Raw genomic sequence first — 54,116 nt, forward strand, 5'->3', positions numbered from 1 at the left:
CTGCTCGCCCAGGGCATGCCGGCCTTCGAGGCGGCGGCAGCCGGCGCCTGGTACCATGGCGAGGCCGGCAACAGAGCGGGCAGGGGCCTCACCGCCGAAGAACTCATCAATCATATTGAACTGTGAGATAAGGACTATTCGCTTCCTACGGCAGCGCCCGGCATAGTATCGCTGCGGCAAACCTCAGGGAGAATCGCGTGAAACCCGTTCATGTTCTGCTGCTGGTGCTCGTCGCGGCACTCTGGGGCTTCAACTTCGTCGTCATCAAGCTCGGGCTGGACAATTTCCCGCCCTTGCTGTTCTCGGCCCTGCGCTTCTTCTTCGCCGCAGTGCCGCTCGTCTTCTTCATTCCCAAGCCCGACGTGCCGTGGCGGATCATCATCGGCATCGGCATCATGCTGGGCGTGGTGAAATTCTCCTTCCTGTTCATCGGCATGGATGTTGGCGTGCCGCCCGGCCTTGCCTCGCTGCTCCTGCAGTCGCAGGCTTTCTTCACCGTGCTTCTCGCCTTCCTGCTGTTCGGCGCCAAGCCGAGGCCGCTGCAGCTGGCCGGCATGGCGGTCGCCTTTACCGGCATCGCCCTCATCGCCTCGTCCATCGACGGCGATTTCACCGTCACCGGCCTTTCGCTCGCCATCGCCGCGGCGGTCGCCTGGGCCTGCTCGAACATGCTGATGAAGAAGGCGGGCAATGTGCCGATGCTCAACCTGATGGTCTGGGTCAGCCTCGTGCCGCCGATCCCGCTGCTGGTCATTTCAGCGCTGTTCGAGGGCTGGGACCGCGATCTCGCCGCCATCGCCAACATCAACCTGGCGGGCGCCGGCGCGGTGCTGTTCGTCGCCTATGTCGCGACGATCTTCGGCTTTGCCGTCTGGGGCGCGATGATCAGCCGTTACGGGGTATCGACCGTCGCGCCGTTCTCGCTGCTCGTACCGGTGTTCGGCATGTCGTCCGCGGCCCTTTTGCTCGGCGAGGCTTTCGGCCCCTTGCGGATCCTTGCCGCCGTGCTGATCGTCATTGGGCTGGTGATGAACGTGTTCAACCCGCAATGGTTCGGCCGCAAGGCGACCACCGCCTGACGATCCGGACCCAATCAACGAGGCCTTCGGCGCAACATGCCCGGGTTCATCCGGCGGATAGTCGATCGGGCGTGGGTAACCGCCCTTAAGCAACGGCCTGTTGCAACAGACGCGCGCCGTTCGGCGCATTGATCTTTCCACCGGAGATGAAGAAGGCAAAGACGTCGCGCGGCGCCTTTTCGGCCGTCCGATCCGGGGCGATGACCGGCAGGTCGTCCGGCGTGCCGCCGCGGGCATAGGTCTTCAGCCGTCCGGCCCAGGCGTCGATGTCCTTCGGCGGATAGCAGGTGGGAATGTCGTCTGCGCCCTTCTGCAGCCGAGCATAGACGAAATCGGCCGTCGGATCGGCGAACATCGGATAGTCGTGATGATCGGCGCAGACCGCCGCCACGCCGTATTTCGCCAGAAGGGCGACGAATTCCGGCACCTGGAAGGACGCATGACGCGGCTCGACGACATGACGAAGGGCGATCCCGTCCTGGCTCTTCGGCAAAAGCGCGAGGAAGGCCTCGAAATCGTCCGGCTCGAACTTCTTCGTGCCCATGAACTGCCAGAGGATCGGACCCAGATGGGCCCCAAGCTCGGTGATGCCCTGGGTCAGGAACTTTTCCACCGACGGCCCGGCCTCGGCCAGCACCTTGCGATTGGTGCAGAACCGGCTGGCCTTCAGCGAGAAGACGAAATTCTCCGGCACTTCCGACGCCCATTTGGCGAAGGTCGCCGGTTTCTGGCTCGAATAATAGGTGCCGTTGACCTCGATCGTCGTCAGTTCTCGGCTGGCGAATTCCAGCTGCCGCTTCTTGGCCAGCGTGTCCGGATAGAAGGTGCCTTCCCACGGATCGAAGGTCCAGCCGCCGATGCCGGTGCGGATTGTGCCGGATTGGGTCATGAAATGCCTCCCGTTGAAACTAGCTAGGGTATTAGCTAAGGTATTTATAGTAGATGGAGCGAGCGATGACTGTGGTCACCATTCACAAGGCCAAGACGGAGCTTTCGAGGCTCATCGCCCGCGTCGAAGCGGGTGAGGAAATCGTGATCGCTCGCGGCAACGAGCCCGTGGCAAAACTGGTGCCCATCCAGGCGCAAAAACAGCCCGTTCGCGGCTACGGCCGGTTCGCTCATCTGCGCGACAAGATTCCCTCCGACCTCTTTCTTGAACCCATGCCTCAAGATGAACTCGACGCATGGGAGGGAAAATACTCGTTTCCGGGCGACAACGGAAAATGAGCTTTCTATTGGATACCCATACATTTCTCTGGTGGATCATGGCTGACGCACGCCTCAGCCATGAAGCCAGATCCGCGATAGAAGACCCCGATGCGCTTCGTTGCGTAAGCTCCGTGACCGCATTCGAGATCGCCAACAAGTTTCGTATCGGCAAGCTCGATTTCGCGCGGGAAATCGTCGACAATTTCGACACGGTTCTGGACGATGCCGGCTTTCAAAGACTGGACATCACCCCTTCCCACGCCCTCCTGGCCGGGCAGATGCCCGGCAACCACAAAGACCCTTTCGACCGCCTGCTTGCCGCGCAATCGAAACTCGAAAGCCTCACCCTCGTCACCGCAGATCAGGCATTCGACGGATTCGATATCACGCGCCTGTGGTAGCGACCGGAGTCGCCTGCGTCGTCGCACGGGCGAAATCCTCTATGAAAACGCCTACTTCTTCGAGACTGATGACTGCGTCGAACAGATCTGCGTCTGCTTCACTTGCCAAAATCGTTCTGGTGGGCGCCACAAACACGGTGGCGAAATCCTGATGTGGCAGTCTCTTCTCATGTTCCATGACATGCCTAGCTCGTGGCGCGTAGCTAGCGGCCTGACCCGCGCTCAGCTTGCTCCCCAACTTAAGCTCAACATGCAACACAAACCGATAATCTCCTGCATCATCGGCAAACCACAGGAGGACATCAGTCTCATGTTCTTTTTCAAGTTCGGTAATCCGCCAGAACCAGTGTCGCCACCATCGATCTGGTAACACACGAGGGCGAGCAAGAGCTTGTTCCTGTTTCAGCAACCGAGATGCAAACCGTCGTGACGCAAACTTCGTTCGGAACAAGATCCAGTTCTTGAAGTCTTGAGAATCCGCAACCTTCTCCGCGAAGGCTCGGCAAAGGTCATCTTCCGAAAGACGTTGTGTCTGCATCGCTCACTCCGCCGCCTGCCGCTTCTTCAGCGGCCGACGCTCCAGCAATTCCTTGAGGAACTGTCCGGTATAGGACTTCTCCACCTTGACGATGTCCTCCGGCGTGCCCTCGGCGACAATCGTGCCGCCGCCGTCCCCGCCTTCGGGGCCGAAGTCGAGGATCCAGTCGGCGGTCTTGATGACTTCGAGATTGTGCTCGATGACCACCACGGAATTGCCCTGGTTGACCAGTTCCTGCAACATTTCCAGAAGCTTGGCGACGTCGTGGAAATGCAGGCCGGTGGTCGGCTCGTCGAGGATGTAGAGCGTGCGGCCGGTCGAGCGCTTGGAGAGTTCCTTGGCCAGCTTGACGCGCTGCGCCTCGCCGCCCGACAGCGTATTGGCCTGCTGGCCGACCTTGATATAGCCGAGCCCCACGTCGAACAGCGCCTGCAGCTTGTCGCGCACCGCCGGCACGGCGGAGAAGAAGTCGACGCCTTCCTCGACCGTCATGTCGAGCACGTCGGCGATCGACTTGCCCTTGAAGGTGACGTCGAGGGTCTCGCGGTTGTAGCGCTTGCCGTGGCAGACGTCGCAGGTCACGTAGACGTCGGGCAGGAAGTGCATCTCGATCTTGATGACGCCATCGCCCTGGCAGGCCTCGCAGCGGCCGCCCTTGACGTTGAAGGAAAAGCGGCCGGGCTGATAGCCGCGGGCCTTGGCTTCGGGCAGGCCGGCGAACCAGTCGCGGATCGGGGTAAAGGCGCCGGTATAGGTGGCCGGGTTGGAGCGCGGCGTGCGGCCGATCGGCGACTGGTCGATGTCGATCACCTTGTCGATGAACTCGAAACCGTCGATCCGGTCGTGCTCGGCCGGGTTTTCGCGCGCACCCATGACGCGCCGCGCGGCGGCCTTGTAGAGCGTCTCGATCAGGAAGGTCGACTTGCCGCCGCCCGAAACGCCGGTAACCGCGGTAAATACACCGAGCGGGATCGCTGCGGTGACGTTCTTCAGGTTGTTGCCGCGCGCGCCGACGACCTTGATCTGCTGGCCCTTCTTCGGCTTGCGGCGTTCGGAGGGCACGGCGACGCCGAGTTCGCCCGTCAGGTACTTGCCGGTCAGCGATTTCGGATGGGACATGATGTCCTGCGGCGCCCCTTGCGCAATCACCTCGCCGCCATGGATGCCGGCCGCCGGGCCGATGTCGACCACGTAGTCGGCCGACAGGATCGCATCCTCGTCATGCTCGACGACGATGACCGTATTGCCGATGTCGCGCAGATGCTTCAGCGTGTCGAGCAGGCGGGCATTGTCGCGCTGGTGCAGGCCGATCGACGGTTCGTCGAGCACGTAGAGCACGCCGGTGAGCCCCGAGCCAATCTGTGAGGCGAGCCGGATGCGCTGGCTTTCGCCGCCCGACAGCGTGCCGGAATTGCGCGACAGGCTCAGATAGTCGAGGCCGACATCGTTGAGGAAGGCGAGGCGCTCGCGGATCTCTTTCAGGATGCGCACGGCGATTTCGTTCTGCTTGGCCGTCAGCTTTTCCGGCAGGTCGACGAACCAGTTGCGCGCGACCCGGATCGACATCTCGGTAACCTGGCCGATATGCAGGCCGTTGACCTTGACCGCCAGCGCCTCGGGCTTCAGGCGGAAGCCGTTGCAGGACGGGCAGGGGGCCGCCGACATGTAGCGCTCGATCTCCTCGCGGGCCCAGGCGCTGTCGGTCTCCTTCCAGCGGCGCTCGAGGTTCGGCACGATGCCCTCGAAGGTCTTGGTCGTCGTGTAGGAACGCGCGCCGTCGGCATAGTGGAAGTCGATCTTTTCCTCGGTGCCGTAGAGGATCGCCTTCTGCGCGGCTTCCTTCAAATCGGACCACTTGCTCGAAAGCCTGAAGCCGAAGGCCTTGCCGAGCGCTTCGAGCGTCTGGTCATAGTAGGGCGAGGAGGATTTCGCCCAGGGGGCGATCGCCCCGTCGTTCAGCCGGCGCTGCGTCTCCGGCACGATCAGCGCGGTGTCGATCTTCTGCTGGAAGCCCAGGCCGTCGCAGGTCGGGCAGGCGCCGAAGGGATTGTTGAAGGAGAATAGCCGTGGCTCGATCTCCGGAATGGTGAAGCCGGAAACCGGGCAGGCGAATTTTTCCGAGAACAACACGTGTTCGTGCGTGTCGTTGAGCGACTTGTTGGCGCTGCCGCCGGCCGCCGTCTCTTGCGGAGGCAGGGGCTTGTCGGCGAATTCGGCGATCGCCAGTCCGTCGGAGAGAACATGAAGGCAGGTCTCGAGGCTGTCGGCCAGCCGGCTTGCAATGTCGGGCCTGACCACGATGCGGTCGACGACCACGTCGATGTCGTGCTTGAACTTCTTGTCCAGCACCGGCGCCTCGGCGATCTCGTAGAACTGGCCGTCGATCTTGACGCGCTGGAAACCCTTCTTCATCAGGTCCGCCAGTTCCTTCTTGTACTCGCCCTTCCGGCCGCGCGCGATCGGCGCCAGGATGTAGAGGCGGGTGCCTTCCTCGAAGGCGAGGATGCGGTCGACCATCTGGGAAACGGTTTGGCTTTCGATCGGCAGGCCGGTCGCCGGCGAATAGGGCACGCCGACGCGGGCAAACAGCAGGCGCATGTAGTCGTAGATTTCGGTGACCGTGCCGACCGTCGAGCGCGGATTGCGCGACGTGGTCTTCTGTTCGATCGAGATCGCCGGAGACAGGCCGTCGATCTGGTCGACGTCCGGCTTCTGCATCATTTCGAGGAACTGACGGGCATAGGCCGACAGGCTCTCGACATAGCGGCGCTGGCCCTCCGCATAGATGGTGTCGAAGGCGAGGGAGGATTTGCCGGAGCCGGACAGGCCTGTCATGACGATCAGCGAATTGCGCGGCAGATCGAGATCGATGCCCTTGAGATTGTGCTCGCGCGCGCCGCGGATGGAGATATGCTTCAAATCGCTCATGTGGACTGGTCTCGACTGGACAAGGCTCTGCAGGGAGGGCGCTCGGGAGGAGGGCTCTCCTTATTTAGTGACACCCGCGCCCCTGTCGAGCGGCGGGAGTGGATTAAACCGCGGCAAAGCGATTCTATTGACAGCATACTAGCGGATAACTAGAACAAATAAAGAACATTTTCGCTGTGGATTAACCCCGATCGCCACCCAACCGCCGAACGGATTGGTTTAAGGTGGGCGGATTTCTCTGTTTCGGAGCCGCATGATGGCGGCAGCAAGGTGAGTGTTATGGCTGGCAGCGTCAACAAGGTAATTTTGATCGGCAATCTTGGTGCCGACCCAGAAATCCGCCGGACCCAGGACGGCCGTCCGATCGCCAATCTGCGTATCGCCACGTCGGAAAGCTGGCGCGACAAGAACACCGGCGAGCGCAAGGAAAAGACCGAGTGGCACACCGTGGTGATCTTCAATGAAGGTCTCTGCAAGGTTGCCGAGCAGTATCTGAAGAAGGGCTCGACGGTCTATGTCGAAGGCGCACTGCAGACCCGCAAATGGCAGGACCAGAGCGGCCAGGATCGCTACTCGACGGAAGTCGTGCTGCAGGGCTTCAACGGCAACCTGACCATGCTCGGCGGTCGCGGCGACGGCGGCGGCGCCTCGCGCGGCGGCAATGATTTCGGTGGCGGCTATGGCGGTGGCGACGATTACGGTGCGCCGGCGCCCCAGCGGGGCGGCGGCCAACAGCGGGGCGGCGCCAGCGCTCCCCCGTCGGGCGGCTTCTCCCGCGACCTCGACGACGACATCCCGTTCTGATTTCTGGCGGCGCTTCGGCGCCGCTTTTTTTGTTGTGGGCTTTCGGCGGGAAGCCGGGCCCAGTTTGCATGTTTTTGAGGGATATCAGGGGGTATCGCGATGGAAGAGACGAAACCGCAAGCCGGGCCGGCCACCTGGCGCATCATCCTGGCCTTTTTGCTGGATTTCTTCACCGCCTTCTTCGTGCTGGGGTTTGCCGTCGCATCGGTGACGGGTGGGCGGACGGAGGGGGGGTTTCAACTGAACGGGCTGCCGGCGCTGGTCCTGTTCGCGCTGATCATCGCCTATTTCATCGTCTTCAACCGCTTCCTCGGCGGCACGATCTGGAAGCGCATCCTGAAGGCGCAGCGATAAGGGTTGCAGCCTGGCGGTCGCCTGTCCCCGGGAACCGCCGGGACGCAGGTCCGCGCTTGGGGCTGGAGGGCCTCAGGCGCCGAAGGCCGATTTCACGCCGTCGACCACGAACTGCACCGAAAGGGCGGCGAGCAGCACGCCAAGCAGGCGGGTGAGCAGCGCCCGGCCGGTGACGCCGAGAAAGCGGTTCAGCCGCTCGGCGAGGATCAGCGCGGCAAAGACCAGCGCCAGGCAGACGGCGATGACGCCGATCAGTTGCACCTTGCCGGCGACGCCGTCCATCGTGCCGGCGATCAGCACGGTGGCGGAGATCGCGCCCGGCCCGGCGATCAGCGGAATGGCGAGCGGGAAAACGGCCAGATTGTGGATGTGGTCCTTGGTGATCGCCGCGTCCGTGGTCTTTTCTTTGCGCTCGTTGCGCTTTTCAAAAATCATCTCGAACGAGATGACGAACAGCATCAGCCCGCCGGCGATGCGAAAGGCGCCCATGGAAATGCCGAGCGCGCCGAGGATGCCGGCGCCGAACAGGGCAAATACCGTGAGGATGGCAAAGGCGATCAGCGAGCCGCGCACGGCGACCTGGCGGCGCTCGCCACGGTTCATGCCCTGCGTCAGTCCGAGGAACAGCGGGGCAAGGCCCGGCGGGTCGACGGTGACCAGCAGCGTAGTGAAGGCGTTGATCATCGCATCGGTGCCGGCCATGGTTTTCTCCCGCTTTTCGCAGGCATTTAAATGCCAGCGGCAAGCCGTTGGCAAGTTCTTGATCGGCCAGCCTTTCCCCCGCCCCAAAAGGCTGTTTATAACCAGCGGACGAGTCCGGCCGAAATTGGCGCTTTCCAGCCCTTTCGGCTATAAACTTCGCAGTGATTCCGAACAGAGATCGTGACCTGATTTGACTGAGCAAAACACTCCCGGCGGCGGCAAGTACCCGCAAGGCATCGAGCCGATTTCCATCATGGAGGAAATGCAGCGGTCGTATCTCGATTACGCGATGAGCGTCATCGTGAGCCGCGCGCTTCCCGACGTCCGCGACGGTCTGAAGCCCGTACACCGGCGCATTCTCTTCTCGATGAGCGAGATGGGGATCGACTGGAACAAGAAGTACGTGAAGTCGGCGCGCGTCACCGGTGACGTGATGGGTAAATACCATCCGCACGGCGATTCCGCGATCTATGATGCGCTCGCCCGCATGGCGCAGGATTGGTCGCTACGTCTGCCGCTGATCGACGGCCAGGGCAATTTCGGTTCGGTCGACGGCGACCCGCCGGCCGCCCAGCGTTACACGGAATGCCGCCTGGAGAAGGTGGCGCATTCGCTGCTCGACGACCTCGACAAGGAAACCGTCGACTTCCGGGAAAACTATGACGGCACCATGCAGGAACCGTCCGTCGTTCCGGCCCGCTTCCCCAACCTTCTGGTCAACGGCGCCGGCGGCATCGCGGTCGGCATGGCGACCAATATCCCGCCGCACAACCTGACCGAAGTGATCGACGGCTGCATCGCGCTGATCGACGATCCGGCAATCGAGCTTTCCGACCTGATGCAGATCCTCCCGGGTCCGGACTTCCCGACCGGCGCGATGATCCTCGGCCGTTCGGGTATCCGCTCGGCCTACGAGACCGGCCGCGGCTCGGTCATCATGCGTGGCGTCGCCCGCATCGAGCCGATGCGCGGCGATCGCGAGCAGATCATCATTTCCGAGATCCCCTACCAGGTGAACAAGGCGACGATGATCGAGAAGATGGCCGAACTGGTGCGCGAAAAGCGCATCGAGGGCATTTCCGATCTGCGCGACGAATCCGACCGCGACGGCTATCGCGTCGTGATCGAACTGAAGCGCGACGCCAATGCCGACGTGATCCTCAACCAGCTCTATCGCTACACCCCGCTGCAGACCTCGTTCGGCTGCAACATGGTGGCGCTCAACGGTGGCAAGCCGGAACAGCTCAGCCTGCTCGACATGCTGCGCGCCTTCATCACCTTCCGCGAGGAAGTGGTCAGCCGCCGCACCAAGTACCTGCTGCGCAAGTCGCGTGAGCGCGCCCACGTCCTGGTTGGCCTCGCGATCGCCGTCGCCAATATCGACGAGGTCATCAACCTCATCCGCCGCGCGCCCGATCCGGCCACGGCGCGCGAACAGTTGATGGAGCGCCGCTGGCCGGCGCATGACGTCGAGGCGCTGATCCAGCTGATCGACGACCCGCGCCACCGCATCAACGAGGACCGCACCTACAATCTCTCGGAAGAGCAGGCGCGGGCCATCCTCGAGCTGCGCCTTGCCCGCCTGACCGCCCTTGGCCGCGACGAAATCGACGAAGAGCTGAACAAGATCGGCGCCGAGATCAGCGACTATCTCGACATACTGTCGTCGCGCCTGCGCATCCAGACGATCGTCAAGGACGAACTGGCCGCGGTGCGCGACGAGTTCGGCACGCCGCGCCGCACGGTGATCATCGAAGGCGGCCCGGACATGGACGACGAGGATCTGATCGCCCGCGAGGACATGGTCGTCACCGTTTCGCATGCCGGCTATATCAAGCGCGTGCCGCTCGCCACCTACCGCGCCCAGCGTCGCGGCGGCAAGGGCCGCTCCGGCATGGCGATGAAGGACGAGGATTTCGCCACCCGCCTGTTCGTCGCCAATACGCACACACCGGTGCTGTTCTTCTCCTCGCGTGGCATCGTCTACAAGGAAAAGGTCTGGCGCCTGCCGATCGGCACGCCGACCTCGCGCGGCAAGGCGCTGATCAACATGCTGCCGCTGGAGCCCGGCGAACGCATCACGACGATCATGCCGCTGCCGGAGGACGAAAAGAGCTGGGACAATCTCGACGTCATGTTCGCGACGACCCGCGGCACCGTGCGCCGCAACAAGCTTTCCGACTTCGTCCAGGTCAATCGCAACGGCAAGATCGCCATGAAGCTCGAGGACGAGGGTGACGAGATCCTGTCGGTCGAGACCTGCACCGATCGCGACGACGTGCTGATGACTACGGCGCTCGGCCAGGCGATCCGCTTCTCGGTCGGCGACGTGCGCGTCTTTGCCGGCCGCAATTCGGTCGGCGTTCGTGGCATCACGCTTGCCGAGGGCGATCGCATCATCTCGATGACGATTCTCGGCCATGTCGATGCCGACGCCTCGGAACGCGCGGCCTATCTCAAGCGCTCCGCCACCGAAAGGCGCGCCATGGGTGTCGAGGAAGAGGATATTGCTCTCGTCGGTGAAGAGGTCGGCGAGGTCGGCGATCTGCCCGAAGAACGCTATCAGGAACTGAAGGCGCGCGAGCAGTTCGTCCTGACCGTCTCCGAGCGTGGTTACGGCAAGCGGTCGTCGTCCTATGATTTCCGTATTTCGGGACGCGGCGGCAAGGGCATCCGTGCCACCGACACGTCCAAGACGGCCGAGATCGGCGAACTGGTTGCGGCCTTCCCGGTCGAGGACAAGAACCAGATCATGCTGGTCTCCGATGGCGGCCAGCTGATCCGCGTTCCCGTCGACGGCATTCGCATCGCCAGCCGGGCCACCAAGGGCGTCACCATCTTCTCGACCGCCAAGGACGAGAAGGTCGTGTCGGTCGAGCGTATCAGCGAACCGGAAGGCGAAGAGGGGGACGATCTCGAGGCGCTGGCCGGAGACGCCAGCGCGCCGGATGTCGCAGAGCCGCCCGCAGCCGACGACGTACAGGAATGACAGAAGGCCCGCCGGAAACGGCGGGCCTCTTCATTTTAAGCTGCTTGACGTATTGAGTGTCGCAAGGCTCGAAACTGTTCGGTCAGACGGAGCCTTAAAAACCGGTCAGAAGGCGCGGTGGCGTTCCATCATGACGCGGAATTCATCGCCTTCGCGCCGCATCGCGCGGATCGCCGAGGCCACCGAAGCGAGGAACATGCCGCAGATCAAAGCGGCCAGAACGGCCAGGGTGGTGAACATGTTCTTCCTTTCCTTGCAACTGCGGCATCTGCTCTTCAAGCGGCGATCGTCGAAAGCGGCTCAGCGGCCGATCGGGTAGTAGCGGGCCAGTTGCGGGCCGTATTTGCCGGCTTCGGCCTTGTCGTTCATGTAGAAGGTAGCGGACGTGGCGAGCATTGCCGTCATCATCCCCACCCATACCAGATTGATCAGCGTTACCTTGTCGTGCATCGAAGTCGTCCTTTCGGAATACGGCCTGGATTGCCGTGAAAATGCGCGGCACGGACAAACGTTCCATGCCATTTAATCGTTTCTAAAGGGATCGAGCTGAAACGCGCCTTAACGTGCCGTTCATCTGGCGTTCATCTTCGCGGACGATGAGGCCGAAAGCGGTGCCGCCAGTCTCCAGATAGGCGCGCAGCAGCAGCAGGCCGAACTCGGTGAAAAGCGCGGCAAGTACGGCGAAAATGGCGAGTAGCGCGAGCATCGTGGTCCTCCTGCGTGTCGTGGGCGGCATGTTTGCCTGCCGGTCTGACAGCCTTATCCAACCTCGGCCCTGAAGCCGTCTTGAACGCCGTATTCAGCATTCGTTCATCCGCAGGGCAGGGGCGAACGGGGCCAAATCACTTGCGGCCCACGCGCTTCCATGACAAAAGGCGTCGAAACAACCATCGGGCTGCCATGACGATCGCATTCTATCCCGGTTCCTTCGATCCGATGACCAACGGGCATCTCGATGTGCTCGTGCAATCGTTGAATGTGGTCGAGAAGGTGATCGTCGCGATCGGCGTTCATCCCGGCAAAATACCGCTGTTCAGCTATGATGAGCGGGCGGCCCTGATCGCCGCCGCCATCGCCGAAAGCCTTCCGGAGCGCGCCGAAGACGTCTCCGTCGTCTCCTTCGATCGCCTCGCCGTCGATGCGGCGCGCCAGAACGGCGCGAAGCTCCTGATCCGCGGCCTGCGTGACGGCACCGATCTCGACTATGAAATGCAGATGGCCGGCATGAACCACCAGATGGCGCCCGACCTCCAGACTGTCTTCCTGCCGGCCGGCACCGCCTCGCGGCCCATTACGGCCACATTGGTGCGTCAGATCGCCTCCATGGGCGGCGATGTGAGTGCCTTCGTTCCGCCTGTCGTCTTCCGAGCGCTGAAATCCAAACTTTCGCGCTGACAATCTATTCAAAGCATTGGAGTGACCATGAAACTCTTTCAAGTTGCCGCCGCCCTTTTCCTTGCAGTCGCATCAGCCGGTTCGGCCGGCGCGCAATCGGCCGACAACACGCTGACGATCGAACTCAAGGACGGTCCGGTCGTCGTCGAGCTGATGCCGGACGTCGCGCCGAAGCATGTCGCGCAGATCAAGGAACTGGCCTCCAAGGGCGAGTATGACAACGTGGCCTTCCACCGCGTCATCGAAGGCTTCATGGCCCAGACCGGCGACGTCGAGTTCGGCGACATGGAAGACGGCTTCAATGCCGGCCGCGCCGGCACCGGCGGGTCCAAGCTGCCCGACCTTCCGGCCGAGTTCTCCAAGGTTCCGTTCGAGCGCGGCGTGGTCGGCATGGCCCGTTCCCAGGATCCGAACTCCGCCAATTCGCAGTTCTTCATCATGTTCGCCGACTATCCGCCGCTCAACGGCGAATACACCGTCGTCGGCAAGGTCGTGTCCGGCATGGAACTGGTCGACAAGATCAAGCGCGGCGAGGGTGGCAATGGTGAAGTGTCCGATCCCGACCGGATGATCAAGGTCACCGTCGGCAAGTAACACCAATCGGGCACAAGCCCCAAAGAGGAGAAATATCATGGCCGAGATCAAGGATCCGGAAAACACCATCGTCATGGAAACCACCAAGGGCAAGGTCGTGATCGCGCTCTTCCCGGATCTGGCCCCCGGCCATGTCGCACGCGTCAAGGAACTGTCGCGCGAAGGCGCCTATGACGGCGTGGTCTTCCACCGCGTCATCGAAGACTTCATGGCCCAGACCGGTGACGTGCAGTTCGGCAAGCAGGGTTCCGACAGCTTCAACCCGGCCCGCGCCGGCATGGGCGGCTCGCAGAAGCCCGATCTCCAGGCCGAATTCTCGGCCACACCGCATGTGCGCGGAACCTGCTCCATGGCCCGTTCGCAGAGCCCGAACTCGGCCAATTCGCAGTTCTTCATCTGCTTCACCGATGCGCCCTGGCTCAACAAGCAGTATTCGGTCTGGGGCCAGGTCATCGACGGCATGGACGTCATCGACCAGGTCAAGAAGGGCGAACCGGTGCGCGATCCCGACTCGATCGTCTCGATGAAGGTCGCCGCCGACGCCTGATCGGGCTTGATTTCGAGACCCGCCCCGGCGTATCGCGCCCGGGCGGGTTTTCGCGTTTTGAGGAGTTGTGGTCGCGATGCGCGTAGACCAGTTCGATTTCGATCTCCCTGACGAGAATATCGCGCTTAGGCCCATGAGCCCGCGCGACCAGGCCCGGCTGCTCGTCGTTCGGCCGGACGGCGAACCCCTGCTGGAAGATGCAAGGGTCTGCGACCTGCCGTCATTGCTCAAAGCCGGCGACGCGCTGGTGTTCAACGACACCAAGGTCATCCCGGCCCAGCTCGAAGGCGTGCGGCTGCGCGACGGGGCGGAGCGCACGCCGGTTTCCGCCACGCTGCACATGCGCATGGATGCCAGCCGCTGGAAGGCCTTTGCCCGGCCGGGCAAGCGCATCAAGCTCGGCGACCGGATCGAATTCGGCCATTCCGGCAATGCCTGCCTGCTCGGCACGCTTGGCGCCGTCGTCGAGGAAAAGGGCGAAGCGGGCGAGGTGACGCTTCGCTTCGACTTCTCCGGTTCGGCGCTGGACGAGGCGATCGCCACCGTCGGCCACATTCCTTTGCCGCCCTATATCGCTTCCAAGCGTGACGAAGACGAGAAGGACCGGACCGACTACCAGACCATGTACGCGAAGGAGGAGGGGGCTGTTGCCGCCCCGACCGCCGGCCTGCATTTCACACCCGATCTGTTCGCACGGCTCGACGCCGCCGGGATCGAGCGCCATTTCGTCACGCTGCATGTCGGCGCCGGCACGTTTCTGCCGGTGAAGGCCGAAGACACCGCCGACCACAAGATGCACCACGAGATCGGCCATGTCTCGCGCGCCACCGCCTCGGCGCTCAATGCCGTCAGGGCGCGGGGCGGGCGGATCGTCTCGGTCGGCACCACGTCGCTGCGCCTGCTCGAAAGCGCGACCTCCGAGGCGGGCGAGATCCAGCCCTGGTCGGGCGCGACCGACATCTTCATCACGCCGGGCTACCGCTTCCGCACCGTCGACGTGCTGATGACCAACTTCCATCTGCCGAAGTCCACGCTGTTCATGCTGGTCTCGGCCTTTGCCGGCCTCGACACCATGCGGGGTGCTTACGCCCACGCGATCGCGGACGGCTACCGCTTCTATTCTTATGGCGATGCCAGCCTGCTCTTCCGGAAAGACACCTGAACCGATGCACGACACCTTCCAGTTCACCCTGAAAGCCACCTCCGGCAAGGCCCGGCTCGGCGAGATTTCCATGCCGCGCGGCGTGATCCGCACGCCGGCCTTCATGCCGGTCGGCACGGTCGGCACGGTCAAGGCCATGTATCTCGACCAGGTCAGGGAAGGGGGCGCCGACATCATTCTCGGCAATACCTACCACCTGATGCTGCGCCCCGGCCCGGAGCGCGTGGCGCGCCTCGGCGGCCTGCACGAACTGATCCGCTGGCCGGGTCCGATCCTCACCGATTCCGGCGGCTTCCAGGTCATGTCGCTGTCGGGCCTCAGGAAGCTCGACGAAAAGGGCGTGACCTTCAAGAGCCATGTCGACGGGTCGACCCACTACATGTCGCCGGAACGCTCGATCGAGATCCAGGGCCTGCTCGACAGCGACATCCAGATGCAGCTCGACGAATGCGTGGCGCTGCCGGCCGAGCCGAAGGAGATCGAGCGGGCGATGGAAATGTCGCTGCGCTGGGCCGAACGCTGCCGCGTCGCCTTCGGCGAACAGCCGGGCAAGGCGATGTTCGGCATCGTCCAGGGCGGCGACATCCCGGAGCTACGGGTGCGATCGGCCGAGGGCCTGAAGCAGCTCGATCTCAAGGGCTACGCGGTCGGGGGCCTCGCGGTCGGCGAGCCGCAGGACGTCATGCTGAAGATGCTCGGCATCACCCTGCCGGTCCTGCCGGTTGAAAAGCCGCGCTACCTGATGGGCGTCGGCACGCCCGACGACATCCTGAAATCGGTGGCCGAGGGCATCGACATGTTCGACTGCGTCATGCCGACCCGCTCCGGCCGTCACGGCCTGGCGTTCACCCGCCGCGGCAAGGTCAATATCCGCAATGCCCGCCATGCCGAGGACATGCGGCCGCTCGACGACCAGTCGAACTGCCCGGCTGCCCGCGACTATTCCCGCGCCTACCTGCATCACCTGGTGCGCTCGAACGAGGCGCTGGGCGGCATGCTGCTGTCCTGGAATAACCTGTCCTACTATCAGGAACTGATGCAGGGCATCCGCAAGTCGATCGAGGAAGGCCGTTTCGAGGACTTCAAGGCGGAGACGATGGAGATGTGGGCGAGGGGCGACATCGACCCGGTTTGACATCGACTCGGTTTGACGTCGAACGGCGGTGAGGTGCGCAAGGGCAGACTGCTGCCGAATGCCGGACAAAGCGCAGGTGCGGTTGCGGGGACCTAGGGTGTGATGATATCAGGACTTCATATCGTAAATATACGATACGCGGAGAGGGCGGATTGACGGGGGAAGAGGGCGAGACCGAAGCGCTGGCGCCGACGCCCCGCATGTTGGCCTGGTCGCGCAATTCAGCGCTCTACCGGCTATCGCGCCGGATGATGACCGAGCGCGAGCTGTCCGACGCCATCGCCCGCAAGGCGAAGCAGAAGTTCGAGGATATTTCGGATAGGCAGGTGAAGGCTCTGTCGGCCGCGGCGGTCGAGTTCGGCCGCACCATGCTGGCGCTCGACGATACGGCCTATGCCGAGATCCGCACGCGCTCTTCGGCGCGCAACGGCAAGTCGAAACGTGCCATCGGCCGCAAGCTGATCGAGAAGGGTATCGATCGAGAGATCGTGCAGCAGGCGCTGGAAGAGACCGACGATTTCCTCTCGGCTCTGGTGTTTGCCCGCAAGCGGGCTTTCGGCCCGTACCGCCGGCCGGACGTCGAGGTCGACGACAAGCGACATGCGAAGGAGTTTTCCGCCTTCGCCCGCAACGGCTTCAGCTTCGAGATCGGCCGAAGGGTGATGGCCATGGACCGCGACGAGGCGGAAGAGATACTGGCGGACCGGCCGTTTGTCTGACGTGTCTGATCTGCCGACAGGGATGGTGTAACGCCGGCGAGACCCCATCCAAAGATCGCATAAGATAGATTATGGAACTAATTGATGTAGGTTGTACTCGGCGATGCCCGGATTTCGCGCCTGAAATCAGGCCCTTGATAACGCTGGCCCGATTGGGATCTGGCAATGCCGACGCGCTACGGCTTAAACCGGTTCGCCCGGTACGATGGCACGGATGCACGGAGCGCTCCGATCCCGTATCGCCCGAAAGTCAGAATGCGTGGAACGTCAGCGTCGTCAGCGTGCGGTCGACATCGGGAATATCCACGAAGATCGCATTCACGTATTTGCCGACATCCTCACCCTTGGGAACGTAGATCTTCGCCAGAAGGTCATATTCGCCGCTGGTCGAATAGAGTTCCGAGACGACCTCTTTTTCGTAGATCCGATCGGCGACCTCGTAGGTCTTTCCCGGACGGCAGCGAACCTGGATAAAGATACAGTTCATGATTTTCTCCTTCCCACGTTTGCGTCATGTTACCAATGACATACGGCTTGTTCCTGAAGGCTTGAATAAAGCCGTCAGAGATCGACCGTGGTTTCGAAAGCCAGCTGGTCATAAGCCGGTTCGACATGCGGCGGCGTTTCCGCCATCACCGTCTCGTAGTCGAGCGGAATGTGCATATGGGTCAGATAGGCGTGGCGCGGCCTCAGCCGTTCGATCCAGCCCAGCGCCTGTTCGAGCGACAGGTGGCTCGGATGATGGCGGTATTGCAGCGCGTCGATGATCAGCACATCGAGGCCGTCCATCCTGGCGACCGTCTCGTCGGGGAAGTCGCTGACATCGCAGCAATAGGCGACATTACCAATCCTCAGACCCAGCGAGGGAATGTCGCCATGCTGCTGGACCAGCGGTTGGAAGCGGATCGTGCCGCCCTTCCCCGTGATCTCCAGCGGCTGCGAAAGATCCTCGATGACGATCGGCAGGACGATCGGCGGATAGTTGCTGCCGGCCGGTGTTTCCAGGCAATAGCCAAAACCCTGGCGGATGCGCGCCATGGTGTCGGCCTCGGCATAGATCGGAATGCGATGCTTCTGCATGACGAAATAGCCGCGCAGGTCGTCGATGCCGTGCAGATGGTCGGCATGGGCATGGGTGTAGATCGCCGCGTCGACATGCTGCACCTTGGCGGCGATCATCTGCTCGCGAAAGTCCGGCCCGGTATCGACGATCACGGTCGTCATGCCGCCGTCGGGCGCGATCTGCTGCACCATGAAGGAGGCGCGCGTGCGCCGGTTGCGCGGATTGTTCGGATCGCAGGCGCCCCAGTCGCCGTTGATGCGCGGAACGCCGGGCGACGACGCGCATCCGAGGATGGTGAAGCGGCGGCGATAGATCATGGCTCAGAGCCTCGGCATCTTGGTAAAGAGGCGAAATGCGTTGTCGGTGGTGATCCGCGCCATCTCGTCGAAGCTGACCCCCATGGTCTCGGCCAGAACCTCGGCCGTATTGACCACATAGGAGGGCTCGTTGCGTTTGCCCCGCCAGCGCTTCGGCGCCAGATAAGGCGCATCGGTCTCGACCAGTAGCCGGTCGAGCGGCAGGCCTTTTGCGATATCGCGCAGTTCGGTCGACTTGGGGAAGGTCAGGATGCCGGAGAAGGACACGTAGCCGCCGAGCTCGATGCCGGTCTTCGCCAGCGCCTCACCGGACGAAAAGCAGTGCAGGATGAAAGGGAAGGCCCCCTTCCCCATTTCCTCGGTCAGGATCGCCGCCATGTCCTCGTCGGCGCTGCGGCTATGAATGACCAGCGGCAGCTGCGTGCGGCGCGAGGCCTCGATCTGGCGCAGGAATCCGGTCTTCTGGTCTTCCGGCTTCTGCGTGTCGTAGAAATAGTCGAGCCCGCATTCGCCGATGGCGACGATCTTGTCATGGCTTTCCGCCAGGCGGACGAAATCGTCGGCAGTGACGTCCAGTTCCTCGTCGGCATTGTTCGGATGGGTGCCGACCGAGCAGAAGACGCCCGGATAGCGGTCCGCCAGCGCCAGCAGCGCATCGAGCTTCTTCACCCTTGTCGAAATCGTCACCATCTGCGCGACGCCGGCCTCCTTGGCACGGGCGACCAGTTCGTCGCGTTCCGCGTCGAAGTCGGCAAAGTCGAGGTGGCAATGGGTATCGATCAGCATCGGTTCATCAAGCCTTCGCGTCCGCTTCCGGTGCGACATAGCGCGGGAAGACCGGCGCCGGCGCCTGAAGCTCGGTTCCGGGAACCAGACGGCCAGCTTCGCCAAGGGCGGCGAAATCGCGCTTGTCGGCGGGAGCCGCAACAAGATCCAGCAGCTTCTCCGCCGAGGCCGGCATGATCGGCTGGAACAGGATGGCGATCTGGCGCACCACTTCGGCCGTGACGTAGAGCACGGTTTCCATGCGCGGCACGTCGGTCTTGCGCAGCACCCAGGGTTCCTGCGCGGCGAAATAGCGGTCGGCCTCGTTGACCGTGCCGATGATCGTGGCCACCGCCTTGTGGATCGCCTGCTCTGCCATTTCGGCGCGGCAGGTGGCGAGCATGGCGTCGGCGGTCGAAAGCATCGCCTTGTCGGCGTCGGTCAGCGGACCGGGCGCCGGGATCTTGCCGTCGCAGTTCTTGGCGATCATCGACAGCGAACGGCTGGCGAGATTGCCGATACCGTTGGCGAGGTCGGCATTGATGCGGGTGGCGATCGCCTCGGCACTGTAGCTGCCGTCATGACCGAACGACACTTCGCGCAGGAAGAAGTAGCGCACCTGGTCGAGGCCGAAATGGTTGACCAGGTCGACCGGGTCGACGACGTTGCCGAGCGACTTCGACATCTTCTCGCCCTTGTTGAGCAGGAAGCCGTGGGCGAAGACGCGCTTGGGCAGGGGCAGGCCCGCCGACATCAGGAAGGCCGGCCAGTAGACGGCGTGGAAACGGATGATATCCTTGCCGATGATGTGCACGTCGCACGGCCAGTACTTGGCGCGCGGCCCGTTTTCGTCTTCAACATAGCCGGTCGCGGTGATGTAGTTGGTCAGCGCGTCGACCCAGACATACATGACGTGCTTCGGATCGTTCGGAACCTTGATGCCCCAGTCGAAGGTGGTGCGTGAGATCGACAGGTCCTTGAGACCGGATTTCACGAAGGACATCACCTCGTTACGGCGCTCGTTCGGGCCGATGAAGTCGGGCTGGTCCTCGTAGAGCTTGAGCAGCTTGTCCTCATAGGCCGAAAGGCGGAAGAAATAGCTCTCCTCCTCGACCCATTCGACCGGCGTGCCCTGCGGCCCGTAGCGCCCGCCGTCGGCGCGCAACTCCGTCTCTTCTTCCTGGTAATAGGCTTCGTCGCGAACCGAGTACCAGCCGGAATAGCTGTCCTTGTAGATGTCGCCGTTCTTCTCCATCCGGCGCCAGACTTCCTGGACGGTGATGTGGTGGCGCTGTTCGGTGGTGCGGATGAAGTCGTCGTTCGACGAATTCAGCATCTTGCCCATGGCGCGGAATTCGTCGGAATTGCGCTTGGCGAGTTCTTCCACCGCAATCCCTTCGGCCCGCGCCGTCTGCTGCATCTTCTGGCCATGCTCGTCCGTTCCGGTGAGGAAGAAGACGTCCTTTCCGTCGAGCCGCTGGAACCGCGCCATGGCGTCGGTGGCGATCAGCTCGTAGGCATGGCCGATATGCGGCTTGCCGTTCGGATAGGCGATGGCTGTGGTGATGAAGTAGGTGTCGTTCATGGTCGGTCTTTGTGATCCGCGTCGATTGCGCCTGTGGGAGTATTGCCGGTTCTTAGAGCATTCTTGCGCGCATAGAAACAGCCGTTTTATCGAAGCCCAGCCCAGCGGCATGGGGATGACAGGCAAGCCGGAGGCAACCCGCCCTCAGGCCGTTACGGATGCGAGCACGTCGAGGATGGTCTGCTTGCGTTCGAGATTATAGGCAGCCGCGATGCCGAGCTGCTCGGTGATCGATGCGGACAGCCTCGAATAATGCTCCGCCCGCACCAGATTGCCGGAAAGAGCCGCCGAGCGCGCCTCGTCCATCAGGAACTCGCCAAGGTGCTCGGTGAAGAAGCCGAAGGCAACGTCGCTGTCCTTGGCGCTCAAGGCATCCGCGAGCTTGTACATCGTCTTGCGCGCCGCTGGTCCCTGCTCGCCCAGCAGCTTGCGAAACGCCTCGATGAGGTCAGCACCGCCATAATTGGCGAGCTTCAGCGCCTGCGCCACGCTGCCCTTGGACAGGGAAAGCACCGTTTCGGCCTGCCCCTGCGGGATCGAAAGCCCGAGCTGGCCGAGCGCCTGGCGCATCGCCTCGTCCGAAAGGGCCGAAAGCTTCAGCGGCAGGCAGCGTGACCGGATGGTCGGCAAGAGCTTGCCCGGCGCATGCGAGAGCACCAGGAACATTGCCCGTTTCGGCGGTTCCTCGAGGATCTTCAGGATGGCGTTGGCCGCGTTGCGGTTGAGGTCGTCCGCCGGGTCGATGATGACGATGCGCCAACCGCCGGTGCCGGAAGTCTGCGAGAAGAAGTGACCGGCACGCCGGACCTCGTCAATGGTGATCGCCGTCTTGAACCTGCCGGTCTTCTCATCGACCGGGCGGGTCAGATAGAGCAGATTGTGGCTGGCGCCGGAGGCGATCTGCCGGCTGACCGCCGAGCCCGGATCCGGATCGGCAATCCGCTCCGGCGCGCTCTGTGGATCGGGATGCGACAGGACGTGGTTGGCGAAGCGAAAGGCCAGCGTCGCCTTGCCGATCCCCTGCGGCCCCTCGATCAGGATGGCGTGGTGGCCCTTGCCCGAACGGTAGGTACGCGCCAGGAACTCTTCCGCCGCCTCGTGGCCGAAGAGCCGCGTATTGACGGCCGGCGCGATCGCCCCGTCGAGAACCCCGTAGCGCTCCTCGCTCATTCGGCGCCAACCGATTCCGGCTGGCTGACCGGCTTGAGGTCTGCCAAGAAAGGCTGGATCGCCCCGGCGATGTCATCGGCGATCTCGCCGACGGGGCGGTCGGCATCGATGACGCGACAGCGCTTCGGATCGGCTGCGGCGATGTCGAGGAAGGCCTGGCGGCGCTTTTCGTGGGTATCCACTTCCTCCCGCTCGAAGCGGTCGGGCGCCGCAGCGCCATTCGCCTCGGCGGTCAGCCGGCCGCGCGCCCGGGCGAGACCGGTTGCGGCGGCAAGATCGAGAATGAGGGTGAGATGCGGCACCACGCCGTTCACCGCGATCCGCTCCAGCGCATCGATGAATTCCGGCTCGAGATTGCCGGTCACACCCTGATAGACGCGCGAGGAATCCATGAAACGGTCGCACAGCACCACGAAACCCTTGGCGAGCGCCGGGCGAATCACCGTTTCCACATGGTCGTTGCGCGCGGCGGCAAACAAAAGCGCCTCCATGCGGACACCGAAGGGTTCCGCCGCCCCGGACAGCAAGACATGGCGCAAGGCTTCCGCTCCGGCGGAGCCGCCCGGCTCGCGGGTGGTGATGACGTCCAGGCCCTTGCGTCGCAACATGTCGGCAAGGCGGCGGATCTGGGTCGACTTTCCGGCCCCCTCGCCCCCTTCGAAACTCACGAACAATCCGGCACCCGTCGCCAATTTCATCGCCCTGCTCTTGCGGCCGCTGCGGCCATTTTGCCCTGTGTAGCGCATTACATAGGGCCGCGAAACCGCATTCGAAGCCCTAGAGCCAGAAGAACAACAGTTCGAAAAGGGCGTCCCCGGCCTTTTGCCGGAGCGTGCCCACGCCGACCGCCTCGGCGGTCTTGAGCGGCACTTCCCGCAGAAGTCTCTCCCCTTGCGAGATCTTCAACACCCCGACATCCGCACCGGCGGGCAAGGGCGCGCGCAGCGGCCAGCGATAGACGATCCGCGCCTGAAGACGCTCGGGATCGTCCGTCGCCGCATAGACATCGACCGGACCAGAAGCGAGCAGGTCGACCTGCGGCCTCTCTCCGCCATAGACGCTGGCCGCGCCGATCGCCTCGCGGGCATCATAGAGGTGGCGCATCTCGAAGGCGGAATAACCCCAGTCAAGCAGGCGGACAGCTTCCTCGGTGCGTTCCTTGTCGCTCGCCAGCCCGCTGACCGCGAGAAACAGCCGCCGCCCCCCGCGCTCGGCCGAGGCCACCAGCGCATAGCCGCTACCTTCGGCAAAGCCAGATGCGAGCCCATCGACGCCGGCGCTGCGGCCAAGAAGCGGATTGCGGTTGCGCTGCAGGATCTTGTTCCATTCGAACTCAGCCTGCGTGAACATCCGGTAGAATTCCGGATAGGTCGATTGCAGATGGCGGGCGAGCAGAAGCATGTCGCTCAGCGTTGTGCGGTTCTGCGGATGCGGGAGCCCCGTCGGGTTGGCGAAATGGCTGTCGCGGAGACCAATGGCCTTGGCTCGCTCGTTCATCCGGATGGCAAACGCCTCCTCGCTGCCATTCATGCCCTCGGCAAGGATGATGCAGGCATCGTTCGCCATCTGCACCATGATGCCCTTCAGCAGATCCTCGACACGCAATTCGGATTTGAGCGCGGCAAACATGGTCGCGGTGCGCGACGGTGCGCCGCCGGTGCGCCAGGCATGTTCCGAAACCCGGTAGACCGTGTCGAGGCCGATCTCGCGGCGGCGGATGGCATCGAACACCACTTCGAGCGTCATCAGCTTGGCGAGCGATGCCGGCGCAAATGCCTTTTGCTCACCCTTGGCGAGAAGCACCGTACCGGTCGAGGCCTCGATCATCAGGGCCTGGGCGGCCTTGGTTTCGAACAGCCGAGGCGGCGCCTGCTGGGCCAAGACGGGTGAGGTAAGAATGAAGGCGACGAACAGGACGACAAGGGCAAGACTGTTTCGCATGATCTACTTCTGTTCATCGCCGCCAAGACCACAAGCCTCGGCTTGCGGCCCGCCCGTTCAGTCTAGCGACGCGCCGACAGTTTGGTTGCGCCGCGCGCCACCGAAGACAGAATCGATGCCTCGGTCAGGCCGTCATTGCGCACCATAATCGCCTCGAAGGCAAGCGCGGAGGGCGTGGTGGCCGCCTGCCCGGCATAGGCCGACGCGGCGCTCGAACCGGGCAGCCTCAGATAGTGACCGTCAAGCGGGCGTTCGGTCGGCATGGGACCGAAATCCGGGAGCATGACGAGCGCGTCGAAGGCCTCCGCGGCGGACGCCGCCCCGCCGGCCGGATAAGGCGCGGACGGTGTAGGTCCGGCCAGGCTCGTCATCGTTGGCGCGGCATAGGAGGGATTGACCGGCATGACCGAATTGTCGGCCGAGGCGACCATCACGCCGCTGGCGATCTGGCCTTGCGGGTCAACCACGGGCGAGCGGTTGCCCTTCTTCACATAGGAGGCCATCAAGTAGGGCATATCATGGCCGTCCATACGCGCGGGCCCGATATACTGCACGCGAACCTTGCCGGTGCCGCTGTGCTGCATGTCGAGCATGTCTGCGGTCTTGTTGGAAAGGTCGATGATGCGCCCGGCATGAAAGGGTCCGCGATCGTTGACGCGAACGACGACGGAACTGCCATTCTCCAGATTGGTGACCCGCGCATAGCTCGGCAGCGGCAGGGTCGGATGAGCGGCCGAGAGGTGGTATTGGTCGTAGAGTTCGCCATTGGCGGTCTGACGCCCGTGGAAGGCCGAGCCGTACCACGAGGCGATGCCGGTCTTGTCATAGGCCGGATTGTCCTTGGGAACGTAGACCTTGCCCTTGACGCTATAGGGCTTGCCGACCATGTAGCGGCCGCCGCCCTTTGGCACCGGGCCGTTTTTCACCAGGCGCGGGCTGGCTTTCACGCCATATTCGGATTCGGCGAAATATTCCTTGGAGCGCTTGTTCTTTGTCTCGCTCTTGCCGCCGGTCGTCGAGCAGGAGGCGAGGCTGGCGCAAAGGACCGTCAATGCGAGCCATTTCGCTCCGCCGAACAAGGTTGCGCCGCCGATGTCTTTCATCTGTCCCACTTGCCGAAATCCCGGTGACGGCCCCCTGCCGCCGCCGGTCCGCCCCGAGGCAACCGGCCAACCGTCCTGATACGATGCAGTAAATCGGCCACAACATGGCAGAATTGCGAACAATTGCCTCAAACTATCCAGAACAAAAGCAATCATGGTTAATAGACGACTAACAATGATTGCGGCATACTGCCGACGGAATGAACGGTACTTCCGGAATTCCAACCGGACTACCGTCGTGATGCAGGGGCTTCGGTCGTTTCTCCGTGTCGAGCAAATCCGTCTTGCCAAGCGCTTCGTCATTGCGCATAAGGCGGTTCACCGGAGGAGTGTCCGAGCGGTTTAAGGAACCGGTCTTGAAAACCGGCGTGCGGGAAACCGTACCGTGGGTTCGAATCCCACCTCCTCCGCCATGCCCATGGAATAAGCCGATGAAATAAAACGGGATCCGTTCGGATTTTACCGATGGATTTAGCCGTACCGGAACCAGTTTTGCCGCAATGTCGTTATAGGAGCGAGCGTCAGGAGCAAACAATGCGCGCCATATTCCTTGTGATCATTGCCTCGGTGCTCAGCATCCTGGCCTTCAAGCACAATGACAATTCGCTGGGCCAGGAACAACTCATGGCCTCGCCGGTGGATGTCGCCGCGGAAAAATAGGCGTGCAATGCGCAGGCTCGGCCGCGCATAGCCTTTTTCACAGCCAACAAATTCGCACCACCATAACGAGCGGAAATCCGCTCCGAGCTTTCTCAGGATTGATTTAATCCAGCCACTGCCTCAGCCACTCGGGCGCCAGGCGCGCCTCAAGCTCTTCGGCCAGTTCGTCCAGCGCCGTTTCCACACTCTGGCGATAGTCGCCTCCCCCGCCGCTGATGCCAAAACTCTCCAGAAGTCGACCCCGATACGAATCGCTGGCAAACAGGCCGTGCAGATAGCTGCCCATGACCCGGTCATCCTTCGACCGCGCCCCATCCGGCCGCCCTTCGATCGTCACCGCCGCGCGGGCGCAATCCGGGCCTTGCGTCACCCCGAGATGAATCTCGTAGCCCGAAAGATCCGCGTCGAATTCGACCGAGCGGGCACGGCTGTTGCGCACCGTTTTCTCCGGCGCCATCACGGTGTCGACTTCCAGCAGCCCCAGACCCTCCACCGTCCGGCTCTCTCCTTCCAGCCCGAGCGGATCTGCGACGGTTCGCCCGAGCATCTGGTAGCCGCCACAAATGCCGATCACGCGGCCGCCGCGCCGGACATGGGCGGCGAGATCGGCGTCCCAGCCATTGGCGCGCAGATCCTCGAGATCGCCGATCGTCGATTTCGATCCCGGCAGGATGACCAGGCCCGCATCGACGGGAAGTCGCTCGCCGGCCCGCACATAGACGAGGTCCACCTCAGGCTCGGCGGCCAGCGGATCGAAATCGTCGAAATTGGCGATGCGTGACAGGACCGGCACGGCGATCTTGAGCGCGCCGGCACGACCGCTCGCCAGCCGCTCCAGTACCACCGAATCCTCGGCCGGCAGGCGTCCGGCGGCCTTCAGCCAGGGCACGACGCCAAAGCACGGCCAGCCGGTGAAGCGGCCGATCGCCGCAATGCCGTCGTCGAACAGGCTGACGTCGCCGCGGAACTTGTTGATGATGTAGCCGACGATCTGTCGGCGGTCCTCGTCGGACAGAATCGTATGCGTGCCGACCAGCGAGGCGATCACCCCGCCCCGGTCGATGTCGCCGACCAGCACCACCGGCACGCCGGCGCGGGTGGCAAAGCCCATATTGGCGATATCCCCGGCGCGCAGGTTGATTTCCGCCGGCGAGCCCGCCCCTTCGACGATGACGAGGTCGGCGCCTACCTTGACCTTCTCGAAGCTCTCCAGCACGGCGGAGAGCAGTTGCGGTTTCAGTCGCTGGTAATCGCGTCCCCTCGCCTGGCCGAAGACCCTGCCCTGCAGAATGATCTGGCTGCCGGTCTCGGACTGGGGTTTGAGCAGCACGGGGTTCATGTGCACGGAGGACGGCACCCGGCAGGCCAGAGCCTGCAGCCATTGCGCCCGGCCGATCTCTCCGCCGTCGTCGGTGACGGCGGCATTGTTGGACATGTTCTGCGGCTTGAACGGCCTGACCTTCAGGCCGCGATTGGCGGCAAGCCGGCAAAGCCCGGCGACGAGAACCGTCTTGCCGACGTCCGACCCCGTCCCCTGCAGCATCACCGTCTTCGCCATCGCTCATCCCCAATGGTCATCGTCTCACGCGAGGCCAGCTATGCACGACCGAGGGCAAAGACACCCGCCCGGCCGCGTCATGGCACAACGCCTTCGCGTCGCACGCTCCCGTATCGAGGCCCGCCCGTGGCACGGTGCGACGCTTCCCCATTGCGCCAATTCGGCTGGAATCACAAGCGGCTGACCACTCAAGGCTCTGGCCGCGCAACTCGATCGGATTATGAAGGAGGCGGAAAGCGGCGGGCCACGACAGGGCCCCTTCGCCGAAGAAACTTCAGCGCTCCGGGACGCAAAACCAACTCCGGAGACGCTGACGGCAGTTACGCGCCGTTGGGGGCTTTGTAGCGCGGCAGTTCTTACCGGATGGTTATCCCTTCGCGTCCGAGATCAAAATTTTGTGCTTTTCTGCACGACACTGCTCCCGCCGGATCTGGCCGGGGAGCCTTGGTATTGCCGAAGCGCGGCTCCAAGGTTGATTTATCCGGCGGAAGCCGTAGGCTTCATCGATCGGCATGTCGGCATGGTTTGGCGACCGCGTTCTGGAACCTGATCGCTCCAGGGCGTCCCAGATCGAAAGCAGACCCCTATTGAGTGATGCGCGCCTTGCTTGCCGCCGATTCCGCCCTAGGTGCCAGGGATCAGCACCAAATCCCTCGCGCCGCCGCCTGTGCGTCGCCAAAGATCGAGACTGGGAGGTCTTAAGCTCATGAAGAAGCTCTTTGCATCCACCATCCTTGCAGCAGCCCTCTATGCTCTGCCGGGCGCGGCCCAGGCCGCGGAATGCGGCGAGGTGACGATTGCCGAGATGAACTGGGCTTCGGCCGGAGTCGCCGCGCATGTCGACAAGATCATTCTTGAAGCGGGCTATGGCTGCGACGTCACGCTGGTCACGGGCGACACGATGCCGACGTTCACCTCGATGAACGAGAAGGGCGAGCCTGACGTTGCGCCGGAAATGTGGATCAACACGGCCCGCGAAGTGCTGGAGAAGGCCGTCGCCGAAGGGCGACTGCTGCAACTTGCACCGATCCTGAGCGATGGCGGCGTCGAGGGCTGGTGGATCCCGAAATTCATCGCCGACGCCAATCCCGAGATCAAGACGGTGCAGCAGGCGCTGGAACATCCGGAACTCTTCCCCGCACCGGAGGATCCCTCCAAGGGCGCCGTGATCAACTGCCCCGCCGGTTGGAGCTGCCAGATCTCCACCGCCAATCTTTACCGCGCGCTCGGCGCCAAGGAAAAGGGCTTCGAACTGATCGACACGGGTTCGGCCGCCGGGCTGGACGGATCGATCGCCAGCGCTTTCGAGAAGAAGACCGGTTGGCTGGGCTATTACTGGGCGCCGACCGCCATCCTCGGCAAGTATGAAATGGTCAAACTCTCCTTCGGCGTGGCGCACGACAAAGCCGAATGGGACAGTTGCACGGCGGTCGCCGATTGCGCCGCGCCCAAGGTCAATCCTTATCCGGTGTCGGACGTCTTCACCGTCGTCACCCAATCATTCGCCGAGAAGAACCCGATCGCCATCGACTATTTCAAGACTCGTCAATGGGACAATCAGACCGTCGGCCAGGTGCTCGCCTGGATGGATGAAAACCAGGCGCCGAACGAAGATGCAGCCAGGCACTTCCTCGCGACCTATCCGGACCTATGGATGAGCTGGGTCGCTCCGGACGTGGCCGCGAAGGTCAAGGCTGCGCTCTGAGTTCCGCGCTGGCCGCCGCGTCTGGCCGCTGCATCGCCGCCGTTCGCGGCGGCCGCTGTTCGACGCAGCACTTGCCGGACGAAAGAACCCAGGGGGGTATGGGTGATGGCGCGCGCCCTTTGTGACTACCTGCCGCAACTGCTCTGCGAGTTTCCCACGCTCGACGAAGACTTTTTGCGCGATCTGCGAAAGTCCGTCGATGGCGGATTCAAGTCGTTCGTGCGCACCTATGGCGACCAGTTGGACAATGCGCTGGAGCCGCTGCAATGGTTCCTCAACTGGTTGCAGGCGCTTTTCGTCGGTGCGCCGTGGATCGTCTTTCTGGCATTGCTGACCACGCTGGTCTATCTGGCCAGCCGCAGCTTGAAGATCACGCTCGGCACCCTCCTGTCCATGGGCGTCATCGGTCTGGTCGGATTGTGGGAAGACACCATGGTAACGCTCGCCATGGTGACCGTGTGCACCCTGATTTCGATCGTCATCGGCCTGCCGATCGGCATCCTGATGGCCCGGTCCGACCGCATGCAGTCCAGCGTCAATCCGGTCCTCGACGTCATGCAGACCCTGCCGAGCTTCGTCTACCTGATCCCCGTCGTGATGATCTTCGGCATCGGCAAGGTGCCCGGTCTGATCGCCGTCGTGATCTACGCCGTGCCGCCGATGATCCGGCTGACCAATCTCGGCATCCGTCTCGTCGACAGGGATGTGCTTGAGGCGGCGGATGCCTTTGGCTCCTCCGGTTTCCAGAAGCTTTTCCAGGTCCAGCTACCGCTGGCCTTGCCGACGATCATGGCCGGCATCAACCAGACGATCATGATGGCGCTGGCCATGGTCGTGGTCGCTTCGATGATCGGTGTCGGTGGCCTCGGCAAGAACGTCCTCCAGGCGATCACCAACCAGTTCTTCACCATCGGACTGCTCAACGGCTTCGCGCTCGTCGTCATCGCCATCATCTTCGACCGCACCAGCCAGGCTTACGGACGACGGCTGCAGAAGCATACCGAGAGGATCCATGGCTGAGAGCATCGAGATCCGCAACCTTTACAAGATCTTCGGCCCGCGCGGTGCCGAACTGGTCGAGACGGTGAAGGGCGGTATCACCAAGGCCGAACTCAACGACCGCCATCACCATGTCCTCGGCCTGAAGAACATCAATATCGCCATGCCGGGCGGCTACATCACGGTCGTGATGGGGCTGTCCGGCTCAGGCAAGTCGACGCTGATCCGCCACCTCAACCGCTTGATCGAGCCGACGGCCGGCGAGGTACTGGTCGACGGCGTCGACGTCTGCCGCATGTCGCCTGCCGAATTGCGCGCGTTTCGGCGCACAAGGACGGCGATGGTGTTCCAGAAGTTCGCGCTGTTGCCGCATCGCACCGTGGTGGAAAACACCGCCTACGGGCTTGGTATCCAGGGCATTGACCGTTCCACGGCCCGGACAAGAGCCCGGGAGTGGATCGAGCGCGTCGGCCTTGCCGGTTTCGAGGACCATTATCCGCACCAGCTTTCGGGCGGCATGCAGCAGCGAGTCGGACTTGCCCGCGCACTCGCCACCGATGCCGGGATCCTCCTGATGGACGAGGCCTTTTCCGCACTCGATCCCCTTATCCGGGTCGACATGCAGACCATGCTGCTCGAACTCCAGCGCGACCTCAAGAAAACCGTCGTGTTCATCACCCATGACCTCGACGAGGCGCTGCGACTCGGCGACCGGATCGCCATCCTGCGCGACGGGGAAGTCGTTCAGCAAGGAACGGGCCAGGACATCGTGCTTGCCCCGGCCGACGCTTACATTTCGGCCTTCGTCAGCGAGGTCAACCGGGGCCGGGTTCTTCAGGCCGCCTCGGTCATGAAGCCGCTGGAGCCGTCTTCTCCGGCGCGCCACGGCATCGCGGTGCCGGCCGACAGCGTACTGGAAGACGCTGCCCGGCAGATGCTCGCCGCCGGCGTGGGCGTGGCAAGCGTCACCGACGCCACCGGGCGGCCCGTCGGCACCATCGACATGGCCTCGATCGTCGCCGCCATGGTGACACCGGCGGGTGATCCCCCTCGCCCGGCATAAAGGCTTGGCGCGAACGGGTCGCTGCGTTTGTCCGTTGCGGCTCCCGGCAGAAGCCTCTAAATCCTGTGAACCGAATTTACGAGGACTGAGCACCATGGCGACCGCACCCAATCCCCTTTCCGAACTTCTGGCCCAGAAAGGCGTGCTGCTCGCCGATGGAGCGACGGGCACCAATCTGTTTGCCATGGGGCTCGAAGCCGGCGAGGCTCCGGAACTGTGGAACGAGACCCAACCGGAGAAGATCACCAAGCTGCATCAGGATTTCGTCGACGCCGGTGCCGACATCATCCTCACCAATTCCTTCGGCGGCACGCGCCATCGCCTGAAGTTGCACCACGCGCAGGACCGTGTCCATGCGCTCAACAAGAAGGCAGCCGAGATTGCCCGCGCCGTCGCCGACAAGGCGCCGCGCAAGGTCATCGTCGCCGGTTCCGTCGGTCCGACGGGAGAATTGTTGCAGCCGCTCGGCGCCATGACCTATGACGAGGCGGTCGCTTCCTTTGCCGAGCAGATGGAGGGCCTGAAAGCCGGCGGCGCCGACGTCGCCTGGATCGAGACCATGTCTTCGGCGGACGAGATCCGCGCCGCGGCCGAAGCCGCCGTCAAGACCGGCCTGCCCTATACCTATACCGGCTCGTTCGACACGGCCGGCAAGACGATGATGGGGCTCGATCCGAAAGACATTCACGGCGTCGCCAAAGACATCGGTTCCGGACCGCTCGCGGTCGGCGCCAATTGCGGTGTCGGCGCCTCCGACATTCTGGCGAGCCTGCTCGACATGACCGCCGCCGATCCGGCCGCGACCGTGATCGTCAAGGGCAATTGCGGCATCCCCGAATTTCGCGGTACGGAAATCCACTATTCCGGCACACCGCCGCTGATGGCCGAATATGCAAGGCTCGCCCGCGATGCCGGAGCGAAGATCATCGGCGGCTGCTGCGGCACGTCCTGCGGCCATCTTGCCGCCATGCGCGCGGCGATCGACGGCTACACGCCCGGACCGCGTCCGACCATCGAGACGATCGTCGAGAAGATCGGCCCGCTGCGCAACAAGACCGCGGCGGAATCCGGTGCCCAGGAAGGCGGACGGCGCACGCGCCGCCGCGGCTGAACGCTTGCCTTCGGCGCCGGCTCAGGCCGGCGCCATCATCGCCTTGACGAAGGCCACGTAGCGATCCTTCAGGCCCGGCTGCAGACGTTCGACCATCATCAAGGCGATCTGGAACTGCATGAAGCTGTCCTGCTCTTCGATCGCCATGGTCGCGAGATGCCGGACCGTGCCGTCATAATCCTCCGGCGCGTTGGCAACCTTCTGGATGAAGGGGCCGAGCAGCCGGTTGGTGACGATCCGTCCAAGCCGCTGGCGCTGATCGGGCGGCACCGGACTTCCCGAACGCATAGCCAGGACGAAGAGGTCGAGATACATCAGGAGACCGTCGAACTTCGTCGCCTCGGCCGGCAGTCCGGCATTGCGATAGAGATCGACAACCATGCCGTCGATCTTCTCGACGGAATCCCACTTGCCCATGTTGTAGCGGAAGACCGTGCCGGGATCGTGCGCCATCTTGCCATAGCAGATCAACGCCAGCATCAGTGCCCAGTCGCAATACATGCCCTTGGTCGGATGGTGTTCGGCGAAGGCATGGATCAGCGATGTGAAAACATCGCGGCGAAACATGCTGTAGTAGAGACTGTTATTGCCCTGCGCACCAGTGACGTATTGGCCGATGCGCTCGGCAGGATCATCCGAGGTCAAGGCGAAGCCCTTGGTCTGCATCTGGCCGTGAAGGGCCGAGAACGGCACGCTGACCGGCAGGACACCGATGTAATCGTCGGGCAGGCTCGCCAGATCGAAGGCCGGCTGGCCTTCGGCGACGGCGATCTCGTCATCGTCGCCCATCGGCATGAGGAAGGGCGTCGTCGCGGCATCCAGAGCCAGGCGCATGTTGACCAGAGGGGGCGCATCGCCGGCGTCGATCACCGTCAAAAGCGGCGATCGGCCTGCAAGATAGGCGCGCTTTTCCGGATCGCCGGAATTGTCCGATACGATCAGAACGGCATTGCGCGCCTCGCAATAGGCGATGGCGCTGTCGATCGCTGCGCGCGACTGCGCGAGGCTGCGATTGCTCGGCATGCAAATGGACAATTCTGGCATTGTGAGGCTCCGACCTGGAAGGCGCCCGTCCCGGCACGCACGACATCATTTTTGTCTTGGCCCGAATCGACGGCCAATCGTCGCGCCAGCCTTTCCACTCGCGCCCTGCCTGTCAACCAAAGGCCGAGCCGCCGGAATGCCCGGCACAAGCCTTGGATAAGGCTCGCCGCCTAGCCTTCATTCACAAGACTTGTCAGACCGACCACGGAAGCACTGCCTCGAATGACATCCCAACAAGGACTGCCGGCCGCGGTCGATGCCTACAAGGCCGGGCGCTTTGAACAGTGCCTTCTGCGCCTGTCGCCGCTGATCGCAAAGGGCGGCCGCGATGCCAAGCTGATCCTGATGGCCGCCCAGTGCCATGCCAAGCTCGGCCAACTGGAACAGGCGGCGCAATACTATGCCCAGGCGGCCGATCTCGATGCCAAGAACGGCCGGATGCTGCGATTGCTGGCGGCGAGAAGCTACAGGCGGGCGCGACGCCGCTCCCCTGCCCTGACGCTGGCCCGCCAGGCGGCACGCGGCGGCCCGTTCGACGTCGAGGCGGAGAGCACCTACCGCAGCCTGCTGCGCGAGCAATTATTGCTCGCGGAATGCGAGGTCGAAGATGCCCTTATGCTCGAGCGTCTGACATCCGGCGATGCGCCGGCCTTCGGCGTCGATGACCCGCACGACCACATCATGTGGTGCGACGACGAGGGCCTGAATGCCAAGGTGACCCGGATGCACGGCGGCACGGCGTTTACCGCGCAGTCGCGGCTTGAGCGGCGCTCCCGGGCGCATTCATACGGCGAGCGGATCAGGGTCGGCTATCTGTCGAACGACATCTGCGACCAGCATGCGACCATGCGGCTGCTGCAGGGTGTGTTTTTGTCCCACGATCGGGAGAAATTCGACATCACCCTGTTCTGCTATACCGACGACGACGTGCTGTCGGCCGACCAGGGCCTGCGAAGCCAATACGGGACGATCGTTTCGATCCGCGATCTGGACGACGCACAGGCAGCCGATCTCATTCGCGGACACGGCATCGATATCCTCGTCGATCTGAAAGGCCACACGAAGGATGCCCGCATCAGCCTGGTCAATCGTGGACTGGCGCCGATCCAGGTCGCTTATCTCGGCTTTCCGGGATCGGGAACCGGGATCGACTGCGACTACATCATCGGCGACCGCATCGTCACGCCGGATGCGTCGCGGTCGTATTATCACGAGAAGTTCTGCCGGCTGCCGGACAGCTACCAGGCCAATGACCGCCTGCACCGGGTCCTGCCGCCCCCGGCGACGCGGGAGAGCCTCGGGCTTCCCGCCGATGCCTTCGTCATCGCCTCGTTCAATGCGGTGAAGAAGATCACGCCGCGCACCGCAAGGCTCTGGACCCGCATCCTCGTCGCCATTCCACGGGCCGTACTGTGGATGATGTGCGACGATGACGACGCGCGGGCAAATTTCATCGCCTTCATGGCGAGCCTCGGCGTCGCCGCCGAGCGCATCCAATTTGCCCGCCGCGCCGATTATCCCGCCCACGTCGCCCGCCTCCAGGCCGCTGACATCGCCCTCGACACCTTCCCGACCAATGGCCATACCACCACCTCGGACAAGCTGTGGGCCGGCCTTCCCGTGCTGACCTGCAAGGGCCGCAATTTCACGTCGCGGGTGTCGGAGAGCCTGTTGAACGCCATCGGCATGCCGGAATTGGTGGCGGACGACGAGGATAGCATGGTCGAACTCTGCATCGCTCTTGCGAAAGACGGCGACCGCCTTGCCGAGATCCGCGCCCGCCTTGCCGAAAACCGCCTCGTCGCACCGCTCTTCGACACCACGCGCTTCACGCGGCATCTCGAGCGGGCCTATGAGATGATGGTTCAACGGGAGAGGCAAGGCCTCGAGCCCGACCATTTCGACGTGCCGGCGCTCCCTCGACCGGACAAGTCCTTCGCGGTTTCTCCGACCTGAACCGCCTTTTCCGCAGATCCAACCTGTTTCCATTGCAAACTGAAAAGGAGGCAACAATGCCGCAAGGCCAGACATCCCCCGACATCATCGCCGACAAGCTCCGCGGCCTGAGCGAGACCGACAAGTCCTTTCTCCAGCTCGTCTTCGAGAGTGCGGAACACGACAACAAGCTGTTCGACGGCATCGCCCTTCATCTCGACCGCGAAAGCGAGGCCCCGTTCCTCAATACGCTCAGGCTTGAGCGGTGCGGCGAATGGCTGGGCAATACCGCGCCGGCGCGGCTGCAGATCCGCCTGATGGAAGCCGCCCGATCCAGCCAGCACCCCGCCTACCTCGCCCTGCGCAACGGTCTTGTCCGCTCCGGTGGGCTCGAACGCGCCTATCCCAAGGCCGCGGTCTGAAGGCTCTGCCGCGACACTGTCGCTATTGCGGCACCGTGCCGATCACCGCGATGATCGGCCCCAGCGGAAAGAAATGATCGCGCCGCCCGCTTTCGGCGGCGTAGAGGCTGGAAATCGTGCCGTCGAGATAGAGCGCGTTGCGACAGCCCAAACGGTCGCGAAACAGCCGGGCGAAATCGTAGAACCGCACCGGCATGTCCGAGACCACCATATGCACCCTGCCCTCTGCATCGACCCCGATCCCATTGCGGATCTTCAGACTATCGCTGTCGGGAAGAAATCGCGGATGGATCGCCCCGTCGATGACCAGCATCGGCCCTGACTGCGTCGCATAATCCGCCGAACGACGCTCGTTCAGATATCGAGAGGTCTCCGTCACCCCGGCCCGGCCATCCTTCAGCCAGAAGACACCGTTCGGCAAAAGGTGGAAATTGCCCCAGCCAGCCCTGGTGCTGATCGCATGGCGCTCGATGCCGTGCTCGACGAACAATCCCACCGGCGAAAGATCCTCGTGATACATGCCGCCGTTCATCGCGACGATCAGGTAATGCCGCTCGCGCCACAGCTGACGGATGAGGGAATCAAAACTGCCGAAAGGCTCGCCATTGGCATCTTCGTGATAGATTCGGATGACGGAGCGGGCCGGATCGAAGCTGCACAGCGTGTAGGACAGCCCGTCGAAAACACCGTCCTCGCAGGCCTGCCCGGCCATGGCTGGACCGGGGCTGACGAGACCGAGGATCATAGCTAAAATGATGAAAATCAGGTGCATGCGGTTTCCGGTTAAAGTTCTTTATAAAACACTGGCCAGCGTCCCGAACATTGATCGCAAGACGACCAGCATTCAAGCAGTTAACGAAATACTGCGGACATTTACATCTCATTAACCAATCCCGCCAACCATGCGTTTCAGGCAGCATGAAACCCGGGCTGCGGCATGGAGCGATGACTTGGCTCGGACCTTTGTTTCATCAAGGAAAAGATATGCCAGTACTGACATTTGCCAATACCAAGGGCGGCGCAGGCAAGACGACCGCAGTCCTCATTCTCGCCAGCGAACTCGCCGGCCGCGGCCACCGCGTCACCATCCTCGATGCCGATCCGCGCGGCTGGATCAGCCGCTGGCACGCGATTGCCGGCGCAAGCAGCCTCATCTCCGTCGCCCCGGTGAGCGAAGAGACAATCGAAGCCGCAACCGCGAAGGCGAAGAAGCGCGGCGGCTATATCCTCATCGACCTGCCGTCGAGCCATGACGCCCTGCTCGCCAAGGCCGTCGGCCTTGGCGATCACGTGCTGATCCCGGTCCAGGGCTGCGCCATGGATGCCCATGGCGGCGCCGAAGTGCTGGAATTGCTGAGGGAACTGGACGAAAGCTGCGGCGTGCGCATTCCGCATTCCGTCGTGCTGACCCGCGTCAATGCCGCGGTGACGACCCGTGCGCTTCAGGCGGCCAAGGATTTCCTCGCCGCCCGCGGCATCGCCACGCTGTCGACGGCGATCGCCGAGCGCGCCGCCTATCGTGACGTGTTCGACAAGGGTGGCCTGTTGCAGGCGATGAACCCCTTGGAAGTCTCCAACCTGGCCCGGGCTCTGGAGAACGGTTCGCGCCTCGCCGTCGAGGTGATGGCACTCTTGCCGCAGAAGGCCGCCCGCGCCGCCGCGCCGCGCAAGGCTGCGATCGCCAAGGCCGCCTGATCTCAAGGCTGATCGGAAGGCGGGACGAGCGCTTCCATGTGGAAGCGAAGCTGGTCTTCCGGATAGCGGAATCCTTCCCCGACGGGACAGGCGGCCCGGGCAAGGCAACCCTTGCCCATGCAGCCTTCCCGTCCCGGTTCGCTCGCCAGATATTTCCGGCAGGCTGCCAGGTCGAAGCGGACGGCCGTTACGGCTCCGGCGGGACAGGCCGCAAGACACGGCCTGCCCTTGCAATCGTCGCACGGATGCAGTGGCGCCGAGACCGGCGTTTTTTCCGGCTCGGAAATGTCCTCGGCAAAACCCAGTGCACCGCGATAGCCGTGCCACAATCCAAATTCCGGATGAATGAGAATGCCGAGCGGTGACGCCCTCAAGCCTTCGGCCGACATGGCCCAGCGCTGGAACGGATGGTAGGGCGGGTCCGACGGGTAATAGGCCGTTGAACCGGTTTTCGTGGCAAGATCGCCGATGATCCGCTTCGACCAGGTGTCGAGCGGATCTCTTCCGCCCCGGTCGCTCTGGCCGGCGCGCCAGTCGCCAAAGGCCTGCCACATCGAACCGCCGATATTGCCGATCAGCAGGACCGCCCGCGCGGCTTGCCCATCATCGAGCAAGGGCCCGCCCTCGCCCTGCGGAAAACGCGCGGTGCCGCGCAGGTGCAGTCCGTGCGGCGCGAGATGCGCCGCGATGCTATCTTGGAAAGATGAAGGACGGATCATCGCGCCTCCAGGACTGCCGAAACGGCGCACCGGGCCCAGCCGACGATGTTTTCGTCAATGCCCTCGACGCAAGTTCCTGGATTCCCTCTTCTTCCCAGCGGGGAGAAGTGCCGAGCGTATGCGAGGCGATGAGGGGGGCGAAGCCATTCTGCTCAGCGCCAAACACCCCCTCATCCGGCACTGCACGCCACCTTCTCCCCGCCGGGGAGAAGGGAACCAAAGGGCCGCTCATCGCGGCCCCTCGTATTTGTAGTGCGGTCGCCAGACCGATTCCTGGATCATGTCCGCGACCTTCGCCGCTCCGCCTTGCTCCCTGGCGGGACCGGGATAGTTTCAGGTGAAGGCGTCCGGCATCGAATCCTTGCGCCTGGCGATATAGGCGGTGAGCGCCTCGTCGATGGCCGGGTCGAGCGGCGGGGCCTCGTAACTGTCGAGCCAGGAGCGGCAGAGCGCGTTGGCCCGATCCTCGATCCTCTTCTTTCCCTCGATCTCCCACTGCTCGAAGGAATTGTTGTCGGCGAGCGCCGAGCGGTAGAAGGCCGTCTGGAAATTCGCCTGGGTGTGGGCGCAGCCGAGATAGTGGGCGCCAGGACCGACCTCGCGGATCGCGTCCATCGCCTGGCCGTCTTCCGACAGGTCGACACCCATCGCCATCTTCTGCATCATGCCGAGCTGGTCCTGGTCGATCATGAACTTCTCGTAGCAGGCCGACAGGCCGCCCTCGAGCCAGCCGGCGGCATGCAGCACAAAATTGGTGCCGGCCAGCAGCGTCATATTGAGCGTGTTGGCGCTCTCATGCGCGGCCTGGGCGTCCGGAACCTTGGAGGCGCACAGCGAACCGCCGGTGCGGAACGGCAGACCGAGGCGGCGCGCAAGCTGGGCGGCACCATAGGAGACAAGCGCCGGTTCCGGAGTGCCGAAGGTCGGGGCGCCCGACTGCATCGAGATCGAGGCGGCAAACGTGCCGAACAGCACCGGCGCGCCGGGGCGCACCAACTGGGTAAACGCGGCACCGGCCAACACTTCGGCCAGGATCTGGGTGAGCGTGCCGGCCACCGTGACCGGGCTCATGGCGCCCGAGAGGATGAAGGGCGACACCACGCAGGCCTGGTTGTGGCGGGCATAGACTTTCAGCGCTCCCAACATGGTTTCGTCGAACACCATCGGCGAGTTGGCGTTGATGAGGTTGAGGGTCACGCAATTGTTCTCGACGAAGTCGTCGCCGAACACCAGCTTGGCCATGGCCACGGTGTCCTCGGCCCGTTCGGGCGCGGTAACCGACCCCATGAACGGCTTGTCCGAATATTTGATGTGGCTGTAGACCATGTCGAGATGGCGCTTGTTCACCGGGACGTCGACCGGCTCGCAAACCGTTCCGCCGGACGAATGCATCGACGGCGCCATATAGGCGAGCTTCACGAAATTGCGGAAATCCTCGATCGTCGCATAGCGGCGATTGCCGTCGAGGTCGCGCACGAAGGGCGGGCCGTAGACCGGCGCGAACACGGTCGCCTTGCCGCCGATCTGGACGTTGCGCTCCGGATTGCGCGCGTGCCAGGTGAATTCGCTGGGCGCAGTCTTCAGCAATTTGCGGCAAAGGCCCTTGGGGAAATGAACCCGCTCTCCCCTCACTTCGGCGCCGGCTGCCCGCCACATGTCGAGCGCTTCCGCGTCGTCACGGAACTCAATGCCGATCTCTTCCAGGATGATGTCGGCATTGCGCTCGATGATCTCCAAGCCTTCCTCGTCGAGCACTTCGTAGACGGGGATCTTGCGCTGGATATAGGGCATGGACGGTCCAGCCCCGCCGCCGCTGCGCGATGCGCGGCGCGCAGCCGCCCCGCGACCCTCGCTACGGGTGCGTCGGCCGCTGCCGGCGCCCGTCTCTGCTGTGATCTCGTCCATCTTGCGTTTCCTCTGTGTCGCGCGCTGCCGCGCTGTTTTCTCATCAATATGCTATTCGAATTTCGATGGGAAACATTCCTTAATGCGCCAACCACTTGCATGATGCAGACATCGGCCGCCCGGTATCGGTCCATCGCCCGTCGCTTTTCGCCCGGAGCGACGTCGCTTTCGAAAAGAGATTTTGGCGAACTTGAGGTTTAACTGCCAATGAGGCAGTCTTTTCCGGACTGCGTATGGAATCGCGCAACACCAGCCGGGAGGCACCCATGTCCGACGACGAAATCATTCTCTCGGAGCTCTCCGATGAAGAACTCGTGCAGCAGATGCACGACGACCTCTATGACGGCCTCAAGGAAGAGATCGAGGAGGCCACCAATATCCTGCTCGAACGCGGCTGGGCGCCCTATGACATCCTGACCCAGGCGCTGGTCGAGGGCATGCGCATCGTCGGCATCGACTTCCGCGACGGCATTCTGTTCGTGCCTGAAGTGCTGCTGTCGGCAAACGCGATGAAGTCCGGAATGAACATCCTGCGGCCGTTGCTGGCCGCGACCGGCGCTCCGAAGCAGGGCAAGATGGTGATCGGCACCGTCAAGGGCGACATCCATGACATCGGCAAGAACCTGGTCGGCATGATGATGGAGGGCGCCGGCTTCGACGTCATCGACCTCGGCATCAACAATCCGGTGGAGAATTATCTCGATGCCATCGAGCGGGAAAAGCCGGACATCGTCGGCATGTCGGCGCTTCTGACCACCACCATGCCCTACATGAAGGTGGTCATCGACACGCTCAAGGAAAAGGGCATGCGCGACGACTATATCGTGCTCGTCGGCGGCGCGCCGCTCAACGAGGAATTTGGCAAGGCGGTCGGCGCCGACGCCTATTGTCGCGATGCGGCGGTGGCGGTGGAGACGGCCAAGGAGTTCATCGCCCGCAAGCACAACAGCCTGGCTGCGCAGGCCTGAGAAGAAGCCGGCCGCGTTCAGCGGTCGGCGACATAAGACATCGCGGCAGTGTTCGTCGTGCCGATGCCGCGCGGCTGGAAGCCTTCCCAGAGCGTGAACCCGCTGGCCGAGACCAGGATCGTGAGAATATAGACGGCGCTTAACTTGGCGACGGTATCGAGCGTCATGCTCCCTGCTCCCGTCACTTTGCCGCATTCTCGACGTTACGGCCGGCCTGTTGCGTGGCATCGACGGCATTGGCCGTATCCTGGCCCATGCCGCGGATCGTGTTGCCGCAGGAGGCAAGGCCGAAGGCGGAGGCGATGAGGACGGCTGCGAGGGTGAGTTTGCGGCTGGTCATGGCAGAGGTCTCCCTATTGGATCAGCGAATGCGAAACGTGTCGAGAATGCGACGATGAAACGCACGGAAGCGGAAAAGGTTCAGATCATCGCCTGCGGGGCGATCGCCCGCGAAATCCTGGCGGTCCGCGAGGCGAACGGTCTCGACCATATCGATCTCGAATGCCTGCCGGCGATCTGGCATGTCTATCCGGAAAAGATCGCGCCGGCGCTGCGCGAGAAGATCGCCGCCGCACGAGAGGCCGGTTATGGCCGCATTTTCCTCGGCTATGCCGAATGCGGCACTCAGGGAGAGATCGACAAGATCTGTGCGGAGGAAGGCATTGAGCGCATTGCCGGCCCGCACTGTTACGCCTTCTTCTCCGGCACGGAGAAATTCCTCGCCGCGTGCGAGCACGAATTCACCGCCTTCTACCTGACGGACCTGATCACGCGCCAGTTCGAAGCCTTCGTGATCGAACCGCTGAAGCTCGACAGGCATCCGGAACTGCGCGACATGGTGTTCGGCAATTACACCAAGGTCGTCTACCTGGCGCAGATCGAGGACAAGCACTTGCAGGACAAGGCACGGTGGGCAGCCGACTATCTCGGGCTCGACTATGAATACCGCTTCACCGGCTATGGCGACCTGGAGCCGGCGCTACGCGGGCTCGAACCGTCTCCCAATCGGGTTGGCTGACCGGTTATCTCGCCGAATTGACGACGCTGCGCCCGGCATCCTGTGTCGCGTCGACGGCATTTCCGAGATCGCGGCCGACGCCGCGAATCGTGTTGCCGCACGCCGTGAGCAACACGAGAGAGAGGCCGAGGGCCAGGGCCGAAAGGACAGGTCTTGTCACCATGGAATGTCTCCAAGAAAAATGGATCGGATGCCGGCGTCCTTTGCACCGTCATTCGCCGAAATCAAGGCAACAGGTCCGTGCGCCGCGCCTTCTCCTGTCAGGCGGCTGGCCACAATGCCCACAAACGTCGTCGGCGCATGGATCGCATTTAACGCAAGTTTTATCATGCCGGACGAATTGACCATTACCTTAATACCTCTGCAATTGGTCCCTAACAGAATGGGGGTCAGGTCGTCTCAAGAACGAAAAGGCAAAAAGAAAATGACCGAGGGGGCAGGAACATTGGCACATTCGCTCGCTGAGCGTCACGAGAGGGAAAGGCCGGAGCATCTCTCCGATCTTCTGTTGCGGCTGGCCCGTCGCAGCGATGGCACGATCACCATCCGCGACATCGCAATCACTCTTCAGGATCGCTCCTTCGGCGCCTTCCTGCTGGTCTTTTCCTTGCCGAATCTGGTGCCCATGCCGCCGGGCGCCACGCTCTTCCTCGGCCTGCCGCTGATTTTCGTCGCCTGGCAGATGCTGGCCTCCGCCCAGGGACGGATCTACCTGCCCCGCCGGATCGCCGATTGCGGCGTCAGCACCTCCACCTTTCAAGGCGCCGTCAACCGTCTCGTCCCCTGGCTCAAACGTGCCGAGACCCTGGTGAAACCGCGCTTCTGGTTTCTCGAAACCCGCTTCTCCGAACGCGTGCTGGGCCTCTTCGCCCTGGTGCTCGCCATTGTCGTCTTCCTGCCGATTCCGCTCGGCAACTGGCTGCCGGCGCTGGCGCTCGCCATCATCGGCTTTGCCCATTCCCAATGCGACGGCTTCGGCGTGCTGATCGGCACGCTCGTCGGCCTGGTCTCCATCGCCGTGGCAGCCTTTGTCGTCTATACCGCCGGCGCTGTCCTGCTGCTGGTGTTCTGATCCGCGAGAGGACTTTTCCCATGAGCGTGCCGAGATCGACAGAGCCCTCTTCCGCAACAGCGATGGTGATGACCGCCGGCGGCCCCAATCCGGCGATCGTCATCAATGCCCTTGCCCGGCATTATCCGAACCTGCATGTCGTGCGCGAACAGCCGGAATCGAAGTGGGCGATCACCCGTCGCCGGGCCCGGCTGCTCGGCTGGATCACCGCACTCGGCCAGTTGGGCACTATGATCGCCGCCCGGCTGTTGCGCCCGCTCGCCAGGCGGCGGATCGAGGCGCTTCTCAAGGTCGGCGGCCTCTCCGCGACGATCGCAAACAATATCCCGGTCCACGACGTCGGCTCGATCAACGATCCGGCCACCCTTGCTCTCGTCGCCGAACTGAAGCCCGTCGCCATCCTGCTCGTCAGCACACGGCTGATGTCGCGCACCGCACTCGCCGCCATGCCCTGCCCGGTCATCAACCTCCATGCCGGCATCAACCCGCAATACCGCGGCCAGATGGGCGGATACTGGTCGCTCGCCGAGGAAGACGCCGCCAATTTCGGCGCGACGCTGCATCTCGTCGATGCCGGCACCGACACCGGCGGCACGCTCTACGAGGTCCGAACCCTGCCGGACGACGGCGATTTCATCGCCACCTATCCCCTGGTCCTGACGGTGGCGGCAATCGACATCACGCTTCAATCGGTCGAGGATGCAGTCCACGGCCGGCTTCGTCCGTTCCAGCCGGAAGGTCCCTCGATCCTGCGCTATCCGCCGACCCTCTGGGCCTGGCTTGCCAACGGCTTTCGGCGCAAGGTCTGGTAATTCGCGGGCAACGTCGCTTTTTGCTCCTTGCGACGTCGTCGCAAGCGCAGTCCGCCGCTTTGGACCTGTGCATTGTGACGAAAAGGGGAGTGTGAGGACATGGCTGACAGGATCATCGTCTACTGGCGCGACATACCCGCCCAGGTGATTGTCAAGCAGGGACGCAAAAGCGCCAAGCGCGAGCTGTCGCTGCGCTTCACCGAGGCGATCGACATGGCCGCCATGCGATCCGGCGCGGCCGAAACCGACGACTATCTCGCCGAATGGCGCAAGGGCGACCCCCTGCCGGTCGGCGACGATCTCGAGGCGGAAGCCGACATGGCGACCGCCGAACTCGAGGCGGCCTACGACAAGGACCGTCTGGTCTCCCTCCTCCATGCCGGAGGCCGCGACAATGGCTGACGGCAAACCCGCTCCCGGCCCCATGCCGGGCAATGCCGCCCCGGCCAAGAAGGCGACGACCGGCGCCTATACGCCAGGCAGCGTCTCCCCCAACCGCCGGGCCCGCCGTTCCTACACGATCCGTCTGTGGTCGGTCCGCCATTCGCGCTTCCTCGAATGGTTCTACGGCCGCTTCGCCAATGCCTTCCTTCTGCTTCACCCGCTGTGGAACAAGCTCGGTTATGCCCGCGTCGAGCGGCCGGTGACCTTCGTCGAGCGCAACGTCAAGGGCCTGCTGTTCGACTGTCGCATGTGCGGCCAGTGCGTCCTGTCGTCGACCGGCATGTCCTGCCCGATGAACTGCCCAAAACAGCTGCGCAACGGTCCCTGCGGCGGGGTGCGCGCCAACGGCAATTGCGAGGTCGAGCCCGACATGCCCTGCGTCTGGGTCCAGGCCTGGGCCGGTTCGCGCGCCATGGTCCATGGCGACGCGATCCTCAATGTCCAGAAGCCGGTCAACCAGTCGCTGCGCGAAACCTCGTCCTGGCTGCGGGTGACGGCGCAAGCCGCCGCCGCGCGCGAAACCTCCCCTTCGGAACAGAAGCCATGAGCCCCGACTTCAATCCACACGATCCCGGCGCGCCGCTCGATCCCCTGCCCGGTCATTCCTCGCGCGGCCGGCTGGAGCGCGTGCTCAGGCGCGGCGAATTCGCCGTCACCGCCGAACTCAATCCCCCGGACAGCGCCAACCCGCAGGACGTCTACGAGCGCGCCGCTGTGTTCGACGGCTGGGTCGACGGCATCAATGCGGTCGACGCCTCGGGCGCCAATTGCCACATGTCGTCCGTCGGCATTTGCGCGCTTCTGACCCGCATGGGCTATGCGCCGATCATGCAGATCGCCTGCCGCGACAGGAATCGCATCGCCATCCAGGGCGACGTGCTCGGGGCGTCGGCCATGGGCGTGCAGAACATCCTGTGCCTGACCGGCGACGGCGTGCAGGCCGGCGACCAGCCGGGCGCCAAGCCGGTCTTCGACCTCGACTGCATGTCGCTGTTAGAGACCGTGCGCACCATGCGCGACGAATCGAAGTTCCTGTCGGGCCGCAAGCTTTCCACCCCGCCGCACGTCTTCCTCGGCGCGGCCATCAATCCGTTCGCCCCGCCTTACGACTTCCGACCCTACCGGCTTGCCAAGAAGATCGAGTCCGGCGCGCAGTTCGTGCAGAGCCAGTATTGCTTCGACGTGCCGATGTTCCGCGAATACATGAAGAAGGTGCGCGATCTCGGCCTGCACGAGAAGTGCTTCATCCTGGTCGGCGTCGGACCGCTCGCCTCGGCCAAGACCGCCAAGTGGATCCGCTCCAACGTGCCCGGCATCCATATTCCGGATTCGGTCATCAAGCGCCTCGAAGGCGCCGAGGACCAGAAACGCGAAGGCAAGCAGCTCTGCATCGACATCATCAACGAGGTGAAGGAGATCGAGGGCATTTCCGGCATGCATGTCATGGCCTATCGCCAGGAGGAATATGTCGCCGAGATCGTCCATGAATCGGGCGTGCTGAAGGGCCGCAAGCCGTGGAGGCGGGAAGCCAACCCGGGCGACGCGCTGGTTGCCGAACGGCTCGAGCATATCCGCGAGGAGAAGGTCGAGGACCAGCAGCAGATGGCCGGTCTCGCCGCCCATCTGAACCCGAAGAATTCGCACTGACCGGCCGCGCGGCGCCTCGGCCCCGCGCGCTTGCAACCCCATTATAGGCCCGCCAGACCTTGTCTGAGCGCCCGACCGGAGAACAATAATGACCCGCACCATCGTCGCATCCGCCACACGCGAAATCATCATCGGCTTCGACCAGCCGTTCTGCGTGATCGGCGAACGCATCAATCCGACCGGCCGCAAGAAGCTTGCCGCCGAAATGATCGAGGGCAATTTCGACACCGTCATCAAGGACGCGCTGGAACAGGTTGCCGCCGGCGCCACCATGCTCGACGTCAATGCCGGCGTCACCTCGGTCAACCCGAACGAGACCGAGCCGGGCCTGCTGGTCAAGACCATGGAGATCGTCCAGGGCCTGGTCGACGTACCGCTGTCGATCGACTCATCCGTCACCGCTGCTATCGAGGCCGCGCTGAAGGTCGCCAAGGGCCGTCCGCTGGTCAATTCGGTGACCGGCGAGGAGGAAAAGCTCGAAGCCATCCTGCCGCTCTGCAAGAAGTACGACGTGCCGGTGGTGGCCATCTCCAACGACGAGACCGGCATTTCCATGGACCCGGACGTGCGCTTCGCGGTGGCCAAGAAGATCGTCGAGCGCGCCATGGATTATGGCATCAAGCCGCAGGACGTCGTCGTCGACCCCCTGGTCATGCCGATCGGCGCGCTCGGCGATGCCGGCCGTCAGGTTTTTGCCCTGCTCTACCGCCTGCGCAACGAGCTCAAGGTCAACACCACCTGCGGCCTGTCGAACATCTCGTTCGGCCTGCCGCACCGCCATGGCATCAATGCCGGCTTCATCCCCATGGTCATCGGCGCCGGCATGACGTCGGCCATCATGAACCCCTGCCGCCCGCAGGAAATGGAGGCCGTGCGCGCCGCCAACGTCCTGAACGGCACGGACCCCAATTGCGGCAACTGGATCATGACCTATCGCGACCACAAGCCGGCAGAACCCGGCGCCGCCCCCTCCACCACCGCCCCCGGCGCCTCCTCCGGCCGCCGCGGCGGCCGCGCGGCACGGGCGGGTGCGGGTGCTGCGACGGAATAGGCGGCACCACGGCGAAGGCTCGGCGCCGGCTGCTCGTCTTCTCCCCCACGGGGAGAAGGTGGCGCGTAGCGCCGGATGAGGGGGTGGCGAAGCCACTTTCACGCGTCAGTGTCTGCCGTCTGGTAGACCCCCTCATCTGCCCTGCCGGGCATCTTCTCCCCGCCGGGGAGAAGATAGACCCGCCGGCCGCCGACGAAATCCCCTCGCCCCGTTTACGGGGAGAGGGTTAGGGTGAGGAGCAAGGCGGTCCACTCGACATGGGCAAGGATCCCGCCTAGCCACTAACCTTGCTTCCAAGCCTCTCAGGAAACGCATCGCTCATGACCGAAATCGACCCCCTCGTCCTCTTCATGCCGTCCGGCAAGCGCGGCCGGTTTCCGGTCGGCACGCCGGTGCTCGATGCGGCCCGCCAACTGGGCGTCTATGTCGAGAGCGTGTGCGGCGGGCGGGCCACCTGCGGGCGGTGTCAGATCGAGGTGCAGGAAGGCAATTTCGCCAAGCACGGCATCGTCTCGTCCAACGACCACATCTCGCCGCCCGGGCCGAAGGAAAAGCGCTATGCCGAGGTGCGCACGCTGCCCGAAGGCCGGCGGCTTTCCTGTTCCGCGACGATCGAGGGCGATCTCGTCGTCGACGTGCCGCAGGATGCCGTGGTCAACGCCCAGGTGGTGCGCAAGGCCGCCAGCGACCGGGTGATCGAGCGCAATCCCGCCGTCCATCTCTGCTATGTCGAGGTCGACGAGCCCGACATGCACAAGCCGCTCGGCGATCTCGACCGCATGAAGGTCATGCTGGAGAAGGACTGGGGCTATACCGACCTGCAGGTCGAGCCCTATCTACTACCACAGGTGCAGAAGATCCTGCGCAAGGGCAACTGGACGGTGACCGCCGCCATCCACCGCGACAGCGACACCCAGCGTCCGACCATCGTCGCGCTCTGGCCCGGACTGCACAACGAGGCCTATGGCCTTGCCTGCGACATCGGCTCGACGACGATCGCCATGCATCTCGTCTCGCTGCTCTCCGGCCGCGTCGTCGCCTCGTCGGGCACGTCCAACCCGCAGATCCGTTTCGGCGAGGATCTGATGAGCCGCGTCTCCTACGTCATGATGAACCCGGACGGCCGGGAAGCCATGACCAAAGCCGTGCGGCAGGCCGTCTCCGAACTGGTCGACCAGGTCTGCGCAGAGGGCGGCGTCGCCCGCACCGACATCCTCGATTCGGTGTTCGTCGCCAATCCGATCATGCACCACCTGTTCCTTGGCATCGATCCGACCGAGCTTGGCCAGGCGCCCTTCGCGCTTGCCGTCTCCGGTGCCGTGTCCTGCGCGGCGAGCGACATCGAGCTTGTCCTCAATCCCGGCGCCCGCACCTATCTCCTGCCCTGCATCGCGGGCCATGTCGGCGCGGACGCGGCGGGCGCGACGCTCGCCGAAGGACCGCACCGCCAGGACCGGATGATGCTGCTGGTCGATGTCGGCACCAATGCCGAGATCGTGCTCGGTAACCGCACACGCACCGTCGCCGCCTCCTCGCCCACCGGCCCCGCCTTCGAGGGTGCGGAAATCTCCTGCGGCCAGCGTGCAGCGCCGGGCGCCATCGAGCGCGTGCGCATCGACGCACAGACACTGGAGCCCCGCTTCAAGGTGATCGGCGTCGAGCAGTGGTCCGACGAGGAAGGCTTTGCCGAGGCCGCCGAAAAAACCGGCATCACCGGCATCTGCGGCTCGGCGATCATCGAGGTCGTCGCCGAAATGTATCTCTCCGGCGTCATATCCGCCGACGGCGTGGTCGACGGCGCGATGGCGGCGAAAAGCCCACGCATCCTCGCGACCGGCCGCACCTTCTCCTATCTGCTGCACGACGGCGCCCAGACGATCACGGTGACGCAGAACGATGTACGCGCCATCCAGCTCGCCAAGGCGGCCCTTTATGCCGGCATCAAGCTCCTGATGGAAAAGCTGGACATCCAGACCGTCGACACGATCCGCTTCGCCGGCGCCTTCGGCTCCTTCATCGACCCGAAATACGCGATGGTGCTCGGCCTTATCCCCGATTGCGACCTCTCCGAAGTCAAGGCGGTCGGCAACGCGGCCGGCACCGGGGCGCTGATGGCGCTGCTCAATCGCGGCCACCGGCGCGAGATCGAGGACACCGTCACCCGCATCGAGAAGATCGAGACGGCGCTCGAGCCGCATTTTCAGCAGCTTTTCATCGATGCCATGGCGCTGCCCAACAAGGTCGACCACTTCCCCAGGCTCGCCGCGGCGGTGACGCTGCCGGAACGCAAGATCCTCTCGGACGGCGATGGCGAAGGCGGCGGCCGCCGGCGGCGCAGAAACAGGGAATGACACCGGGTTGCCGTTGCGCGCCGAGTCGCCCTAGGCATTTCTGCCAACCGGCAGGGCTCCCAGTCGCCGCTCTATCAGGCGGCGATCCCGATCATCTCGGAAAAGGCGAAGCGCACGCTGTCGGCCACCGCGCGGATCGTCTCGCTGGTCTCCGGCCCGGTCAGAAGCCGCACCTCGAACGTGCCGAGGTCCGGCAGTCCCTGCTTGGAGCCGAGCGCCGTCATGTCGTCGGTCAGGTAGCTGCGCGGCAGCGGCGCGACTGCCAGGTCGGCGATCACCGCAGCGCGCTGCGCCATCGTGTGGGCGGACAGATAGGCGATCCGGTAAGGGCGCTTGTCGCGGTCGAGGCGTGACAGCGCATCGGCCCGCCAGCAGCAGCCGTCCTCCCAGATCGACACCGGCAGGGGATCGCGCAGGTGGGCAGTGCCGCATTTGGCACCGGCCCAGACCAGCTGCTCGGTGTGGATCACCTCCCCGTCATGGCTCACCATGCCCGGCGCGCAATTGACCAGGGTCAGGTCCAGGCGTTGTTCCTGCAGACGGCGGCGCAACTGACCGGACGTGTCGACCGTGAGATCCACCATGATCGCCGGATAGACCTCGGCAAAGCGGCGCAGGATGGTCGGCATGAAACGCTCGCCGATATCGTCGGGCGCGCCGAGCCGCACCACGCCCTTCATTTCCGGCATGCGGAATCGCCCAACCGCCTCGTTGGACAGCGCCAGCATGCGCCGTGCATAGGGCAGCAGCGTCTCGCCACTCTCCGTCAGCGTCACCGAGCGCGCGTCGCGCAGGAAGAGTGTCGCGCTCAGTTGTTCCTCCAGCTTCTTGATCTGCATGGAAACCGCCGAGGGGGTGCGGAACACGCGGTCCGCCGCCGAAGTGAAGCTCCCGGTCTCGGCAATCGCCACGAAGGTGCGCAGGATGTCGTTGTCGAGCAGCGGCAGCGGTTGGCGGATCATCAGGGTCACGGTCAGGCATCTTTCAATAAAACTGATCTTAAGAACGATATCATCGCGTTTGATTGAATGTCAATCGAGGCGCATGCTGCAACCATCAAGAGAACACAAGGAGGCGACAATGCTGATTGCAACCCTGCTCGATATGGTGCGCCGCTGGCATGAAGTCCTGCCACTGACGCCGGCCGCACGCCAGAACCTGAGAGCGCGCCGGGAACTGGCGTCCCTATCGCCCGAATTGCAACGCGATATCGGCTGGCCGCCGGAGGAGTACACGGCCATCGAGCCGCACCGCAAACACCACACAAATCGATCGCTAGCATCATAAACATTCGTTTGAATGATGAATAAGAGGCGAGCAAAACACCAAGGCCAGACAGGCAGCCGAAAAGGATGAAGACGATGACCCTCGTTGGTTATGACAGCCGGATCACTTTGCAGAACCGCCGCTTGCCGACGGTCGCGCACCCCATCGCCATTCTCATGACCGCAGGCCGGGCCGTGCGGCAATGGCAGGAGCGCCGGGCCAATGCCCGGGCGCTGGAAGCCCTGCCCTTCGACCTGCGCAAGGATCTCGGCTGGCCTGCCACCGACAGACCGGTGCCCAGGCTTTGAGACATTTGCGACACGGCCCGCCCCGCCGCGTCGCAATCGGGCCGAGCCGGTTTTTCCCCATTTCCCGGCTCGCGCCCGAAATTCCGTCGGTCTTTCAAGTTGATGCCTCAGGCGCCGCAAATGCACCGCTCCTTTCCAGGTCGCAATGAGAAAACTGCGAAACGGGCGTCGCATTTTCGCCTGTCCCGCGCTATTCTGCCGTGTTCCTGAAGACGCACGTCGCATTCGGAACATCTCCATGACGCCTGCCACGCAAGGAATAGCGAAAAACGCGGGAACACTGGGCATCACACATGAACAAGGCGCCAACCAAGAAACGTTCGCTGGTCTTCTTTCTCGTCCCCCATTTCACGCTCCTGCCCTTTGCAGGCGCGATCGAAACGTTGCGCATCGCCAACCGGATGCTCGGCTATCAGGCCTATGAATGGCGGCTTGCCTCGACCGACGGGCAGAAGGTCCATTCCTCGAGCGGCATCGCCATGGAGGTCAATTCCTCGCTCGCCGACGAACGCCGCTACCTGTCCGGTGAAAACCGGCCGAGCATGGTGATCGTCTGTTCCGGCGTCTATGTCGAGGAGTTCCACAACAAGTCGGTCAATGCCTGGCTGCGCGAGGCCTATAACCGGGGTGCTGCCGTCGGCAGCCTCTGTACCGGCGCTCATGTGCTGGCCCAGGCCGGCCTGCTGAACGGCAAGCGTTGCGCCATCCATTGGGAAAATCTGCCGGGCTTTGCCGAAGCCTTCCCGCAGGCGGAAGTCTATGCCGACCTCTACGAGGTCGACAGCAATCTCTATACCTGCGCCGGAGGCACCGCCTCGCTCGACATGATGCTGAACCTGATCGGCCAGGATTTTGGCGAAGGCCTGGTCAACCGGGTCTGCGAGCAGCACCTGACCGACCGGGTACGTAGCCCGACCGACCGGCAACGCCTGCCGCTCCGGGCCCGTCTCGGCGTGCAGAACTCCAAGGTCCTGTCGATCATCGAACTGATGGAAAGCAATCTCGCCGAACCGCTGACGCTCGTCGAGATCGCCGAGGATGCCGACCTGTCGCGGCGCCAGATCGAGCGCCTGTTCCGCCAGGAAATGGGCCGCTCGCCGGCCCGCTACTATCTCGAGATCCGGCTCGACCGCGCCCGCCACCTGCTGGTCCAGTCGTCCATGCCGGTGGTCGAGGTGGCGGTCGCCTGCGGCTTCGTCTCCGCGTCGCACTTCTCCAAGTGTTATCGCGAAGTCTACAACCGCTCGCCGCAACAGGAGCGCGCCGATCGCAAGCTGAGCATGGCGGCGATGCGCTCGGGCGCTGCCGCCTGAGGCCATAGGCTCCCGACGCGCCCGCTCAGCCGTAGAGGCTGTAGAAGAAGCGGGCCGAGACGAAGATCAGGAACAGGCCGAAGCCGATCTCGAGCTGGCGCTTGCTCATCGCATGGGCGATTTTCGCACCGTAGGGGGCGACGACCAGCGTCACCGGAATGATCAGCACCACGGCGATCCAGTTTATGAAGCCGGTCGACAGAAGTGGCAGCCCGTCCTTGCCCCATCCGGCCCAGATATAGCCGAACAGGCCCGGCAGCGAGATCAGCACGCCGACGCCGGCCGAGGTCGCCACCGCCTGGTGGATCGGCCGGCCGTAGAGGCTCATGAAGGTATTGTTGAGCACGCCGCCGCCGATCCCCATCAGCCCCGAAAACACGCCAATGCCGGTGCCGACGGCAAAGCGCAGGGGCTCGCCGGGCAGGTCGGAACCGAGATGCCAGCGCGACGAGAAGAACATCATGCGGGAGGCGAGCAGCAGCGTGATCACCGCGAAGATCAGCCGCAGCGCCTCGCTCGACGCCTCGGCGGCGATCACCGCGGCAAGGATCGCCCCGAGCGGTACGGCGACGACCCAGCCCCTCAGCAACTGCATGTCGACGGCGCCCCGCCGCCGGTGGGCGGCAAACGACCTCAGCGAGGTCGGCACGATGATGGCGATCGATGTGCCGACGGCGAGATGCATGCGAACCGCATCATCAATGCCGGCGAGCCCGAAGATCTGGTAGAACACCGGAACCAGCACCGCGCCGCCGCCAATGCCGAAGACGCCGGCGAGCAGGCCGGCCACGCCGCCGGCAACCACCAGCAGGCCGGCAAACAGCATCAGTTCCGAAACGGGGGGCATCACGGCCTGTCCTTCCTGGCGCGCACCGGCTTGCCGCGCCTGTCATCAATCCGTGTCGCTTCTACCCTATCGTCGGCATCAGGCAAGGACAGGCAGCCGCAACGCGGTACGCCTGGCAAGCAAGCGCCGTTCGTCAGGGCGGCAGCCTTGCCGGTTTTGACACAGTGATTTCAGGCAGACATTTTCGCTCAATCCCTTTGCGACCGGCGGCGATGTCCCCCGCCCCATTGCCCTGGTCAGAAAGCCGGCGTTCGCGCCGGCTTTCTCTTGGGGGCGAGCCTGAAAGCTCACAATGGGAGCGGCGGATTGGCCGCTTGCGGCCGCGACGGCGTCAAGGCCGTAGGATTGTCGGTGCCGATACCGTCGACCACCGGCTGGCTTGTCTCACCTTCGGCGATCGCCATCGGACCCTGCGGCACCATGATCTGCGCTGCGACCGGCGCTGCGGGAGCCGGTGGCTTTGCCTCGCCAAAGTCGGTCCGGTTTTCGTCGCCGATACCGAGATCGGCATCGATATTCACGCCTTCCGCCGGAATGGCGTATTCAGCGGCTTGCGGCATGGGTTGCTGCTGCGCCTGCTCGCGCAAGGACGGCTGCTGGTCGGCCAATGCCATGGCTTCACCCGGCACGGCGGGCGTTGTGACGCCACGCGGATCATTGACCCCGAGCGGATCATCATCCGCCCGATTGTCGACCCCGGCAAGGTTCGGCGTGTCGAGATAGTCGATCGCGTCCGTGGCGCGGTTGCCGCTCACGGTCGCCGGCGCATAAGCGGCACGCGCTCCGACCGGACCAAGCAATTCCCTGTCGGCAACGCGGCCTTCCGGCTGCAGGCGCGACGAAAGCGCCGGCGGCGCCATGCCGTCACCGTTACAGGACAAAAGACTCGTCGCCGAAAGGATGACCAATGCGGACCGCTGAAGAAAGATCGAGAACGCCATACCGAAACCCACTCTGCCGCCGCCGAAAGCCGGACGTCATCCGGTCCAGAAACTAACACTGGGCCGTTAAGCCTTGGTTTAGGGCATCGATGAAGCCCTTACGTGCCGGTGGCCCCCAGGCTTTTCATCCGCTCGATCCATCGTTCGCGACCGGCCGCATCCCTGCCGGCGACATTGCCGATGAGGCTCGCCCGGATCGGCTTGAACCCGACGAAGCCGAAAATGCCGACCTTCATCGCCTTCAGGCTATGGGCACCATAGACCAGCCGGTAAAACCAGACCGGCATGCCCATGGTGATGACGATCCTCAACGAGCGCCCCTTGAGCAGTGCACCCTTCAACGGCCTGCCTTCGCGGGCATAGGCATATCCGGGCCTGAACACCTGCTCGAAGAAGGCCTTGACCAGTGCCGGCATGCCGCCGAGCCAGAGCGGGAAGACCAGGACGACATGGTCGGCGGCCTTGATCTCGGTCTGCGCCGCAGCAATGGCAGCGCAGACCGGACCGCCTTCCTGTTCCTTTTGTGACCGCAAAATCGGAAAGTCGATCGCCCCCAGGTCCAGCCTTTCGACCCGGTGGCCGGCCGAAGCGGCGCCGGTGGCATAGGCCTCGGCCAGCGCGTGGCAGAGATGCGGTCCGCTGGCGTCCGGGTGGCCTTGAATGATGAGAATGCGGCGCATGGCTTTCTCCCGTACTGGCCCTCCCGCGCCACTGGGAACAGGGGGCGCCTTTCGCCTTGCCCCGAGGGGCGGGACGGCCCTA

Annotated in this window: 61 protein-coding genes and 1 tRNA gene (1 of these 62 cut by a window edge); 34 read left to right on the top strand and 28 right to left on the bottom strand. The window is 63.6% G+C overall.

The window, feature by feature from the left end:
* On the top strand, nt 1–126 hold the 3' end of the coding sequence (locus DYZ14_RS10990; protein ID WP_154720707.1) for an NAD(P)H-hydrate dehydratase. Its footprint begins 1,344 nt before the window's first position; 126 of the gene's 1,470 nt are visible here — the last part of the coding sequence; the start codon falls outside the window, past its left edge; it ends in the stop codon at nt 124–126.
* A 71-nt stretch (nt 127–197) separates the two neighbouring features.
* Nucleotides 198–1,079: an EamA family transporter gene (locus DYZ14_RS10995; RefSeq protein WP_154720708.1), complete on the top strand. Its 882-nt coding sequence runs from the start codon at nt 198–200 to the stop codon at nt 1,077–1,079.
* An 85-nt stretch (nt 1,080–1,164) separates the two neighbouring features.
* Here DYZ14_RS10995 and DYZ14_RS11000 read toward each other — a convergent pair whose 3' ends face one another.
* Nucleotides 1,165–1,968 (bottom strand): DUF72 domain-containing protein, encoded by an 804-nt coding sequence (locus DYZ14_RS11000; protein ID WP_154720709.1) that lies wholly within the window; start codon nt 1,966–1,968, stop codon nt 1,165–1,167.
* A gap of 65 nt (nt 1,969–2,033) precedes the next feature.
* On the opposite strand from DYZ14_RS11000, the gene DYZ14_RS11005 reads away from it, so the two are divergent.
* Nucleotides 2,034–2,306, top strand: coding sequence for a type II toxin-antitoxin system Phd/YefM family antitoxin (locus DYZ14_RS11005; protein ID WP_154720710.1), 273 nt, complete (start codon nt 2,034–2,036; stop codon nt 2,304–2,306).
* Complete coding sequence (locus DYZ14_RS11010) at nt 2,264–2,689, top strand: type II toxin-antitoxin system VapC family toxin (protein WP_232365504.1); 426 nt, start codon at nt 2,264–2,266, stop codon at nt 2,687–2,689. Before DYZ14_RS11005 ends, DYZ14_RS11010 begins: the two co-directional genes overlap by 43 nt.
* On the opposite strand, the gene DYZ14_RS11015 is transcribed toward DYZ14_RS11010, so the two are convergent.
* Complete coding sequence (locus tag DYZ14_RS11015) at nt 2,673–3,227, bottom strand: hypothetical protein (RefSeq protein ID WP_154720711.1); 555 nt, start codon at nt 3,225–3,227, stop codon at nt 2,673–2,675. The two genes, DYZ14_RS11010 and DYZ14_RS11015, sit on opposite strands and share 17 nt — an antisense overlap.
* Before the next feature lie 3 nt (nt 3,228–3,230).
* A complete protein-coding gene (uvrA, locus tag DYZ14_RS11020) occupies nt 3,231–6,155 on the bottom strand; it encodes an excinuclease ABC subunit UvrA (protein ID WP_154720712.1) in 2,925 nt (974 codons plus the stop codon).
* A gap of 279 nt (nt 6,156–6,434) precedes the next feature.
* Here uvrA and DYZ14_RS11025 point away from each other — a divergent pair, with 279 nt between their 5' ends.
* Nucleotides 6,435–6,959, top strand: a complete 525-nt coding sequence (locus DYZ14_RS11025) for a single-stranded DNA-binding protein (protein ID WP_154720713.1) — start codon at nt 6,435–6,437, stop codon at nt 6,957–6,959.
* Between the two features lie 99 nt (nt 6,960–7,058).
* Nucleotides 7,059–7,313 (top strand): hypothetical protein, encoded by a 255-nt coding sequence (locus DYZ14_RS11030; protein ID WP_154720714.1) that lies wholly within the window; start codon nt 7,059–7,061, stop codon nt 7,311–7,313.
* 72 nt (nt 7,314–7,385) lie between these two features.
* Here the strand turns inward: DYZ14_RS11030 and DYZ14_RS11035 are convergent, their stop codons facing one another.
* Entirely contained in the window at nt 7,386–8,015 is a 630-nt protein-coding gene (locus DYZ14_RS11035) for a MarC family protein (protein ID WP_154720715.1), read from the bottom strand.
* A gap of 190 nt (nt 8,016–8,205) precedes the next feature.
* On the opposite strand from DYZ14_RS11035, the gene gyrA reads away from it, so the two are divergent.
* A complete protein-coding gene (gene gyrA, locus DYZ14_RS11040) occupies nt 8,206–11,004 on the top strand; it encodes a DNA gyrase subunit A (RefSeq protein ID WP_154720716.1) in 2,799 nt (932 codons plus the stop codon).
* Between the two features lie 105 nt (nt 11,005–11,109).
* Here gyrA and DYZ14_RS24565 read toward each other — a convergent pair whose 3' ends face one another.
* The 3 genes from DYZ14_RS24565 to DYZ14_RS11050 all read right to left on the bottom strand — a co-directional run bounded on the left by DYZ14_RS24565 (nt 11,110) and on the right by DYZ14_RS11050 (nt 11,710).
* A complete protein-coding gene (locus tag DYZ14_RS24565) occupies nt 11,110–11,244 on the bottom strand; it encodes a hypothetical protein (RefSeq protein WP_269749447.1) in 135 nt (44 codons plus the stop codon).
* Nucleotides 11,245–11,304: 60 nt separating this feature from the next.
* Nucleotides 11,305–11,454: a hypothetical protein gene (locus DYZ14_RS11045; RefSeq protein WP_154720717.1), complete on the bottom strand. Its 150-nt coding sequence runs from the start codon at nt 11,452–11,454 to the stop codon at nt 11,305–11,307.
* A gap of 82 nt (nt 11,455–11,536) precedes the next feature.
* Nucleotides 11,537–11,710 carry a hypothetical protein gene (locus DYZ14_RS11050; protein ID WP_154720718.1) on the bottom strand — a complete coding sequence of 58 codons (174 nt, stop codon included), beginning with the start codon at nt 11,708–11,710 and terminating at the stop codon, nt 11,537–11,539.
* A gap of 194 nt (nt 11,711–11,904) precedes the next feature.
* On the opposite strand from DYZ14_RS11050, the gene coaD reads away from it, so the two are divergent.
* From coaD to recX, 6 genes are all read left to right on the top strand, one after another.
* The gene (gene coaD / locus DYZ14_RS11055) at nt 11,905–12,399 is read left to right on the top strand and encodes a pantetheine-phosphate adenylyltransferase (RefSeq protein ID WP_154720719.1); all 495 of its coding nucleotides are present in this window, start codon (nt 11,905–11,907) and stop codon (nt 12,397–12,399) included.
* Between the two features lie 27 nt (nt 12,400–12,426).
* Nucleotides 12,427–12,993, top strand: coding sequence for a peptidylprolyl isomerase (locus DYZ14_RS11060; protein ID WP_154720720.1), 567 nt, complete (start codon nt 12,427–12,429; stop codon nt 12,991–12,993).
* A 37-nt stretch (nt 12,994–13,030) separates the two neighbouring features.
* The gene (locus DYZ14_RS11065) at nt 13,031–13,540 is read left to right on the top strand and encodes a peptidylprolyl isomerase (protein WP_154720721.1); all 510 of its coding nucleotides are present in this window, start codon (nt 13,031–13,033) and stop codon (nt 13,538–13,540) included.
* A gap of 76 nt (nt 13,541–13,616) precedes the next feature.
* Complete coding sequence (gene queA / locus DYZ14_RS11070) at nt 13,617–14,702, top strand: tRNA preQ1(34) S-adenosylmethionine ribosyltransferase-isomerase QueA (RefSeq protein ID WP_154720722.1); 1,086 nt, start codon at nt 13,617–13,619, stop codon at nt 14,700–14,702.
* A 4-nt stretch (nt 14,703–14,706) separates the two neighbouring features.
* Nucleotides 14,707–15,837, top strand: a complete 1,131-nt coding sequence (gene tgt, locus DYZ14_RS11075; protein ID WP_154720723.1) for a tRNA guanosine(34) transglycosylase Tgt — start codon at nt 14,707–14,709, stop codon at nt 15,835–15,837.
* Between the two features lie 152 nt (nt 15,838–15,989).
* Entirely contained in the window at nt 15,990–16,556 is a 567-nt protein-coding gene (gene recX / locus DYZ14_RS11080) for a recombination regulator RecX (protein ID WP_269749448.1), read from the top strand.
* 250 nt (nt 16,557–16,806) lie between these two features.
* Here the strand turns inward: recX and DYZ14_RS11085 are convergent, their stop codons facing one another.
* From DYZ14_RS11085 to DYZ14_RS11120, 8 genes are all read right to left on the bottom strand, one after another.
* Nucleotides 16,807–17,043 carry an Lrp/AsnC ligand binding domain-containing protein gene (locus tag DYZ14_RS11085; RefSeq protein WP_115669456.1) on the bottom strand — a complete coding sequence of 79 codons (237 nt, stop codon included), beginning with the start codon at nt 17,041–17,043 and terminating at the stop codon, nt 16,807–16,809.
* Nucleotides 17,044–17,117: 74 nt separating this feature from the next.
* On the bottom strand, nt 17,118–17,936 hold the full coding sequence (locus DYZ14_RS11090) for an MBL fold metallo-hydrolase (RefSeq protein WP_154720724.1): 819 nt from the start codon (nt 17,934–17,936) through the stop codon (nt 17,118–17,120).
* Between the two features lie 3 nt (nt 17,937–17,939).
* Entirely contained in the window at nt 17,940–18,722 is a 783-nt protein-coding gene (locus DYZ14_RS11095) for a TatD family hydrolase (RefSeq protein ID WP_154720725.1), read from the bottom strand.
* Nucleotides 18,723–18,729: 7 nt separating this feature from the next.
* Nucleotides 18,730–20,286, bottom strand: a complete 1,557-nt coding sequence (gene metG / locus DYZ14_RS11100; protein ID WP_154720726.1) for a methionine--tRNA ligase — start codon at nt 20,284–20,286, stop codon at nt 18,730–18,732.
* 144 nt (nt 20,287–20,430) lie between these two features.
* Complete coding sequence (locus DYZ14_RS11105; RefSeq protein WP_154720727.1) at nt 20,431–21,456, bottom strand: DNA polymerase III subunit delta'; 1,026 nt, start codon at nt 21,454–21,456, stop codon at nt 20,431–20,433.
* The gene (gene tmk / locus DYZ14_RS11110) at nt 21,453–22,148 is read right to left on the bottom strand and encodes a dTMP kinase (RefSeq protein WP_154720787.1); all 696 of its coding nucleotides are present in this window, start codon (nt 22,146–22,148) and stop codon (nt 21,453–21,455) included. Before tmk ends, DYZ14_RS11105 begins: the two co-directional genes overlap by 4 nt.
* A gap of 85 nt (nt 22,149–22,233) precedes the next feature.
* The gene (locus DYZ14_RS11115) at nt 22,234–23,397 is read right to left on the bottom strand and encodes a D-alanyl-D-alanine carboxypeptidase family protein (RefSeq protein WP_154720728.1); all 1,164 of its coding nucleotides are present in this window, start codon (nt 23,395–23,397) and stop codon (nt 22,234–22,236) included.
* Between the two features lie 62 nt (nt 23,398–23,459).
* Nucleotides 23,460–24,500, bottom strand: a complete 1,041-nt coding sequence (locus DYZ14_RS11120) for a septal ring lytic transglycosylase RlpA family protein (RefSeq protein WP_154720729.1) — start codon at nt 24,498–24,500, stop codon at nt 23,460–23,462.
* A 323-nt stretch (nt 24,501–24,823) separates the two neighbouring features.
* Here DYZ14_RS11120 and DYZ14_RS11125 point away from each other — a divergent pair.
* Both DYZ14_RS11125 and DYZ14_RS24570 read left to right on the top strand, forming a co-directional pair.
* Nucleotides 24,824–24,913 (top strand) — tRNA-Ser (locus tag DYZ14_RS11125).
* Nucleotides 24,914–25,034: 121 nt separating this feature from the next.
* Nucleotides 25,035–25,160 (top strand): hypothetical protein, encoded by a 126-nt coding sequence (locus DYZ14_RS24570; RefSeq protein ID WP_269749449.1) that lies wholly within the window; start codon nt 25,035–25,037, stop codon nt 25,158–25,160.
* A gap of 103 nt (nt 25,161–25,263) precedes the next feature.
* Here DYZ14_RS24570 and DYZ14_RS11130 read toward each other — a convergent pair whose 3' ends face one another.
* The gene (locus DYZ14_RS11130; RefSeq protein ID WP_154720730.1) at nt 25,264–26,718 is read right to left on the bottom strand and encodes a cobyric acid synthase; all 1,455 of its coding nucleotides are present in this window, start codon (nt 26,716–26,718) and stop codon (nt 25,264–25,266) included.
* Between the two features lie 706 nt (nt 26,719–27,424).
* On the opposite strand from DYZ14_RS11130, the gene DYZ14_RS11135 reads away from it, so the two are divergent.
* The 4 genes from DYZ14_RS11135 (at nt 27,425) to bmt (ending at nt 31,596) form a co-directional block, all read left to right on the top strand.
* Nucleotides 27,425–28,423, top strand: coding sequence for an ABC transporter substrate-binding protein (locus DYZ14_RS11135; protein WP_154720731.1), 999 nt, complete (start codon nt 27,425–27,427; stop codon nt 28,421–28,423).
* Between the two features lie 105 nt (nt 28,424–28,528).
* On the top strand, nt 28,529–29,443 hold the full coding sequence (locus DYZ14_RS11140; RefSeq protein WP_154720732.1) for an ABC transporter permease: 915 nt from the start codon (nt 28,529–28,531) through the stop codon (nt 29,441–29,443).
* A complete protein-coding gene (locus DYZ14_RS11145) occupies nt 29,436–30,485 on the top strand; it encodes a quaternary amine ABC transporter ATP-binding protein (RefSeq protein WP_154720733.1) in 1,050 nt (349 codons plus the stop codon). The genes DYZ14_RS11140 and DYZ14_RS11145 overlap by 8 nt, the downstream gene beginning before the upstream one ends.
* A gap of 94 nt (nt 30,486–30,579) precedes the next feature.
* Nucleotides 30,580–31,596 (top strand): betaine--homocysteine S-methyltransferase, encoded by a 1,017-nt coding sequence (gene bmt, locus DYZ14_RS11150; protein ID WP_154720734.1) that lies wholly within the window; start codon nt 30,580–30,582, stop codon nt 31,594–31,596.
* A 21-nt stretch (nt 31,597–31,617) separates the two neighbouring features.
* On the opposite strand, the gene DYZ14_RS11155 is transcribed toward bmt, so the two are convergent.
* A complete protein-coding gene (locus DYZ14_RS11155; protein ID WP_154720735.1) occupies nt 31,618–32,640 on the bottom strand; it encodes a glycosyltransferase family 2 protein in 1,023 nt (340 codons plus the stop codon).
* Between the two features lie 222 nt (nt 32,641–32,862).
* On the opposite strand from DYZ14_RS11155, the gene DYZ14_RS11160 reads away from it, so the two are divergent.
* Both DYZ14_RS11160 and DYZ14_RS11165 read left to right on the top strand, forming a co-directional pair.
* A complete protein-coding gene (locus tag DYZ14_RS11160; protein WP_154720736.1) occupies nt 32,863–34,596 on the top strand; it encodes an O-linked N-acetylglucosamine transferase, SPINDLY family protein in 1,734 nt (577 codons plus the stop codon).
* A gap of 56 nt (nt 34,597–34,652) precedes the next feature.
* On the top strand, nt 34,653–34,997 hold the full coding sequence (locus tag DYZ14_RS11165; protein ID WP_115669470.1) for a hypothetical protein: 345 nt from the start codon (nt 34,653–34,655) through the stop codon (nt 34,995–34,997).
* A gap of 22 nt (nt 34,998–35,019) precedes the next feature.
* Here DYZ14_RS11165 and DYZ14_RS11170 read toward each other — a convergent pair whose 3' ends face one another.
* The gene (locus DYZ14_RS11170) at nt 35,020–35,769 is read right to left on the bottom strand and encodes a phosphodiester glycosidase family protein (protein WP_154720737.1); all 750 of its coding nucleotides are present in this window, start codon (nt 35,767–35,769) and stop codon (nt 35,020–35,022) included.
* A gap of 212 nt (nt 35,770–35,981) precedes the next feature.
* Here DYZ14_RS11170 and DYZ14_RS11175 point away from each other — a divergent pair, with 212 nt between their 5' ends.
* A complete protein-coding gene (locus DYZ14_RS11175) occupies nt 35,982–36,692 on the top strand; it encodes a ParA family protein (RefSeq protein WP_154720738.1) in 711 nt (236 codons plus the stop codon).
* 2 nt (nt 36,693–36,694) lie between these two features.
* On the opposite strand, the gene DYZ14_RS11180 is transcribed toward DYZ14_RS11175, so the two are convergent.
* Nucleotides 36,695–37,411 carry a 4Fe-4S dicluster domain-containing protein gene (locus DYZ14_RS11180; RefSeq protein WP_154720739.1) on the bottom strand — a complete coding sequence of 239 codons (717 nt, stop codon included), beginning with the start codon at nt 37,409–37,411 and terminating at the stop codon, nt 36,695–36,697.
* A 333-nt stretch (nt 37,412–37,744) separates the two neighbouring features.
* Nucleotides 37,745–39,316, bottom strand: a complete 1,572-nt coding sequence (locus DYZ14_RS11185; protein WP_154720740.1) for a trimethylamine methyltransferase family protein — start codon at nt 39,314–39,316, stop codon at nt 37,745–37,747.
* A 266-nt stretch (nt 39,317–39,582) separates the two neighbouring features.
* Here DYZ14_RS11185 and DYZ14_RS11190 point away from each other — a divergent pair, with 266 nt between their 5' ends.
* Entirely contained in the window at nt 39,583–40,284 is a 702-nt protein-coding gene (locus DYZ14_RS11190) for a corrinoid protein (protein ID WP_154720741.1), read from the top strand.
* Between the two features lie 17 nt (nt 40,285–40,301).
* Here the strand turns inward: DYZ14_RS11190 and DYZ14_RS11195 are convergent, their stop codons facing one another.
* Together DYZ14_RS11195 and DYZ14_RS11200 are read right to left on the bottom strand one after the other, a co-directional pair.
* On the bottom strand, nt 40,302–40,451 hold the full coding sequence (locus DYZ14_RS11195; RefSeq protein WP_154720742.1) for a hypothetical protein: 150 nt from the start codon (nt 40,449–40,451) through the stop codon (nt 40,302–40,304).
* Nucleotides 40,452–40,465: 14 nt separating this feature from the next.
* On the bottom strand, nt 40,466–40,624 hold the full coding sequence (locus tag DYZ14_RS11200; RefSeq protein ID WP_154720743.1) for an entericidin domain-containing protein: 159 nt from the start codon (nt 40,622–40,624) through the stop codon (nt 40,466–40,468).
* A gap of 54 nt (nt 40,625–40,678) precedes the next feature.
* Here DYZ14_RS11200 and DYZ14_RS11205 point away from each other — a divergent pair, with 54 nt between their 5' ends.
* Entirely contained in the window at nt 40,679–41,302 is a 624-nt protein-coding gene (locus DYZ14_RS11205) for a DUF1638 domain-containing protein (RefSeq protein ID WP_154720744.1), read from the top strand.
* Nucleotides 41,303–41,306: 4 nt separating this feature from the next.
* On the opposite strand, the gene DYZ14_RS11210 is transcribed toward DYZ14_RS11205, so the two are convergent.
* Both DYZ14_RS11210 and DYZ14_RS11215 read right to left on the bottom strand, forming a co-directional pair.
* Nucleotides 41,307–41,465, bottom strand: coding sequence for an entericidin domain-containing protein (locus tag DYZ14_RS11210; protein WP_154720745.1), 159 nt, complete (start codon nt 41,463–41,465; stop codon nt 41,307–41,309).
* Entirely contained in the window at nt 41,459–41,650 is a 192-nt protein-coding gene (locus DYZ14_RS11215) for a hypothetical protein (RefSeq protein WP_154720746.1), read from the bottom strand. Before DYZ14_RS11215 ends, DYZ14_RS11210 begins: the two co-directional genes overlap by 7 nt.
* A gap of 97 nt (nt 41,651–41,747) precedes the next feature.
* Between DYZ14_RS11215 and DYZ14_RS11220 the strand changes: the two genes are divergently transcribed.
* The 7 genes from DYZ14_RS11220 to DYZ14_RS11250 all read left to right on the top strand — a co-directional run bounded on the left by DYZ14_RS11220 (nt 41,748) and on the right by DYZ14_RS11250 (nt 48,679).
* A complete protein-coding gene (locus DYZ14_RS11220; protein ID WP_232365505.1) occupies nt 41,748–42,374 on the top strand; it encodes an exopolysaccharide biosynthesis protein in 627 nt (208 codons plus the stop codon).
* A 20-nt stretch (nt 42,375–42,394) separates the two neighbouring features.
* Nucleotides 42,395–43,186: a formyl transferase gene (locus DYZ14_RS11225; protein ID WP_232365506.1), complete on the top strand. Its 792-nt coding sequence runs from the start codon at nt 42,395–42,397 to the stop codon at nt 43,184–43,186.
* 99 nt (nt 43,187–43,285) lie between these two features.
* The gene (locus tag DYZ14_RS11230) at nt 43,286–43,588 is read left to right on the top strand and encodes a virulence factor (RefSeq protein WP_154720748.1); all 303 of its coding nucleotides are present in this window, start codon (nt 43,286–43,288) and stop codon (nt 43,586–43,588) included.
* Nucleotides 43,581–44,177 carry a methylenetetrahydrofolate reductase C-terminal domain-containing protein gene (locus DYZ14_RS11235; protein ID WP_195949911.1) on the top strand — a complete coding sequence of 199 codons (597 nt, stop codon included), beginning with the start codon at nt 43,581–43,583 and terminating at the stop codon, nt 44,175–44,177. The genes DYZ14_RS11230 and DYZ14_RS11235 overlap by 8 nt, the downstream gene beginning before the upstream one ends.
* Nucleotides 44,174–45,277 carry a methylenetetrahydrofolate reductase gene (locus tag DYZ14_RS11240; protein ID WP_154720749.1) on the top strand — a complete coding sequence of 368 codons (1,104 nt, stop codon included), beginning with the start codon at nt 44,174–44,176 and terminating at the stop codon, nt 45,275–45,277. Before DYZ14_RS11235 ends, DYZ14_RS11240 begins: the two co-directional genes overlap by 4 nt.
* An 88-nt stretch (nt 45,278–45,365) precedes the next feature.
* Nucleotides 45,366–46,328, top strand: coding sequence for a methyltetrahydrofolate cobalamin methyltransferase (locus DYZ14_RS11245; RefSeq protein ID WP_154720750.1), 963 nt, complete (start codon nt 45,366–45,368; stop codon nt 46,326–46,328).
* A 320-nt stretch (nt 46,329–46,648) separates the two neighbouring features.
* Complete coding sequence (locus DYZ14_RS11250) at nt 46,649–48,679, top strand: ASKHA domain-containing protein (RefSeq protein WP_154720751.1); 2,031 nt, start codon at nt 46,649–46,651, stop codon at nt 48,677–48,679.
* Between the two features lie 74 nt (nt 48,680–48,753).
* Here the strand turns inward: DYZ14_RS11250 and DYZ14_RS11255 are convergent, their stop codons facing one another.
* Nucleotides 48,754–49,650, bottom strand: coding sequence for a LysR family transcriptional regulator (locus DYZ14_RS11255; RefSeq protein ID WP_154720752.1), 897 nt, complete (start codon nt 49,648–49,650; stop codon nt 48,754–48,756).
* 109 nt (nt 49,651–49,759) lie between these two features.
* On the opposite strand from DYZ14_RS11255, the gene DYZ14_RS11260 reads away from it, so the two are divergent.
* The 3 genes from DYZ14_RS11260 (at nt 49,760) to DYZ14_RS11270 (ending at nt 51,566) form a co-directional block, all read left to right on the top strand.
* A complete protein-coding gene (locus DYZ14_RS11260; protein WP_154720753.1) occupies nt 49,760–49,966 on the top strand; it encodes a hypothetical protein in 207 nt (68 codons plus the stop codon).
* Between the two features lie 74 nt (nt 49,967–50,040).
* Nucleotides 50,041–50,253, top strand: a complete 213-nt coding sequence (locus tag DYZ14_RS11265; RefSeq protein ID WP_154720754.1) for a hypothetical protein — start codon at nt 50,041–50,043, stop codon at nt 50,251–50,253.
* Between the two features lie 293 nt (nt 50,254–50,546).
* Nucleotides 50,547–51,566 (top strand): GlxA family transcriptional regulator, encoded by a 1,020-nt coding sequence (locus tag DYZ14_RS11270; protein ID WP_154720755.1) that lies wholly within the window; start codon nt 50,547–50,549, stop codon nt 51,564–51,566.
* A 25-nt stretch (nt 51,567–51,591) separates the two neighbouring features.
* Here the strand turns inward: DYZ14_RS11270 and DYZ14_RS11275 are convergent, their stop codons facing one another.
* The 3 genes from DYZ14_RS11275 to DYZ14_RS11285 all read right to left on the bottom strand — a co-directional run bounded on the left by DYZ14_RS11275 (nt 51,592) and on the right by DYZ14_RS11285 (nt 54,034).
* On the bottom strand, nt 51,592–52,413 hold the full coding sequence (locus DYZ14_RS11275; protein WP_154720756.1) for a sulfite exporter TauE/SafE family protein: 822 nt from the start codon (nt 52,411–52,413) through the stop codon (nt 51,592–51,594).
* A 287-nt stretch (nt 52,414–52,700) separates the two neighbouring features.
* Nucleotides 52,701–53,354, bottom strand: coding sequence for a hypothetical protein (locus DYZ14_RS11280; RefSeq protein ID WP_154720757.1), 654 nt, complete (start codon nt 53,352–53,354; stop codon nt 52,701–52,703).
* A gap of 98 nt (nt 53,355–53,452) precedes the next feature.
* Entirely contained in the window at nt 53,453–54,034 is a 582-nt protein-coding gene (locus DYZ14_RS11285; protein WP_154720758.1) for an NAD(P)H-dependent oxidoreductase, read from the bottom strand.
* Nucleotides 54,035–54,116 lie beyond the last annotated feature (82 nt).

Origin of the sequence: Ciceribacter sp. T2.26MG-112.2 (genome assembly GCF_900492205.1) — a bacterium.
Classification (GTDB): Bacteria; Pseudomonadota; Alphaproteobacteria; order Rhizobiales; family Rhizobiaceae; genus Allorhizobium; species Allorhizobium naphthalenivorans_A.

Coding starts and splice junctions, on each gene's coding strand:
- DYZ14_RS11115 (WP_154720728.1), bottom strand. CDS start 23,397: ATGCGAAACAGTCTTGCCCTTGTCGTCCTGTTCGTCGCCTTCATTCTT.
- DYZ14_RS11175 (WP_154720738.1), top strand. CDS start 35,982: ATGCCAGTACTGACATTTGCCAATACCAAGGGCGGCGCAGGCAAGACG.
- DYZ14_RS11025 (WP_154720713.1), top strand. CDS start 6,435: ATGGCTGGCAGCGTCAACAAGGTAATTTTGATCGGCAATCTTGGTGCC.
- DYZ14_RS11030 (WP_154720714.1), top strand. CDS start 7,059: ATGGAAGAGACGAAACCGCAAGCCGGGCCGGCCACCTGGCGCATCATC.
- DYZ14_RS11085 (WP_115669456.1), bottom strand. CDS start 17,043: ATGAACTGTATCTTTATCCAGGTTCGCTGCCGTCCGGGAAAGACCTAC.
- DYZ14_RS11130 (WP_154720730.1), bottom strand. CDS start 26,718: ATGGCGAAGACGGTGATGCTGCAGGGGACGGGGTCGGACGTCGGCAAG.
- uvrA (WP_154720712.1), bottom strand. CDS start 6,155: ATGAGCGATTTGAAGCATATCTCCATCCGCGGCGCGCGCGAGCACAAT.
- DYZ14_RS11160 (WP_154720736.1), top strand. CDS start 32,863: ATGACATCCCAACAAGGACTGCCGGCCGCGGTCGATGCCTACAAGGCC.
- DYZ14_RS11015 (WP_154720711.1), bottom strand. CDS start 3,227: ATGCAGACACAACGTCTTTCGGAAGATGACCTTTGCCGAGCCTTCGCG.
- DYZ14_RS11035 (WP_154720715.1), bottom strand. CDS start 8,015: ATGGCCGGCACCGATGCGATGATCAACGCCTTCACTACGCTGCTGGTC.
- DYZ14_RS11155 (WP_154720735.1), bottom strand. CDS start 32,640: ATGCCAGAATTGTCCATTTGCATGCCGAGCAATCGCAGCCTCGCGCAG.
- metG (WP_154720726.1), bottom strand. CDS start 20,286: ATGAACGACACCTACTTCATCACCACAGCCATCGCCTATCCGAACGGC.
- DYZ14_RS11000 (WP_154720709.1), bottom strand. CDS start 1,968: ATGACCCAATCCGGCACAATCCGCACCGGCATCGGCGGCTGGACCTTC.
- DYZ14_RS11120 (WP_154720729.1), bottom strand. CDS start 24,500: ATGAAAGACATCGGCGGCGCAACCTTGTTCGGCGGAGCGAAATGGCTC.
- DYZ14_RS11245 (WP_154720750.1), top strand. CDS start 45,366: ATGACCCGCACCATCGTCGCATCCGCCACACGCGAAATCATCATCGGC.
- DYZ14_RS11190 (WP_154720741.1), top strand. CDS start 39,583: ATGTCCGACGACGAAATCATTCTCTCGGAGCTCTCCGATGAAGAACTC.
- DYZ14_RS11225 (WP_232365506.1), top strand. CDS start 42,395: ATGAGCGTGCCGAGATCGACAGAGCCCTCTTCCGCAACAGCGATGGTG.
- DYZ14_RS11265 (WP_154720754.1), top strand. CDS start 50,041: ATGACCCTCGTTGGTTATGACAGCCGGATCACTTTGCAGAACCGCCGC.
- DYZ14_RS11065 (WP_154720721.1), top strand. CDS start 13,031: ATGGCCGAGATCAAGGATCCGGAAAACACCATCGTCATGGAAACCACC.
- DYZ14_RS11235 (WP_195949911.1), top strand. CDS start 43,581: ATGGCTGACGGCAAACCCGCTCCCGGCCCCATGCCGGGCAATGCCGCC.
- DYZ14_RS11200 (WP_154720743.1), bottom strand. CDS start 40,624: ATGACCAGCCGCAAACTCACCCTCGCAGCCGTCCTCATCGCCTCCGCC.
- DYZ14_RS11280 (WP_154720757.1), bottom strand. CDS start 53,354: ATGGCGTTCTCGATCTTTCTTCAGCGGTCCGCATTGGTCATCCTTTCG.
- tgt (WP_154720723.1), top strand. CDS start 14,707: ATGCACGACACCTTCCAGTTCACCCTGAAAGCCACCTCCGGCAAGGCC.
- DYZ14_RS11250 (WP_154720751.1), top strand. CDS start 46,649: ATGACCGAAATCGACCCCCTCGTCCTCTTCATGCCGTCCGGCAAGCGC.
- DYZ14_RS11140 (WP_154720732.1), top strand. CDS start 28,529: ATGGCGCGCGCCCTTTGTGACTACCTGCCGCAACTGCTCTGCGAGTTT.
- DYZ14_RS24565 (WP_269749447.1), bottom strand. CDS start 11,244: ATGTTCACCACCCTGGCCGTTCTGGCCGCTTTGATCTGCGGCATGTTC.
- queA (WP_154720722.1), top strand. CDS start 13,617: ATGCGCGTAGACCAGTTCGATTTCGATCTCCCTGACGAGAATATCGCG.
- DYZ14_RS11185 (WP_154720740.1), bottom strand. CDS start 39,316: ATGGACGAGATCACAGCAGAGACGGGCGCCGGCAGCGGCCGACGCACC.
- DYZ14_RS11165 (WP_115669470.1), top strand. CDS start 34,653: ATGCCGCAAGGCCAGACATCCCCCGACATCATCGCCGACAAGCTCCGC.
- bmt (WP_154720734.1), top strand. CDS start 30,580: ATGGCGACCGCACCCAATCCCCTTTCCGAACTTCTGGCCCAGAAAGGC.
- DYZ14_RS11105 (WP_154720727.1), bottom strand. CDS start 21,456: ATGAGCGAGGAGCGCTACGGGGTTCTCGACGGGGCGATCGCGCCGGCC.
- DYZ14_RS11060 (WP_154720720.1), top strand. CDS start 12,427: ATGAAACTCTTTCAAGTTGCCGCCGCCCTTTTCCTTGCAGTCGCATCA.
- DYZ14_RS11045 (WP_154720717.1), bottom strand. CDS start 11,454: ATGCACGACAAGGTAACGCTGATCAATCTGGTATGGGTGGGGATGATG.
- DYZ14_RS11240 (WP_154720749.1), top strand. CDS start 44,174: ATGAGCCCCGACTTCAATCCACACGATCCCGGCGCGCCGCTCGATCCC.
- DYZ14_RS11230 (WP_154720748.1), top strand. CDS start 43,286: ATGGCTGACAGGATCATCGTCTACTGGCGCGACATACCCGCCCAGGTG.
- DYZ14_RS11205 (WP_154720744.1), top strand. CDS start 40,679: ATGAAACGCACGGAAGCGGAAAAGGTTCAGATCATCGCCTGCGGGGCG.
- DYZ14_RS11145 (WP_154720733.1), top strand. CDS start 29,436: ATGGCTGAGAGCATCGAGATCCGCAACCTTTACAAGATCTTCGGCCCG.
- DYZ14_RS11275 (WP_154720756.1), bottom strand. CDS start 52,413: ATGCCCCCCGTTTCGGAACTGATGCTGTTTGCCGGCCTGCTGGTGGTT.
- DYZ14_RS11005 (WP_154720710.1), top strand. CDS start 2,034: ATGACTGTGGTCACCATTCACAAGGCCAAGACGGAGCTTTCGAGGCTC.
- DYZ14_RS11270 (WP_154720755.1), top strand. CDS start 50,547: ATGAACAAGGCGCCAACCAAGAAACGTTCGCTGGTCTTCTTTCTCGTC.
- DYZ14_RS11170 (WP_154720737.1), bottom strand. CDS start 35,769: ATGCACCTGATTTTCATCATTTTAGCTATGATCCTCGGTCTCGTCAGC.
- DYZ14_RS11215 (WP_154720746.1), bottom strand. CDS start 41,650: ATGGTCAATTCGTCCGGCATGATAAAACTTGCGTTAAATGCGATCCAT.
- DYZ14_RS11010 (WP_232365504.1), top strand. CDS start 2,264: ATGGGAGGGAAAATACTCGTTTCCGGGCGACAACGGAAAATGAGCTTT.
- DYZ14_RS11090 (WP_154720724.1), bottom strand. CDS start 17,936: ATGATCTATCGCCGCCGCTTCACCATCCTCGGATGCGCGTCGTCGCCC.
- DYZ14_RS11210 (WP_154720745.1), bottom strand. CDS start 41,465: ATGGTGACAAGACCTGTCCTTTCGGCCCTGGCCCTCGGCCTCTCTCTC.
- DYZ14_RS11095 (WP_154720725.1), bottom strand. CDS start 18,722: ATGCTGATCGATACCCATTGCCACCTCGACTTTGCCGACTTCGACGCG.
- DYZ14_RS24570 (WP_269749449.1), top strand. CDS start 25,035: ATGCGCGCCATATTCCTTGTGATCATTGCCTCGGTGCTCAGCATCCTG.
- DYZ14_RS11260 (WP_154720753.1), top strand. CDS start 49,760: ATGCTGATTGCAACCCTGCTCGATATGGTGCGCCGCTGGCATGAAGTC.
- DYZ14_RS11195 (WP_154720742.1), bottom strand. CDS start 40,451: ATGACGCTCGATACCGTCGCCAAGTTAAGCGCCGTCTATATTCTCACG.
- DYZ14_RS11135 (WP_154720731.1), top strand. CDS start 27,425: ATGAAGAAGCTCTTTGCATCCACCATCCTTGCAGCAGCCCTCTATGCT.
- coaD (WP_154720719.1), top strand. CDS start 11,905: ATGACGATCGCATTCTATCCCGGTTCCTTCGATCCGATGACCAACGGG.
- DYZ14_RS11285 (WP_154720758.1), bottom strand. CDS start 54,034: ATGCGCCGCATTCTCATCATTCAAGGCCACCCGGACGCCAGCGGACCG.
- DYZ14_RS11050 (WP_154720718.1), bottom strand. CDS start 11,710: ATGCTCGCGCTACTCGCCATTTTCGCCGTACTTGCCGCGCTTTTCACC.
- DYZ14_RS11180 (WP_154720739.1), bottom strand. CDS start 37,411: ATGATCCGTCCTTCATCTTTCCAAGATAGCATCGCGGCGCATCTCGCG.